Source organism: Streptomyces sp. BK340, from assembly GCF_007827595.1.
Classification (GTDB): Bacteria; Actinomycetota; Actinomycetes; order Streptomycetales; family Streptomycetaceae; genus Streptomyces.
Window position 1 is genome coordinate 340155 of the sequence record NZ_VISR01000005.1, and the last position, 56167, is coordinate 396321.

General features: G+C 71.8%; 53 protein-coding genes (1 of these 53 running past the window's edge). 29 read left to right on the top strand and 24 right to left on the bottom strand.

What is annotated here, in order from left to right; all coding sequences use genetic code 11:
• Positions 1–104 precede the first annotated feature (104 nt).
• Positions 105–1370: a molybdopterin-dependent oxidoreductase gene (locus FB157_RS13450; RefSeq protein ID WP_145879230.1), complete on the top strand. Its 1266-nt coding sequence runs from the start codon at positions 105–107 to the stop codon at positions 1368–1370.
• 346 nt (positions 1371–1716) lie between these two features.
• Here the strand turns inward: FB157_RS13450 and FB157_RS13460 are convergent, their stop codons facing one another.
• From FB157_RS13460 to FB157_RS13470, 3 genes are all read right to left on the bottom strand, one after another.
• A complete protein-coding gene (locus FB157_RS13460; RefSeq protein ID WP_145879232.1) occupies positions 1717–2637 on the bottom strand; it encodes a bifunctional 2-polyprenyl-6-hydroxyphenol methylase/3-demethylubiquinol 3-O-methyltransferase UbiG in 921 nt (306 codons plus the stop codon).
• The gene (locus FB157_RS13465) at positions 2634–3251 is read right to left on the bottom strand and encodes a DUF2064 domain-containing protein (RefSeq protein WP_145879234.1); all 618 of its coding nucleotides are present in this window, start codon (positions 3249–3251) and stop codon (positions 2634–2636) included. The genes FB157_RS13460 and FB157_RS13465 overlap by 4 nt, the downstream gene beginning before the upstream one ends.
• A 183-nt stretch (positions 3252–3434) precedes the next feature.
• Positions 3435–4136, bottom strand: coding sequence for a glycosyltransferase family 2 protein (locus FB157_RS13470; protein ID WP_145879236.1), 702 nt, complete (start codon positions 4134–4136; stop codon positions 3435–3437).
• A 104-nt stretch (positions 4137–4240) separates the two neighbouring features.
• On the opposite strand from FB157_RS13470, the gene FB157_RS13475 reads away from it, so the two are divergent.
• Entirely contained in the window at positions 4241–4984 is a 744-nt protein-coding gene (locus FB157_RS13475) for a response regulator transcription factor (protein WP_145879237.1), read from the top strand.
• Position 4985: 1 nt separating this feature from the next.
• Entirely contained in the window at positions 4986–6098 is a 1113-nt protein-coding gene (locus tag FB157_RS13480; protein WP_145879239.1) for a sensor histidine kinase KdpD, read from the top strand.
• A gap of 9 nt (positions 6099–6107) precedes the next feature.
• On the opposite strand, the gene FB157_RS13485 is transcribed toward FB157_RS13480, so the two are convergent.
• The 3 genes from FB157_RS13485 to FB157_RS13495 all read right to left on the bottom strand — a co-directional run bounded on the left by FB157_RS13485 (position 6108) and on the right by FB157_RS13495 (position 10003).
• A complete protein-coding gene (locus tag FB157_RS13485) occupies positions 6108–7568 on the bottom strand; it encodes an FG-GAP-like repeat-containing protein (RefSeq protein ID WP_145879241.1) in 1461 nt (486 codons plus the stop codon).
• Between the two features lie 24 nt (positions 7569–7592).
• Positions 7593–8999, bottom strand: coding sequence for an FG-GAP-like repeat-containing protein (locus tag FB157_RS13490; RefSeq protein WP_145879243.1), 1407 nt, complete (start codon positions 8997–8999; stop codon positions 7593–7595).
• 188 nt (positions 9000–9187) lie between these two features.
• On the bottom strand, positions 9188–10003 hold the full coding sequence (locus tag FB157_RS13495) for a bifunctional 2-polyprenyl-6-hydroxyphenol methylase/3-demethylubiquinol 3-O-methyltransferase UbiG (RefSeq protein WP_145879246.1): 816 nt from the start codon (positions 10001–10003) through the stop codon (positions 9188–9190).
• Between the two features lie 55 nt (positions 10004–10058).
• Between FB157_RS13495 and FB157_RS13500 the strand changes: the two genes are divergently transcribed.
• Together FB157_RS13500 and FB157_RS13505 are read left to right on the top strand one after the other, a co-directional pair.
• On the top strand, positions 10059–10778 hold the full coding sequence (locus tag FB157_RS13500; protein WP_145879248.1) for a GntR family transcriptional regulator: 720 nt from the start codon (positions 10059–10061) through the stop codon (positions 10776–10778).
• A 189-nt stretch (positions 10779–10967) separates the two neighbouring features.
• Positions 10968–11543 carry a hypothetical protein gene (locus tag FB157_RS13505; RefSeq protein ID WP_261386293.1) on the top strand — a complete coding sequence of 192 codons (576 nt, stop codon included), beginning with the start codon at positions 10968–10970 and terminating at the stop codon, positions 11541–11543.
• Between the two features lie 15 nt (positions 11544–11558).
• On the opposite strand, the gene FB157_RS13510 is transcribed toward FB157_RS13505, so the two are convergent.
• A complete protein-coding gene (locus FB157_RS13510) occupies positions 11559–12548 on the bottom strand; it encodes an NAD(P)-dependent oxidoreductase (protein ID WP_145879250.1) in 990 nt (329 codons plus the stop codon).
• Positions 12549–12622: 74 nt separating this feature from the next.
• The gene (locus FB157_RS13515; protein WP_145879252.1) at positions 12623–13681 is read right to left on the bottom strand and encodes a CdaR family transcriptional regulator; all 1059 of its coding nucleotides are present in this window, start codon (positions 13679–13681) and stop codon (positions 12623–12625) included.
• A gap of 248 nt (positions 13682–13929) precedes the next feature.
• Between FB157_RS13515 and FB157_RS13520 the strand changes: the two genes are divergently transcribed.
• The 3 genes from FB157_RS13520 (at position 13930) to FB157_RS13530 (ending at position 21753) form a co-directional block, all read left to right on the top strand.
• Positions 13930–16050 carry a flotillin family protein gene (locus FB157_RS13520; RefSeq protein ID WP_145879253.1) on the top strand — a complete coding sequence of 707 codons (2121 nt, stop codon included), beginning with the start codon at positions 13930–13932 and terminating at the stop codon, positions 16048–16050.
• Positions 16051–16178: 128 nt separating this feature from the next.
• On the top strand, positions 16179–21146 hold the full coding sequence (locus FB157_RS13525; protein ID WP_145879255.1) for a DNA repair ATPase: 4968 nt from the start codon (positions 16179–16181) through the stop codon (positions 21144–21146).
• 202 nt (positions 21147–21348) lie between these two features.
• Positions 21349–21753, top strand: a complete 405-nt coding sequence (locus tag FB157_RS13530) for a hypothetical protein (protein ID WP_145879257.1) — start codon at positions 21349–21351, stop codon at positions 21751–21753.
• A 27-nt stretch (positions 21754–21780) separates the two neighbouring features.
• On the opposite strand, the gene FB157_RS13535 is transcribed toward FB157_RS13530, so the two are convergent.
• Positions 21781–22146 (bottom strand): helix-turn-helix domain-containing protein, encoded by a 366-nt coding sequence (locus FB157_RS13535; RefSeq protein WP_145879258.1) that lies wholly within the window; start codon positions 22144–22146, stop codon positions 21781–21783.
• Positions 22147–22263: 117 nt separating this feature from the next.
• Here FB157_RS13535 and FB157_RS13540 point away from each other — a divergent pair, with 117 nt between their 5' ends.
• Both FB157_RS13540 and FB157_RS13545 read left to right on the top strand, forming a co-directional pair.
• Positions 22264–22914: an FMN-dependent NADH-azoreductase gene (locus FB157_RS13540; protein ID WP_145879260.1), complete on the top strand. Its 651-nt coding sequence runs from the start codon at positions 22264–22266 to the stop codon at positions 22912–22914.
• Between the two features lie 177 nt (positions 22915–23091).
• A complete protein-coding gene (locus FB157_RS13545) occupies positions 23092–24117 on the top strand; it encodes a tyrosinase family protein (protein WP_145879262.1) in 1026 nt (341 codons plus the stop codon).
• Here FB157_RS13545 and FB157_RS47260 read toward each other — a convergent pair.
• The 3 genes from FB157_RS47260 to FB157_RS13555 form a co-directional block, all read right to left on the bottom strand.
• A complete protein-coding gene (locus FB157_RS47260) occupies positions 24108–24263 on the bottom strand; it encodes a hypothetical protein (protein ID WP_186581487.1) in 156 nt (51 codons plus the stop codon). The genes FB157_RS13545 and FB157_RS47260 overlap by 10 nt on opposite strands.
• A gap of 274 nt (positions 24264–24537) precedes the next feature.
• Positions 24538–25332, bottom strand: coding sequence for a hypothetical protein (locus tag FB157_RS13550; protein ID WP_145879264.1), 795 nt, complete (start codon positions 25330–25332; stop codon positions 24538–24540).
• Positions 25325–25948, bottom strand: a complete 624-nt coding sequence (locus tag FB157_RS13555) for an RNA polymerase sigma factor (protein ID WP_145879453.1) — start codon at positions 25946–25948, stop codon at positions 25325–25327. The genes FB157_RS13550 and FB157_RS13555 overlap by 8 nt, the downstream gene beginning before the upstream one ends.
• Positions 25949–26409: 461 nt before the next feature.
• On the opposite strand from FB157_RS13555, the gene FB157_RS13560 reads away from it, so the two are divergent.
• The 4 genes from FB157_RS13560 (at position 26410) to FB157_RS13575 (ending at position 33197) form a co-directional block, all read left to right on the top strand.
• Positions 26410–27054: a hypothetical protein gene (locus tag FB157_RS13560; RefSeq protein ID WP_145879266.1), complete on the top strand. Its 645-nt coding sequence runs from the start codon at positions 26410–26412 to the stop codon at positions 27052–27054.
• Positions 27055–27068: 14 nt separating this feature from the next.
• A complete protein-coding gene (locus FB157_RS13565) occupies positions 27069–29402 on the top strand; it encodes a glycosyltransferase (RefSeq protein ID WP_261386294.1) in 2334 nt (777 codons plus the stop codon).
• A gap of 20 nt (positions 29403–29422) precedes the next feature.
• Positions 29423–31738, top strand: coding sequence for a transglycosylase domain-containing protein (locus FB157_RS13570; RefSeq protein ID WP_145879270.1), 2316 nt, complete (start codon positions 29423–29425; stop codon positions 31736–31738).
• A 187-nt stretch (positions 31739–31925) separates the two neighbouring features.
• Positions 31926–33197, top strand: coding sequence for a M64 family metallopeptidase (locus tag FB157_RS13575; RefSeq protein WP_261386295.1), 1272 nt, complete (start codon positions 31926–31928; stop codon positions 33195–33197).
• An 18-nt stretch (positions 33198–33215) separates the two neighbouring features.
• On the opposite strand, the gene FB157_RS13580 is transcribed toward FB157_RS13575, so the two are convergent.
• Entirely contained in the window at positions 33216–33665 is a 450-nt protein-coding gene (locus FB157_RS13580; protein ID WP_145879272.1) for a nuclear transport factor 2 family protein, read from the bottom strand.
• 113 nt (positions 33666–33778) lie between these two features.
• On the opposite strand from FB157_RS13580, the gene FB157_RS13585 reads away from it, so the two are divergent.
• On the top strand, positions 33779–34744 hold the full coding sequence (locus FB157_RS13585) for a LysR family transcriptional regulator (RefSeq protein WP_145879274.1): 966 nt from the start codon (positions 33779–33781) through the stop codon (positions 34742–34744).
• 179 nt (positions 34745–34923) lie between these two features.
• Here FB157_RS13585 and FB157_RS13590 read toward each other — a convergent pair whose 3' ends face one another.
• The 3 genes from FB157_RS13590 to FB157_RS13600 form a co-directional block, all read right to left on the bottom strand.
• On the bottom strand, positions 34924–36021 hold the full coding sequence (locus FB157_RS13590) for a CU044_5270 family protein (protein WP_145879275.1): 1098 nt from the start codon (positions 36019–36021) through the stop codon (positions 34924–34926).
• A complete protein-coding gene (locus FB157_RS13595; RefSeq protein WP_145879277.1) occupies positions 36018–36674 on the bottom strand; it encodes an RNA polymerase sigma factor in 657 nt (218 codons plus the stop codon). Before FB157_RS13595 ends, FB157_RS13590 begins: the two co-directional genes overlap by 4 nt.
• Positions 36675–36848: 174 nt before the next feature.
• Complete coding sequence (locus FB157_RS13600) at positions 36849–37340, bottom strand: MarR family winged helix-turn-helix transcriptional regulator (protein ID WP_145879278.1); 492 nt, start codon at positions 37338–37340, stop codon at positions 36849–36851.
• Positions 37341–37469: 129 nt separating this feature from the next.
• Here FB157_RS13600 and FB157_RS13605 point away from each other — a divergent pair, with 129 nt between their 5' ends.
• Positions 37470–38834: an aminotransferase class I/II-fold pyridoxal phosphate-dependent enzyme gene (locus FB157_RS13605; protein ID WP_145879280.1), complete on the top strand. Its 1365-nt coding sequence runs from the start codon at positions 37470–37472 to the stop codon at positions 38832–38834.
• A 47-nt stretch (positions 38835–38881) separates the two neighbouring features.
• Here FB157_RS13605 and FB157_RS13610 read toward each other — a convergent pair whose 3' ends face one another.
• Complete coding sequence (locus FB157_RS13610; protein WP_261386296.1) at positions 38882–40063, bottom strand: PP2C family protein-serine/threonine phosphatase; 1182 nt, start codon at positions 40061–40063, stop codon at positions 38882–38884.
• A 106-nt stretch (positions 40064–40169) separates the two neighbouring features.
• Here FB157_RS13610 and FB157_RS49630 point away from each other — a divergent pair, with 106 nt between their 5' ends.
• From FB157_RS49630 to FB157_RS13635, 5 genes are all read left to right on the top strand, one after another.
• Positions 40170–40244 carry a 50S ribosomal protein bL37 gene (locus tag FB157_RS49630; RefSeq protein WP_099895366.1) on the top strand — a complete coding sequence of 25 codons (75 nt, stop codon included), beginning with the start codon at positions 40170–40172 and terminating at the stop codon, positions 40242–40244.
• Between the two features lie 111 nt (positions 40245–40355).
• Positions 40356–41720, top strand: a complete 1365-nt coding sequence (gene gdhA, locus FB157_RS13620) for an NADP-specific glutamate dehydrogenase (protein WP_145879282.1) — start codon at positions 40356–40358, stop codon at positions 41718–41720.
• Positions 41721–41819: 99 nt separating this feature from the next.
• Entirely contained in the window at positions 41820–42107 is a 288-nt protein-coding gene (locus tag FB157_RS13625; RefSeq protein ID WP_145879284.1) for a hypothetical protein, read from the top strand.
• A 183-nt stretch (positions 42108–42290) separates the two neighbouring features.
• A complete protein-coding gene (locus tag FB157_RS13630) occupies positions 42291–42962 on the top strand; it encodes a DUF4097 family beta strand repeat-containing protein (RefSeq protein ID WP_145879285.1) in 672 nt (223 codons plus the stop codon).
• A 99-nt stretch (positions 42963–43061) separates the two neighbouring features.
• On the top strand, positions 43062–43649 hold the full coding sequence (locus FB157_RS13635; protein WP_145879287.1) for a hypothetical protein: 588 nt from the start codon (positions 43062–43064) through the stop codon (positions 43647–43649).
• On the opposite strand, the gene FB157_RS13640 is transcribed toward FB157_RS13635, so the two are convergent.
• Together FB157_RS13640 and FB157_RS13645 are read right to left on the bottom strand one after the other, a co-directional pair.
• On the bottom strand, positions 43637–44554 hold the full coding sequence (locus tag FB157_RS13640; RefSeq protein WP_145879289.1) for a PD40 domain-containing protein: 918 nt from the start codon (positions 44552–44554) through the stop codon (positions 43637–43639). The genes FB157_RS13635 and FB157_RS13640 overlap by 13 nt on opposite strands.
• A gap of 229 nt (positions 44555–44783) precedes the next feature.
• On the bottom strand, positions 44784–45440 hold the full coding sequence (locus FB157_RS13645; protein ID WP_261386297.1) for a TetR/AcrR family transcriptional regulator: 657 nt from the start codon (positions 45438–45440) through the stop codon (positions 44784–44786).
• A 152-nt stretch (positions 45441–45592) separates the two neighbouring features.
• Here FB157_RS13645 and FB157_RS13650 point away from each other — a divergent pair, with 152 nt between their 5' ends.
• The 3 genes from FB157_RS13650 (at position 45593) to FB157_RS13660 (ending at position 47456) form a co-directional block, all read left to right on the top strand.
• On the top strand, positions 45593–46624 hold the full coding sequence (locus tag FB157_RS13650) for a medium chain dehydrogenase/reductase family protein (RefSeq protein ID WP_145879292.1): 1032 nt from the start codon (positions 45593–45595) through the stop codon (positions 46622–46624).
• Positions 46625–46674: 50 nt separating this feature from the next.
• The gene (locus FB157_RS49400) at positions 46675–47058 is read left to right on the top strand and encodes a hypothetical protein (protein ID WP_145879293.1); all 384 of its coding nucleotides are present in this window, start codon (positions 46675–46677) and stop codon (positions 47056–47058) included.
• A 179-nt stretch (positions 47059–47237) separates the two neighbouring features.
• The gene (locus FB157_RS13660) at positions 47238–47456 is read left to right on the top strand and encodes a hypothetical protein (protein ID WP_145879295.1); all 219 of its coding nucleotides are present in this window, start codon (positions 47238–47240) and stop codon (positions 47454–47456) included.
• Between the two features lie 326 nt (positions 47457–47782).
• On the opposite strand, the gene FB157_RS13665 is transcribed toward FB157_RS13660, so the two are convergent.
• Positions 47783–48127, bottom strand: coding sequence for a MerR family transcriptional regulator (locus FB157_RS13665; RefSeq protein ID WP_145879296.1), 345 nt, complete (start codon positions 48125–48127; stop codon positions 47783–47785).
• Positions 48128–48701: 574 nt separating this feature from the next.
• Between FB157_RS13665 and FB157_RS13670 the strand changes: the two genes are divergently transcribed.
• On the top strand, positions 48702–49076 hold the full coding sequence (locus FB157_RS13670) for a hypothetical protein (protein WP_145879298.1): 375 nt from the start codon (positions 48702–48704) through the stop codon (positions 49074–49076).
• 137 nt (positions 49077–49213) lie between these two features.
• Here the strand turns inward: FB157_RS13670 and FB157_RS13675 are convergent, their stop codons facing one another.
• The 4 genes from FB157_RS13675 to FB157_RS13690 form a co-directional block, all read right to left on the bottom strand.
• Complete coding sequence (locus FB157_RS13675) at positions 49214–49528, bottom strand: SCO5918 family protein (RefSeq protein ID WP_145879299.1); 315 nt, start codon at positions 49526–49528, stop codon at positions 49214–49216.
• 59 nt (positions 49529–49587) lie between these two features.
• Complete coding sequence (locus FB157_RS13680; RefSeq protein WP_385167425.1) at positions 49588–49935, bottom strand: CBS domain-containing protein; 348 nt, start codon at positions 49933–49935, stop codon at positions 49588–49590.
• Positions 49936–50022: 87 nt separating this feature from the next.
• Positions 50023–51498: a DEAD/DEAH box helicase gene (locus FB157_RS13685; protein WP_186581489.1), complete on the bottom strand. Its 1476-nt coding sequence runs from the start codon at positions 51496–51498 to the stop codon at positions 50023–50025.
• Between the two features lie 180 nt (positions 51499–51678).
• Positions 51679–51882: a cold-shock protein gene (locus FB157_RS13690; RefSeq protein WP_028799214.1), complete on the bottom strand. Its 204-nt coding sequence runs from the start codon at positions 51880–51882 to the stop codon at positions 51679–51681.
• Between the two features lie 1002 nt (positions 51883–52884).
• On the opposite strand from FB157_RS13690, the gene FB157_RS47265 reads away from it, so the two are divergent.
• The 4 genes from FB157_RS47265 to FB157_RS13705 form a co-directional block, all read left to right on the top strand.
• The gene (locus FB157_RS47265) at positions 52885–53043 is read left to right on the top strand and encodes a hypothetical protein (protein ID WP_186581499.1); all 159 of its coding nucleotides are present in this window, start codon (positions 52885–52887) and stop codon (positions 53041–53043) included.
• Positions 53044–53186: 143 nt separating this feature from the next.
• Complete coding sequence (locus FB157_RS13695) at positions 53187–53717, top strand: SigE family RNA polymerase sigma factor (protein ID WP_145879301.1); 531 nt, start codon at positions 53187–53189, stop codon at positions 53715–53717.
• A complete protein-coding gene (locus tag FB157_RS13700) occupies positions 53714–54499 on the top strand; it encodes a hypothetical protein (protein WP_145879303.1) in 786 nt (261 codons plus the stop codon). The genes FB157_RS13695 and FB157_RS13700 overlap by 4 nt, the downstream gene beginning before the upstream one ends.
• A 220-nt stretch (positions 54500–54719) precedes the next feature.
• Positions 54720–56167: the 5' portion of a non-reducing end alpha-L-arabinofuranosidase family hydrolase gene (locus FB157_RS13705; RefSeq protein ID WP_261386298.1), read on the top strand. The gene runs 988 nt beyond the window's last position; only the first 1448 of its 2436 coding nucleotides appear in the window; the start codon lies at positions 54720–54722; its stop codon lies off the right edge, out of view.

The following is a 56167-nucleotide window of genomic DNA, read 5'->3' on the forward strand; positions in this document are numbered from 1 at the left end:
TTAGGCCGCACGGCCCCGTACGGGTCGTCGTACAGGCCGGACGTCAGCGTTTCGTCATGGGTCGTGCCCCCTTTCCCGGGCGCTTCGCGGCTTACGGTCGGGGCATGCCCGACCTTCCCCGGCTTCCCACCTCCCCCGGTTTCTGGCGCAGTCCCCTGCGCGGCCGCTGGTTCACCTCGGTGCTCGGACTCGTGCTGCTCGGCGGCATCACCGTGCTGTTCGTGACCGGCCTGGTGTCGTACGCGGCCTACAACCCGAACCTGCACCCGGTGAACGACACGACCCCGGACAAGGGGATCCTCGGCTTCTACCTCTTCCCGTGGCCGACCGGACCGGTGTGGCTGTACCGGTTCACCCAGGGCCTCCACGTCACCCTCGGCATCACCCTGGTCCCGGTCCTGCTGGCCAAGCTGTGGTCGGTGGTGCCGAAGCTGTTCACGCTGCCGCCGGCCCGCTCCGTGGCGCACGCGCTGGAGCGGATCTCGCTGCTGCTGCTGGTCGGCGGCGGGCTGTTCGAGTTCACGACCGGTGTGCTCAACATCCAGCTGGACTACGTCTTCCCCGGCTCCTTCTATCCGCTGCACTTCTACGGGGCGTGGGTGTTCTTCGCCGCGTTCGTGGCGCACGCGGTGCTGAAGACGCCGGCCGCGGTGCGGACCGTACGGCGGCGGCTGCGCGAGGGGGACGAGAGCAACGAGAGCAACGAGAGGGACGCGGACGACCTGGCCGCGCCGGACCCCGATCCGCCCACCGTGTCCCGGCGCGGGGCGCTGTGGCTGGTCGGCGGCGGCTCGCTGCTGCTGTTCCTGACCACGGTCGGGCAGAGCCTGGGCGGACCCTTCCGCCGTACGGCTCTGCTCGCGCCGCACGGCGGGGCCGACCCGGCCGGCGGCCCGAACGGCTTCCAGATCAACAAGACGGCCGCGTACGCGGGCATCGACGCGGCGGAGACCGGCGAGGAGGCGTGGCGGCTCGTCGTCACCGGCCGCACCGGGACCGTGCGCCTCAGCCGCGCCCAGCTGCTCCGGCTTCCCCTGCACAGCTCGTCGTTGCCGATCGCCTGTGTGGAGGGCTGGTCCACCGCCGACCAGTGGTGGCGCGGGGTGCGGCTGCGGGACCTCGCGGCGCTCGTCGGGTACGAGGGCGACCCGCCGGACGTGTTCGTGGAGTCCCTGCAGCGGCACGGCGCCTTCCGCCGCGCGGCCCTGCGCGCCAACCAGGTGGCCGACCCGCGCTCCCTGCTCGCCCTGTACGTCAACGGCGAGGAACTGTCCCCCGACCACGGTCACCCGGCGCGCGTGATCGTGCCCGCCGCACCGGGCGTGCTCAACACCAAGTGGGTGGCCCGGCTGACCTTCGGAGACCTGTGATGCGCCGCCTGCCCGTGATCCGCCGCCTGCCCGTGGGCAGTCCGCTGCAGATCCTGCTGCTCTGCTGCTCGTTCGCGCTCGCCGCGTACGCCGGTGTACGGCTGCTCGCCGGTGACTGGTTCGGGGTGGCGCTGTGGGTCGTGGGGGCGGCCCTGCTGCACGACCTCGTTCTGCTGCCGCTGTACTCGGTGGCGGACCGGGCGGTCGTGCACGGTCTCGACGCGGCCGGACGGCGCGCGTGGGTGATGTACGTGCGGGTGCCGGCCGCGTTGTCGGGGCTGCTGCTGCTCGTGTGGTTCCCGCTGATCTCCGACCGGGTGGCCGTGCGTTACCGCCTGGCCACCGGTCAGTCCGCGGACGTCTTCCTCGGCCGCTGGCTGCTGATCACCGCCCTGCTCTTCGGCGGCTCGGCGCTGCTGCTCGCGGTGCAGGTGCGCAGGGCGACGAAGCGGCGGTCGCCGGCCGTCCACTGAGCCTCCGCCCGCCACTCGGCGGCCCGGTCCGCGAGTTGCAGCAGGGCCGGGGTGCCGATCCGCGCCCACGGGAACGGGTCGCCCGTGCGGGCCTGCCCGTGGGCGACGTCGACGACCTGCACCCGGGTGCGCTCGTCCACGTCCAGCGGGACCGTCTCGGCGATCAACAGACCGCCTGGGACGAGGAGTTGGCTCATCCGGTGCAGCAGGGCGCGCGGGTCGCCGCCGATGCCGACGTTGCCGTCCATGAGCAGGACGGTGCCCCAGCGGCCCTCGCCGGGCAGCGGGTCGAACACCGAGCGGCGCAGGGCCTGGCCGCCGACCGTGATGGTGCGGGTGACGGCCGCCTCGCTGACGTCGACGCCGAGGACGGTACGGCCCCGGGCGGCCAGCTCGGCCACCAGCCGGCCCGGGCCGCAGCCGACGTCCAGGACGGCGCCCTCGCAGCGGTCCAGCACCGCCGAGTCCACCGCGTCCGCGTCGGCGCACCAGCGCTCCACCTCCAGCGGCAGCAGCCAGCCGTCGGTGCGGCGCAGGTACAGCGGGCCCCGGCCGGTGCGCAGGGCGGTGGCGTACGGGTCGGAGACGGCCCAGGCGGGGCCCTGCGGGGCGTCGGCCGAAACCGCCTCGGCTTCGCCGTCGGCGATCGTGTTCCCACCCGCACCACCCGTGACGCTTTCGTCGCCGGGTGCGGGTGGCCCCGGTGGGGCGTATTCACCGTCACTGCCACCGTCGGCGGCTGCGGCTGCGGCGCGGATGCGTGGAGCTGTCGTCGGGCCGGATGCGGGGGTCATCGGGCACCGGCCGCCGTGCAGTCCGCCAGCCGGGCGGCGAAGGTGCCGTGCGGGGCGAGGGCCGCGACCGCGCGGGCGTCGGCGGCGGTGTCGACGTCCCGCAGCCGGGGCAGGTCCCGTACCCGCAGCCCGGCGGCGACCAGCCGCTCCCGCTGCACGGCCCCGGTCTCCGGCACGGACATCGGTACCCCCCGCAGCAGCGCGGGCTCCGGGCGGGCCAGGCCCAGCGCCCAGAACCCGCCGTCCTCGGCCGGCCCGAAGTACGCGTCGCAGTCCGCGAAGTCCACGGTGAGCAGCTGCGGGGTGACCTGCGGGGTGTCCATGCCGATCAGCAGGGCGGGGCCGGCGCACCGGGCGAAGGCGTCGGCGAGGCGGGCGTCGAGTCCGCCGGCGCACTGGGGGACGACGTCGAAGCCGGGGGGCAGCCAGGAGCCCGGCCGGCCGTCGAGCACGAGGACTCTGCGGGTGGCCGGGGCCGCAGCCACGGCCCGCAGCGTGTCGGCGAGCGAGGCCTCGGCGAGGGCGGCGGCCTGCTCGGGGGAGAAGGGCGGGGTCAGGCGCGTCTTGACCCTGCCCGGGCGGGGCTCCTTGGCGATGACTAGAAGGGTGGTCATGTGGGCCTTCCTTGGCTGGTGACCGGAGTGGGGGGGCGGGGTGTTTCGCCTGCCCGCGGCTACGAGCGCCCCATGGGGGGCGCGGCCTGTATCGATGTGCGGCTCCGCCGCGTGGGCGCGACCAGCCCCACCGGCCCGCAGCCAGGCACGGACAACGAGCCGCCAGGCGCGGACAACGAGCCGCTAGGCGCGGACGACAGGCGGCTCGTTCAGGACCTTGCTCATGTCCCGTACCGCCTGCCACGTGCCCCGCCAGGTCCCCGTGACCTTCGAGGCGCCGCTGCGCGGGAGGTACGGGACGTCGTGTTCGGTGATGTGCCAGCCCGCGTCGGCGGCACGGACCACCATCTGCAGCGGATAGCCGCTGCGGCGGTCGGTCAGACCCAGGGCGAGGAGCCGCTCGCGGCGGGCCGCGCGCAGGGGCCCGAGGTCGTGCAGGCGCAGGCCGGTGCGGCGGCGCACGAGGTGGGAGAGGGCGAGGTTGCCGGCGCGGGCGTGGGCCGGCCAGGCGCCCCGGGCCTGCGGGCGGCGCCGGCCGAGCACCAGGTCGGCCTCACCGGCCCGGACCTCGCGGACGAACGGGACCAGCTGCCCGGGATCGAGGGAGGCGTCGCAGTCGCAGAAGCACACCACGTCGGCGGTGGCGGCCAGCAGCCCGGCGTGGCAGGCGGCGCCGAAGCCGCGCCGCTCCTCGCGCACGACGGTCGCCCCGAGGTCACGGGCCAGGTCGGCGGAGCCGTCGGTGGAGCCGTTGTCGACGACGAGGGCGCGCCAGCCGTCCGGGACGCGCGCGAGGACCCAGGGCAGTGCCTCGGCCTCGTTCAGGCAGGGCAGCACGACGTCCACGTCGGAAGGGGGAGGGGAGGTGCTCGTCACGGCGTTCACCCTACGAAGCCGAACCGGGGCAAAGGGGGCATCGCCTCCTTACGAAACGCGGACGTCGGAGCCGCGGCCGAGCCTCCGGGGCGGCCGGGTGCCAGGGTGGAGACATGCAGCAGCCGTACGCATCACCGGACGCCGGGCCGCGACCCGGTTCCCTGGGCCGGATCCTCGTCGTGGACGACGATCCGACCGTCGCCGAGGTCGTCGCGGGGTACCTGGACCGGGCCGGATACACCGTGGACCGTGCCGCCGACGGCCCGGCCGCCCTCGCCCGGGCCGCGGCGCACCAGCCGGACCTGGTGGTGCTCGATCTGATGCTGCCCGGGATGGACGGCCTGGAGGTGTGCCGGCGGCTGCGCGAGCACGGTCCGGTGCCGGTCGTCATGCTCACCGCGCGCGGTGACGAGGACGACCGCATCCTCGGCCTGGAGGTCGGCGCCGACGACTACGTGACCAAGCCGTTCAGCCCGCGCGAGCTGGTGCTGCGGGTGGAGTCGGTGCTGCGCCGCGCCCGGCCCGCCGTGCCGCGCGGCCCGCTGGGCGCGGCCGGTCTGACCGTGGACCCGGCCGGCCGCCGCGCCACCAAGAACGGCACCGATCTGGCCCTCACCCTCCGGGAGTTCGACCTGCTCGCGTTCTTCCTGCGGCACCCGGGGCGGGCGTTCGGCCGCGAGGAGCTGATGCGGGAGGTGTGGGGCTGGGACTTCGGTGACCTGTCGACCGTCACGGTCCATGTCCGCCGCCTGCGCGGCAAGGTCGAGGACGACCCCGCCCGCCCCCGCCTCATCCGGACGGTGTGGGGCGTGGGGTACCGCTTCGACCCCACCGGAACCGGAACGGAGGGCGACTGACATGCGCGACACCCTGCTCATCGCCCTCTACGCCTTCCTCGGCGCCGCCGCCAGCGGCCTCGTCGGAGCGGCCGTGCTGCGGCTGATCCGCCGGCGTTCCCTCACCACCTCGCTCGCCGTGGTGGCGGCCGTCGGCGTGGTCGCCATGCTCGCCGGGACGATGGCCGTGGCTCAGGCGATGTTCCTGTCCTCGCACGACCTGCGGGTGGTCACCACGGTCGTGGCCATGGCGGCCGCGGTCTCCCTGGTCACCGCGCTGCTGCTGGGCCGCTGGGTCGTCGCCCGCAGCCGTGAACTCGCCGACGCCGCCCGGAACTTCGGTGACGGCGGCGCCTTCGCCGCCCCCGAGGCCCCCGCCACCGCCGAACTCGACGCGCTCAGCCGTGAGCTGGCCGCCACCAGCGCCCGGCTCGCCGCGTCCCGGGAACGCGAGCGGGCCCTGGAGACCTCCCGGCGGGAGCTCGTCGCGTGGATCTCGCACGATCTGCGCACCCCGCTCGCCGGGCTGCGTGCCATGTCGGAGGCCCTGGAGGACGGGGTGGCGGCCGACCCCGACCGCTACCTGAAGCAGATACGCACCGAGGTGGAACGCCTCAACGACATGGTCGGCGACCTCTTCGAACTCTCCCGCATCCATGCCGGCACGCTGCCCCTGAGCCCGGCCCGGATCTCGCTGTACGACCTGGTCGGCGACGCCCTCGCGGGGGTCGGACCGCTCGCCCGCGAGCACGGCGTACGGCTCGTGGGCGACCGGGTGGAACCACTGCCGGTGGAGGTCGACGGCAAGGAGATGAGCCGGGTCCTCGCCAACCTGCTGGTGAACGCCATCCGCCGCACCCCCGCCGACGGCACGGTCGCCGTCGCCGCCGAGCGCGTCCCCGACGGTGTGGTGCTGTCGGTGACGGACAGCTGCGGCGGCATCCCCGAGGAGGATCTGCCCCGCGTCTTCGACACCGGCTGGCGCGGCACGGACGCGCGCACGCCGCCGGCGGGAGCGGGGCTCGGCCTGGCGATCGTCCGGGGCATCGTCGAGGCCCACCGGGGCAGCACGACCGTCCGCAACATCCCGGGCGGCTGCCGTTTCGAGGTGACCCTGCCGGCGGCGAAGGCGTAGCGAAACCCCCTAGCCCGCGAACTCGCCCCCGAAGTCCGTGTACTTACGGGCCGGCAGGCCCAGTGCGGTCGGGCCGAAGGTGGTGGACGTGGTCGTCGAGTAGAGCGTGGACGAGGCACCCGGCAGGAACCAGACCGCGCCCTCGGGGTCGTTCTCGCCGACGGCGGCGGCCGTCAGGTCGGCGTGGCCGTCGTGGTTCACGTCGGAGGCGAGCAGGGTGCGGCCGAAGTCGTCGCCCGCCTCCAGGGTGCCCGGCACACCGGGGCTGTCCTGGGTGAGGAACACCGGGCGGTTCGTGGCCAGGCCGGAGGCCGAACCGCGGAGCAGGGTGATCGCGCCGGCGTGCGAGCGGTAGTCGGAGTCGTCCCCGAAGGTCTCGCCCGGCGCGCCGACGGCCAGGTCCCCGTAGCCGTCCTTGTCGAAGTCGCCGATCGCCAGCGCCTGGCCGAAGCTGTCGCCGTACTCCGAGGAGTCCGGGACGCCCGAGGTGTTCTGGGTGATCGAGACCCGGTGGGTGGCGCTCGGGCCGGACGAGGTGCCGTAGATGACGTGGATCTTGCCGCCGGTGGAGGCCGAGGGCTCGTCGGCCGGGTCCTCGGGGTTGCCGAGGACGATGTCGCCGTAACCGTCCTTGTTCAGGTCGCCGATGGCGGCCGTCTCGGCGGTGCGCAGGCTCGCCGCCTTGCTGATGCCGTCGGCGGTGCCCTTGTAGTAGACGGCCGTGGCGAGATGGTCGCCGTTCGGCTTCTGCCCGGTGACCACCAGGTCGGCCTTGGAGTCGCCGTTCACCCGGCCGGCGGTGAGGGCCGGCCTGTCGATGCCGGGGGAGTAGGAGGAGACCCGGCCCGTCGAGCCGGCCTTGGTGAAGGGGCCCCGGATCAGCCGGACCCGCCAGCTGCCGGGGTTCTCCGTGTCGCTCTGCGAGGAGATCGCCAGGTCGGGCTTGCCGTCGCCGGTGAAGTCGGCCGCCGCGATGCTCATCCCGAAGTAACTGCCGTACAGCGTCTGCGGGTTCTTCACCGTGGTGCCGCCGGACAGGCCGCTCCTGGAGCCCCAGACGATGACGACCGTGCCCGCCTCCTGGGCGCTGCCGGCGTTCTCGTGCTGTGCTCCGACGACGAGATCGCTGTAGCCGTCGCGGTTGAGGTCGGCGGTGGCGAGCTGCTCGCCGAACTGGTCGCCCTTCTCCGCGTCGCCGGGAATGCCGGCGGTGTTCTGGCTGATCAGCTGGTGCTTGGCAGGGTTCAGCCCGCTCGCTGTGCCGTAGGTGACGGCGACCTGCCCGGCGTCGGACCTGCCGCCGACCGTGGCGGACGAGGCGGCGACGGCCACGTCCCGGTAGCCGTCGCCGTTGAAGTCGCCCTGGAGCCCCGAAGGGGCGGCCGAGGCGGAGGTGGACAGGGCCACCGGGGTCAGCCCCGCGACGAGCAGGGCGGCGAGCGCGGTGCTGCCGCGCAGGGGGTGCTTCACGTCTGTGTCTCCGAGGAAGAGGGGTCAGTCGGGCAGGACCGCGCCGAACGAGTGGCGGCTGCCGAGGCCCAGCGACTGAGGTGTGAACAGGATCGAGCCGGTTCCGGTGGGGCCGGAAGCCGTGCCCGGCAGGAGGTGGAGGCGGCCGATCTCCCAGGCGGAGGCGACCAGTTCGGCCCGGCCGTCGCGGTTGAAGTCGCGCAGCAGGACCGAGGCGCCGAGCCAGGCGTCGTTCTCGTCGCCGGGGTCGCCCTCGACGCCGGGCGTGCCGGTGTCGTACTGGTGGGCGTTCGCGCCACTGAGGGCGTGCCTGCCGCCGCGCAGGACGGTGACCGCCCCCGCTCTGAAGAGATGGTCGCCGATGACCTCGTCGGGCGCGCCCACCGCGAGGTCGGCGTAGCCGTCGCCGTCGGTGTCACCGGCCGACACGTCGAAGCCGAAGGAGTCGCCGGACTCGGACGTGCCCGGGACGCCGGCCGTGTTCTGCGTGAACGAGGTGCCGCTGGTGCTCGGGCCCTGGGAGGTGCCCTTGTAGACCCGGACGGTGCCGCCCTTGCCCGCGTCGGGGAGCCCCACGGCGAGGTCGCCGTACCCGTCCTTGTCGAAGTCCGCGATCGTGGCGCTCGTGTTCGTCAGGCCGCCCGTGCCGACCAGGCCGATCTTCCGCGGGGGCGCCGTGGGGCCGCCCGGCCGGCCGCGGTAGAACCAGGCGCGGTTGGTCCAGGTGTCCGAGTCGTAGCCGAGGACGGCGAAGTCGGCCGTGCCGTCCTTGGTGACCTTGCCGGAGACCACCAGGTCCGGCTTGATGTCCTCGCCGTCGATCGGGTCGAGGTTGGTGGCCGTGCCGTGCGATCCGGACTTCGTGAACGGGCCGCGCACGACGTAGACGTGGTCGTCGGTGATCGCGACGACGTCCGGCTTGCCGTCGGCGGTGAAGTCGCCGACCGCGACGTCCTTGGCGAAGCCGCAGTCCTTGCACCCCGGGCTCCTGAACGAAGTCCCTTCGCTCAGGCCCGACCTGGAGCCCCACAGGATGGTGAAGGTGCCGCGGTAGGCGCCGTCGTCCTCGCCGGGTGCGGTGACGACGAGGTCGCCGTAGCCGTCCTTGTTCATGTCCGCCGGGGTGACCTTCGCACCGAAGAAGTCGTTCGTCTCGGCGGTGCCCGCGATGTAGGGGGTGTTCTGTGTGATCACCGAGCGCTTGGCGGGGTCGGGGCCGTGGGCGGTGCCCCAGACGACCACGACCGCGCCCGCCTCCTTCTTGCCGGCCACGGTGGCGGTGCGGTCGCCGAGGGCGAGATCGCGGTAGCCGTCGCCGTTGAAGTCGTCCGCGTACTTCGCCGTGGCCGCGGTCGCCGGCGCGGCCAGCGCCAGCGGTGCCGGGCCGGAGGCCAGCAGCGCGGCGGCCAGCAGGAAGGTGCGCTTGCGCAAGGTGTCTCCCACAGTCGGGGTGGATCCCGGGCGCCAGGGTGGCGCGCGATCAGGAGACCATCGGCAACAGGCAAGGGTTGTACGTGAGTTCGGTTAATTCTTGGGGCCTTCGGGGCGGGTGATGCACTTGCTGCCGACCGGGTGGTGACTCGGGCTACCCGTCCACAGGTTGTGGACGTCGACGGGAATCACCCCGGTCGGCGGCCGATCGCCAGCAGATGGGAACTTGCCGCGAGCAGGTCGGGGTAGGGCTCGGCCATGCGTGCGGCGGCCAGCGCCGAATCGAACATGGGTGAGCCGATGAGTGATTCGCCGGTGTGCCGTTCGGTCGCGGCCAGGAGTGACCAGGCCGGGCCCTCGACGCCGTACACCTCGGCGCCGCCGAATCCGGCTGCTGCCACTTCGTCCCGCAGTTGCTCACCGCTGTGGAAGTACGCCGAGGTGAACGCCTTCTTCCCGTCGTGGGTCTGCGTGGCCAGGATGCCGCTGATGCTCTTCTCCATCGGCTCCTTGTGGAGGTGCGCGAAGGCGGTGTGTTCGAACAGGGAGGCGTACCGGTTGATCCCGGCCGCTGCCAGGAGCCCTCCCGGCCTGAGCACGCGGTATGCCTCGGCAAGGGCCTGGTCCCGGTCTGCGCGGTCGAGCAGGTGGTACAGCGGGCCAAGCACCAGAACCACGTCGTAGGACGCATTCGCAGCGGTCAACTGCCGCGCGTCGCCCAGCTCTACGGAAGCCCCGGTTCGCTCGGCCTGCTCGATGTGGCGGGGGATCGGATCGACGAGGTGCACGGCGTAGCCGTCCTCGACGAGCCACCGTGCGTGGGCGCCCGGCCCGCCGCCGACGTCGAGGATCCTGGCGGGTGGCTCGGGGAGGTATCGGCGCAGCAACTCCTGCGTGCGTACCATCTCCAGACGCCCGTCGGCCGTGCCGGCCAACCGGTCCGCCTCGTCGATGGTCTCGCTGTAGAACCTCACGATCTCCGGCGCTACCTCAGGGCTCGTCATACGGGCATTGTGGAGGCTCACCGGTGGACCAGTCCAGTGATCGGAAGTGCGCACCATGCCGTTGTTGAAGTACGAGCAGATCGCCGAAGATCTGCGCACCCGGATCGCGAACGGCGAGTTCGGCCCGGGGGACCTGCTGCCTTCGGGTCGCGACCTCGCCGAGCAGTGGGGTGTCTCGCGAGCCACTGTCGTCAAGGCCTACGACGTGTTGCGCAACGACGGCCTGGTGGTGGCCCGCCAGGGTTCCGGCTTCACGGTCTCGGAAACCCCGATCGCCCGACCGGCAGGCAGGCGCCGCGCGGGCTCCACGCGAGTGTCGGGCGGTGCTCCGTACCGGCGCCTGGGCACCCCGGACCGCATCGTGCCGCCTCCGCGCGTCGCCGAGGCCCTGGGACTCGACGCCGATGAGGAGGCGCTGCGCCGCGTACGGCTGGTGCTGCTCGAAGACGGAGCACCGCACAGCCTCGTGACGGCCTGGTTCCCGCTGCCGATCGCCGACGCCTCACCTCGGCTCGCGATGAAGGGGCCTATCCCCGAGGGCACCACGCATTACGTGCGTCGCCAGACCGGCCGAACGCCGGCAGAGGGAGTTGACATCACCACGGTTCGCCTAGCCACGGACGAGGAGGCGCAGCTTCTGCAAGTGGAACAGCCGACGGCCGTGGCGGTCGTGCTGCACACAGCCTTCGATCAGGATCGCAAGCAACTGGTGTGCGAGGAGGGTGTGACGGCGTCGCACGTATTCGAACAGATCGACAATTACCCAATGCAGTAAGCGAACTGACGCTCCAACTCATCCGAGTGGCTTGACTGGACCGGTCCACCGGTCCAATCTCTAGGTGGTGCTGCTCGGTCGTGCCAAGTGGTTCCCACGCGGCATGTCCGGCCGGTCGGCATGAACAACCCAGGCGACTGCGTGAGCAGCCTTGGGGCGCGGCCAACGCTGTGAAGGAGCGTCGACACCGTGAAACCCACCGTTGAACCGGGAGCCGCGGCACTGCACCCGGTCGAACGCGAGCCCGGCATGCTCGTGCGCCCCGGCGCGGACCGGAGACTGGCCGTCGAACACTGGCTGCTGTCAGCCCACCCCGCCCCCGAGCAGGCCCGTCTGGAGTGGCAGGAGCAGAAAGTGGCGCTGCTGCCCCTGGGAACCCTGTTCTCCGCCGTACGGATCCCCGGCCGTCTGGTCTTCGCCGCAGCCGGGACGGCCGAGTTCGGTGAAGTGGACGCGTTCCTGGACGATGCCCTCGACGGTGGTCCGGTCATCTGTGACCCTCGCGGGTTGCGGTACTACGCGCTGGTTCCGGTGCGCGTGCCGATCACCTGGCGCCAGGCGGCGGACGAGTGGCGGGCGACAGCCGCCGTGGAACTCCTCGGCTGCGGAACCTACTTGGGCGTGCCCCGCGTGACCGAGGTGGACTTCGATCCGTGGGCCTGCGTCTCGTACTGGTGCGTGCCGATGTCCACCGCGCTCTGCGCGCCCCTGAGGGTGGCCCGGCTGATCACAGCCGGACAGCACGTGATGGCAGAAGAGCAGTAACCGTGCCGTAAAGCCTCACCGCTCCCGCGCGAACTCCCGCATCCCCTCCTCGAAGGTCACCTCCGGCTTCCAGCCCAGGTCCGCCCGCAGGCGGGACGAGTCCGCCGTGATGTGCCGTACGTCGCCCAGCCGGTACTCGCCGGTGATCAGCGGTCCGGGGCCGTGGCAGGCGGTGGACAGGGCGTGGGCGAGCTCGCCGACCGTGCGGGGGTCGCCGCTGCCGGTGTTGTACGCCGTGAGCGTTCCGGGGCGCGGCTCGGCCTCCAGCGCGCTGACGTTGGCGGTGGCCACGTCCCGGACGTGCACGAAGTCCCGGCGCTGGCGGCCGTCCTCGAACACGCGCGGGGGCTCGCCGCGTTCCAGGGCCGAGCGGAAGAAGGAGGCGACCCCGGCGTACGGGGTGTTCCGCGGCATGCGGGGGCCGTAGACGTTGTGGTAGCGCAGGGAGACCGCCGTGCCGTCCGTGCAGCGGGCCCAGGCGGCGGACAGGTGTTCCTGGGCGAGCTTGGTGGCCGCGTACACGTTGCGCGGGTCGGCCGGGGCGTCCTCGGTGACCAGGCCGGGGGTCAGCTCGGTTCCGCAGCGGGGGCAGCGCGGGTCGAAGCGGCCGGCGGCCAGGTCGGCGGCGGCCCGGGGGCCGGGACGTACGACACCGTGCACGGGACAGTCGTGGCGGCCCTCCCCGTAGACCACCATCGACCCGGCCAGCACCAGCCGCCGTACACCCGCCTCGGCCATCGCGGCGAGCAGCACGGCGGTGCCCAGGTCGTTGCGGGAGACGTACTCGGCGGCGTCCGCGACGCCGTTGCCGAGGCCCACCATGGCCGCCTGATGGCAGACCGCGTCCACGCCGGACAGGGCAGCGGCGACGGCCGACGGGTTGCGCACGTCGGCGCCGGGAGCGTCCCGGACGTCGTACACGACCGGCTCGTGCCCGCGCGCCCGGAGCGCGTCGACGACATGGGACCCGATGAACCCGGCACCGCCGGTGACCAGTACACGCATACGGCCACGCTAGGTCCGCGACCCGCCCGCGGCCGGGTGCGACGGGCGGTACGTCACCCCTCCGTAAGGACTGCTCAGAGCGGCTTCGCGGGCCAGTCCAGCAGGCGGGCGCCGATCACCGCCGTCTGCAGCGGGTAGCGGTGGGCCGGGTCTGCCGGGTCGGCGCCGGTCAGCTTGTGGATGCGCTCCAGGCGGTAGGTCAGGGCGCGCACGCTGAGCGAGAGCCGGCGGGCGGCCTCGGCGGCCACACAGCCGGAGTCGAAGTACGCGGTGAGGGTGTCCAGCAGCGGCTGCGGCCCGCCGCGGGCGGCGGTGAGCGGGCCGAGGGTGTGCGAGACCAGGTCGGCCATCGCCTGCCGGTCGCGGGCGAGCACCGGGTACACGAGCAGGTCCGCGGCGCGCAGCAGCGGCTGGTCCAGGTCGAGCCGCCCGGCCATCTCCAGTGTGGTGAGGGCCTCTTCGTACGACTGCACGACCCCGCCGGGGCCGTGCTGCGGGCGGCCGACCGCGACCCGGCAGCCCTCGGCCGCCGCGTACGCCTGCTTGGCGAAGTAGGTCAGGACGTCGTCCTCGTCGCCGGGCGCGACGCACAGCAGCCGGCCGTTCTTGGTGGTGAGCAGGATGCTGCGGGCGTCGAAGCGGGCCAGGACGGCCCGTTCCACCTGGCGGGTCACCGGATGGCCCTCGTGGTACGGCACCGGGCCCTCGGCGACGGCGACCGCGTGTGCCCGGGACATCCTGAGGCCGAACCGTTCGGCGCGCTCGGCGATGCGGCCGAGATCGCTGCGGCCGTAGAGCAGGTCGTCGATGAACTCCCGGCGCACGGCCTCCTCGTGGCGCACCGCGAGCCGCTGGGCGCGCTCGTATCCCTCGGCGAAGGCGTCGACCGCCTGCTGCAAGGCGGCCAGCGTGCAGTCGGCCGAGCCGGGCGTGCCGGGCCAGGCGGCGCGGGCCGCGGCCAGGTGGGCGACGACCAGGGCGCGCAGTCCGTGGCCGGACTCGGCGGCCTGCTCGCCCAGGGCGCGGCGCGCGGCCAGCTCCTCCCGGGTCAGCCGGCGGCCGGTGGCCGCGACCTCGGCCAGCATGTCTGCGTAGCCGTCCAAATAGTGCTCGGGTATCGCCTGTTCGGTCACGCCGTCCCCGTCCCCGTCCCCGTCCCCCGTGATCTTGACGCGCCGGTGACGGTTTCCTGGCGTCTCTCCGGCACCGAGACATTATGGAACGCTGCCGGAAACCGGCAATGCGCGGGCTCGCGCCCCTCGTGCACCATCACGGGACGGGGGAGCACCACGGATGGTTCAGGTGCCGGACATCGAACAGGTGTCCGGCACCTGCGCCGGGCTCTTCCGTCTTCATCGTCTGACGCACAAGGACGTATGCCATGGAAGCGCTCGGCGTGCTGGTCGCCGTCTGTCTCGTCGTCGTACTGCTCGCGCTGTTCTCCTTCTCCCGGCTGTACCGCAAGGTGGACCAGGGCCGGGCGCTGATCGTGTCCAAGACGCGCAAGGTGGACGTGACGTTCACCGGGCAGGTCGTGCTGCCGGTGCTGCACAAGGCCGAGATCATGGACATCTCGGTGAAGACGATCGAGATCAGCCGTTCCGGCCGGGACGGGCTGATCTGCCGGGACAACATCCGCGCCGACATCCGCATCTCGTTCTTCGTCAAGGTCAACAAGACCGAGGCGGACGTCATCAAGGTCGCCCAGAACGTCGGCACCGAGCGCGCCAGCCACCAGGACACGCTGCAGGAGCTGTTCCACGCGAAGTTCTCCGAGGCGCTGAAGACCGTCGGCAAGCAGATGGACTTCACCGACCTGTACACCAAGCGCGAGGAACTGCGCTACCACATCATCGAGTTGATCGGTGTCGACCTCAACGGCTACCACCTCGAGGACGCGGCGATCGACTACCTGGAGCAGACGCCGCTCACCCAGCTCGACCCGGCCAACGTCCTCGACGCCCAGGGCATCCGGAAGATCACCGAGCTGACGGCGGTCGAGCACGTGCGCACCAACGAGGCGCAGCGCAACGAGCAGAAGGAGATCACCCGGCAGAACGTCGACGCCCGCGAGGCCATCCTGGAGCTGGAGCGGCGGCAGGCGGACGCGGAGATCAAGCAGAAGCGGGAGATCGAGACGTCCCGGGCCCGCGAGGAGGCCGAGACCGCGCGGGTCATGGAGGAGGAGCGGCTGCGTGCGCAGGGCGCCTTCCTGCGCACCGAGGAACAGCTGGGCGTGCAGCGGGAGAACCAGGCCCGCGAGGTCGCGGTCGCCGCGAAGAACCGCGAGCGGGTCATCGCCGTCGAGAACGAGCGCATCGAGAAGGACCGGATGCTGGAGGTCATCGCCCGGGAACGGGAGACCCAGCTGACCCGGATCGCCGCCGAGAAGGAGGTCGAGGCGGAGAAGCGGGAGATCGCCGAGGTGATCCGGGAGCGGGTCGCGGTGGACCGCACGGTCGCCGAGCAGGAGGAGTCCATCAAGAAGCTGCGCGCGGTCGAGCAGGCCGAGCGCGACCGGCAGGCCCTCGTCATCGCCGCCGAGGCCGAGGCGCAGGAGAAGCTGGTCAAGGACATCAAGGCCGCCGAGGCCGCCGAGCAGGCCGCGACCCACCGCGCCGCCGAGGAACTCACCCTCGCCGAAGCCCGGTTGAAGACCGCCGACCTCGACGCGCGGGCCAAGCTGCGGCTCGCCGAGGGCGTCCAGGCCGAGGCCGCCGCCGAGGGGCTGGCCGCCGTGCAGGTCCGCGACAAGGAGGCCGAGGTCATCGAGAAGTCCGGCCGGGCCGAGGCGCAGGCCACCGAGGCACGGCTGCGCGCGGAGGCCGAGGGCACGCAGGCCAAGGCGCTCGCCGAGGCCGAGGGCGCGCGGGCGGCGGCGGAGGCCACCGGGGCGCGGCTGAAGGCCGAGGCGGAGGGCGCCCGGGCGAAGGCCCTCGCGGAGGCCACCGGCATCGGCGAGAAGCTGAAGGCCGAGGCGGCCGGCCTCACCGAGAAGGCCGCGGCGATGGCAGCCCTGGACGAGGCCTCGCGCGGGCACGAGGAGTACCGGCTGCGGCTGCAGGCGGAGAAGGAGATCCGGCTGGCCGGCCTGGAGACACAGCGCCAGGTGGCCGAGGCCCAGGCCACGGTCCTCGCGACCGGCCTGGAGAACGCCGACATCGACATCGTCGGCGGGGACTCCGTCTTCTTCGACCGGCTGGTGTCGGCGGTCTCGCTCGGCAAGGGCGTCGACGGCTTCGTCGACAACTCCCGTACGGCACAGGCACTGGCGAAGCCCTGGCTGGACGGCTCGGGCAGCTTCACCGACGACCTGGGCCGGATCCTCGGCTCCGTCGGTACGGCGGACCTGCAGAACCTGACGGTGTCGGCGCTGCTGATGAAGCTGATGAGGTCCGGCGGCCCCGAGGCGGGACAGCTGCGGCAACTGCTGGACCGGGCCGGTGAGCTGGGCCTCGCGGACACCCCGCTGACCGCGCTGAACGGTGCCGCCAGGAACTGACGGCCCGGTGCCGGGCCGCCGTACGGGGGTCGGCGGCCCGGCAGCCCCGCTCGTCCGCTCGCAGCCTCCGACCCGCAGCCTTTGACCCACAGCCTCCGCAGCGAGGCCCTTGAAGGGAAGCGCCGTCCATGGCAACCGCCCCGGAGACGGGCTCGTACGACACCGTCGACGCCGGCACCTACGAGGTGCTGCGCGACCGCCTGGCCGCCCAGGCCGCCGACCTCGCCCGGCGTGCCGAGGCCCTCAACGCGCGCCGCGCCGAGGAGTTCGGCTCGGCAGGGCTCGGCCTCACGGCCACCGGACGGCTGCGCACCGGGCACGCGTGCGTGCCCTGCGACGTCGTCGCCGTCGGGGACGTGCTGCTGTTCGGCAGCACCGGCCGGACGGCCGACGGTACGGCCGCCTCGGACGTCCTCGCCCTGTACGACCGGGACCTGAACCGGCTGCCCGAGGACACCGTACCCGGACTGCTCGACGACCCCGCATTCGTACGGGAGTTCACGGCCCTGCACCGGTACTACCGGCAGGCCCGGCTGCTGCGGCTGCGCCGCCTGGACGACCGGCTGCTGGCCGTGTTCCGCACCGGTGAGAAGGCCGAGGACGTCCGTGCCCTGCGCTGGAGCCTGACCGCCGACGGCGGGGCCCGGTTCCTGGACGCGCGCGGCGACCGCGACGACGTGGCCCCGCCCGCCCACGACTTTGCCTGGACCGGGACCACCCGCGAGGACCATGTTCTCGGGGGCGGCGGCCGGGACCCGTACGTGGCGGTGCCGGGCGGGGCGGGCGTGGCGACGGTCGGCGGCCGGCTCACCGTGCGCGGCCCGGAGGGCGAGGAGCTGTACGCCGAGCCGGTCGAGGAGCCGCTGCAGGCCCTCGCCGACGCCGGGGTCACGCACGCGCGGGTGGGCGCACTGGTCCTGCTGCGGGTGCGGCCGTACAAGGAGGACACCGACCGGTACCTGGTCTTCGACACGCTGACCCGCTCGGTGGTCCGGCTGGACGGCATCGGACAGGCCTGCCGCCGGCTGCCCGAGGACCAGGGCATCGTCTTCCCGGGCGGCTACTGTCTGGCCTCGGGCACCCGCAAGACGTACGAACTCGACGCGAAGGGACTGGAGTTCGATCGGGAGGTGCGCTCACCGAACGGCGAGGACGTGCTGTACGCGTTCCGCTCCCGGGCCGAGGGCCGCACACTCCTGCTGTCGTACAACACCCTGCGCAAGGAGGTCGCCACCCCGCTGCCCTGCCGGGGCTGGGCCCTGTTCGAGGACGGCACCCTGGCCGTGCTCCGCGCCGACGGCGACGAGCCCGCGCACACGCACCCCGTGCAGTGGTGGACCTCGCCGTACGCCTCCGACACCCACGCGGCCGCCCTGCGCACCGGGACGGGCGGGCTGGCCCGGGTCGGCAACGCGGACCTCGTGCGCGGACTCGCCGACTGCCTTTCCGTCGCCCGGCTCGTCGCCGAGGGCATCGGGACGGGCGAGGGCTACCGGGCGCTGGCCGCCGCCTGCGTGCGCGCCGCCGACACCCACCACTGGCTGGGCGAACCCGAACTGGGCGATCTGCACACGCCGTTGGCCGCCCTCCGGGAGACCGCCGAGCAGGTACTCGCCGAGTTCGAGACCGTACGGGCCCTGTCCCGGCAGGCCGGTGAGGCGTTGGAGGAGGCCGCGGCCCGTATCGCCGCCGTGGTGCGCCGGCTGCGCGGGGAGGCCCCGCGGGACGCCGCCTCCTGGGTGCGGGGGCTCACCGAACTCCGGCACGCGCACGGTCATCTGCTGACCCTGAAGGAGCTGCGGTACGCCGACACCGCGCGGGTGGAGGAGCTGGCCGCCGAGGCGGCGGCCGACCTCGCGGCCTTCGGGCGGCGCGCGGTGTCCTTCCTGGCCCGCGAGGACGCCTTCGGGTCCCAGCAGGCGGAGGTGGAGCGGCTCGTGGCGGACGCGGCCGCGGCGCCGACCGTCGCCGCGGCCGCTCCCGTCACCGCCCGGCTGGACGAGCTGGCCGACGGGCTGCGCACGGTCACCGAGGTCGTCACCGGTCTGGACATCGCCGACGCCACCGTCCGCACCGCCGTCCTGGAGCGGATCGCCGAGGTACTGGGCGGCGTCAACCGCGCCCGCGCCACGCTCGACGCCCGCCGCCGCAGCCTCCTCGACCACGAGGGCCGCGCCGAGTTCGCCGCCGGGACGGCCCTGCTGGCCCAGGCGGTCACCGCCGCGCTCGCCGCCGCCGGCACCCCCGAGGCCTGCGACGACCAACTCGCGCTGCTCCTCGGCCGGCTGGAGGACCTGGACGCCCGGTTCGCCGAGTTCGACGACTTCCTCGGTGAACTCGCCGACAGGCGCACGGAGATCTACGAGGCCTTCGCCTCCCGCAAGCAGTCCCTCGCCGACGCCCGCGCCCACCGCGCCGAGCAACTGGCCGCCTCCGCCGCCCGGGTGCTGGAGACCGTCGGCCGGCGTGCGGCCGCGCTCCCCGACACCGACGCGGTCACCACCTACTTCGCCTCCGACCCGATGGTCGCCAAGGTGCGCCGGACCGCCGACGAACTGCGGGACCTCGGCGACGGCGTGCGCGCCGAGGAGCTGGACGGCCGGCTCAAGGCCGCCCGCCAGGAGGCGGCTCGCGCCCTGCGCGACCGCACCGACCTGTACGCCGACGACGGCCGCACCCTGCTCCTCGGCGGCCACCGCTTCGCCGTCAACACCCAGCCCCTCGACCTCACCCTGGTCCCGCACGGCGACGGCCTCGCCTTCGCGGTCACCGGCACCGACTACCGCCGCCCGGTGACCGCCCCCGGCTTCGCGGACACCCGCCCGTTCTGGGGCCGTCACCTGCCGTCCGAGTCGCCCGAGGTCTACCGCGCCGAACACCTCGCCGCCCGGCTGCTGGCCGAGCACGGCCCGGCCGCCCTCGCCGCGGCCGACCTGCCCGTACTGGTGCGGGAGGCGGCCCAGGCGTCGTACGACGAGGGCTACGAGCGCGGCGTCCACGACCACGACACCACCACGATCCTCACCGCGCTGCTGCCCCTGTACGACGCCGCGGGCACCCTGCGCCACGAACCCGCCGCCCGGGCCGCGGCCCAGCTGTTCTGGGCCCACGGCACGACGCCCGGCATGCGAGAGGCCTGGTCCCGACGGGCGGCGTCACTGGCCCGGGCCCGGGACGCGTTCGGTCCGTCGGACGCCCTCACCGAGCTGGTGGGGGAGCTGGCGGAGGCGATCGGGCGGTGGAGCGGGGGTGAGGCGAGTGCCCCGGGGGCGACCGGACGACCGGGCGAGGGGCTCTCTGCGCGACCGGCCGTCGAGCCGTCCGGGTCAGCGGGCGGCGGGCCGCTGGGGCGTGCCGTCGCCGGGCCGCTCGCCGGTGCCGCCGCCGCGTACCTCTTCGACGAGCTGACGTCCGGCTCCGGCGGCTTCGTCCTGGGTGCGGGTGCCCGCACCCTGCTGGAGAAGTTCCGGCACACGGTGGGCGGTTCGGACTACGCCCGGGACCTGGAGGCCCTGGCCGGCCTCGGCGCCCGGCGGCAGGTGGCCGAGGCGTGGCTCACGTCGTACGCGGCCGCCACCGGCGCCGAGGCCGGCACCGGCGAGCTGGCCGAGGCGGTCGCCGCCGAGCTGTGCCCGGACCTGCCCCGCTACGACTGCGACGCCCCGCTGACCGCGACCGCGGAGGGCCTGCTGGGCGCCCACCCGCGGGTGACGGGCGGCCGGCTGCCGCTGCGCCTGGACGAGTTCCTGGCCAGGACGGCGCGGTTCGCCGAGCTGGAGGTCCCCGCCTTCCGCGCCTACCAGCGCCGCCGTACGACCCTGGTGGACGCCGAACGCGAGCGCCTGCGCCTGGCCGACCACCGCCCGCGGGTGATGTCCGCCTTCGTCCGCAACCGCCTCGTCGACGAGGTGTACCTCCCGCTGGTCGGCGACAGCCTGGCCCGGCAGCTCGGCACCACCGGCGAGTCGAAGCGCACCGACACCGGCGGGCTGCTCCTGCTGATCTCCCCGCCCGGCTACGGCAAGACGACGCTCATGGAGTACGTCGCCGACCGCCTGGGCCTGATGCTGGTCAAGGTCAGCGGCCCGGCGCTCGGCAACGGAGTCACCTCGTTCGACCCGGCCGACGCCCCGAACGCCACGGCCCGCCGCGAGATCGAGAAGATCAACTTCGCGCTGGCGGCCGGCAACAACACGCTCCTGTACCTGGACGACATCCAGCACACCTCCCCCGAGCTGCTGCAGCAGTTCATCCCGCTGTGCGACGCGACCCGCCGGGTCGACGGGGTGTGGGAGGGCGAGCCGCGCAGCTACGACCTGCGCGGCAAGCGCTTCGCCGTCTGCATGGCCGGCAACCCCTACACCGAGTCCGGGGACCACTTCCGCGTGCCCGACATGCTCGCCAACCGGGCCGACGTGTGGAACCTCGGCGACGTCCTCACCGGCAAGGACGACGTCTTCGCGCTCAGCTTCGTCGAGAACGCCCTCACCGCCCACCCGCTCCTCGCCCCGCTGGCCGGCCGTGACCGCGCGGACCTCGACCTGCTGGTCCGCCTCGCCTCCGCCGACCCCACGGCCCGCGCGGACCGCCTCACCCACCCCGTCCCGCCCGCCGAACTCGATCGCGTCCTCGCGGTCCTGCGCCACCTGCTCGCCGCCCGCGACACGGTCCTCAAGGTCAACGCGGCCTACATCGCCTCCGCCGCCCGGTCCGCGGCGTCCCGCACCGAACCGCCGTTCCGCCTCCAGGGTTCCTACCGCGACCTGAACAGGATCGCCCAGCGTCTGAGCCCGGTCATGAACGACGCCGAACTCGCCGCCGTGATCACCGACCACTACACCGCCGAGGCCCAGACCCTCACCACCGGCGCCGAGGCCAACCTGCTGAAGCTCGCCGAACTGCGCGGCACCCTCGGCCCCGAACAGGCCGCCCGCTGGGCCGAGGTGAAGACAGCCGACGTCCGCGCGCGCACCCTCGGCGGCCCGGGGGACGACCCCCTGACCCGCGCGGTGGCCGCCCTCGGCCTGCTGGCCGACCGGGTCGCGGCGGTCGAGAACGCCATCACCCGGGCGACCGGAGCACGGGACGGCTCCTGACGCCGGTGCCGCTCGCACCCGGGCGCGCCCCGTCTGCGTCAGCCGACGAACGGCGGACCGGACGCAATCCCCCGAGCGGAGCCGGCCGTATAGACGGCAGAGGGATCGATCCTGACGAAACACTGCGAAACGAACAGCTGGAGTCATGATGACCTCCAATGCCACCGAAGTCGCTCTGAGGGGGCTGGGAGCGTGTTGTGCCGTGGGAAACACGGTGCTGCACACTCTGCTCGTCCCGGATCACCTCGAGGAGATGTTCTACATCGGCGTCCTCTTCGCCGCGGGCAGCGCCGTCATGGTGGTCGTGGCCGTGGCGCTCGTCATGGTGCGGCGCCCCATGACCGCTTGGGCGACCGGGGCGCTCGTCAGCCTCGGCATGATCGTCGGTTTCCTGCTGTCGCGCACCGTCGGTCTGCCGAACGGCTACTACGAATCCGGCTGGGAGGCGCCCTACGGCCCGCTCTCTCTGCTCGCGGAGGGAGTCTTCGTCCTCGCCTTCCTCACCTGGCTGGGAGTCAGGTCGCAGGAGGATGCGGCGCCCGAACGGCCGTACCGGGCGCCCCGCGAACGGACCGCACCGGGCAGCGGCGCGTCGAAAAGCTGGTGAGAGCTGGTTCTGACGGTTGCCCGATCGCTAGCGGTCCACCGTGCAGGCCGGGGCGTCCGGCAGGTGCTCCATGGCCCACGCGCCCAGTTCCCTGAGGGCGGGCTCCAGCGCGGCGCCCGCCTCGGTCAGCCGGTAGGAGACCCGCAGCGGGGGTCCCTCGTCGACCTCGCGGACCACTAGTCCCGCCCCGCCGAGTTCGGCGAGCCGGTCGGAGAGCATGCGCTCGCTGATGCCGGGGATGGCCCGGCGCAGGTCGGCGAAGTGCGTCTGACGTCCCTGCAGGACGGACAGGATCGGGCCGTTCCAGCGCTTTCCGAGCACCTGGAAGACGCGGGTGATGCCGTCGTCCACCCGCCTGCACTGTGCCGCGTCATGCGTCTGCTCCGCCGCCATGGGGCCAGGGTACTACCCGGCCGTTGGGGGATGAAAAAAAGTAAGTACCTGTGTTAGACATAGCTGCATACGAAACCTCAGGCCTGCTGCCGCGGGCCCGTTCCTTTGGAGACCCCCATGGCCACGCTGCTTCACATCGACTCCTCCGTCTTCCCGGGCGAGGCATCCTCCTCCCGTGCGGTGACCGACGCCTTCCGCAGGACCTGGGAGGAGCAGCACCCGGGCGACACGGTGGTCTACCGGGACCTGGCCGTGAACCCCGTCCCGCACATCGACGCCCACGCCCACGTCGCCGGCTTCGTCGACGCCGCCGACCGCACCCCCGAGCAGGCGGCCGCCTTCGCCGCCCGCGTGAAGCTGATCGAGGAGCTGGAGCAGGCGGACGCGGTGCTGATCGGCGCGCCGATGTACAACTACTCGATCCCCTCGACCCTCAAGGCCTGGCTGGACAACGTGATCCTGTTCGGCCGCACCGCGGGCGAGGCCCCCTCCGCCAAGGGCACGCCCGTCACCGTCGTGGCCAGCCGCGGCGGCTCCTACGCGCCGGGCACCCCGCGCGAGCCGTACGAGTACGTCCAGAACTACCTGACGGCGGTCCTCGGCGACGGGCTCGGGCTCGAGCTCGACTTCATCGTCCCGGAGCTGACCATGGCCCCGCAGAACCCGGCGATGTCCGAGCTGATCCCGCTCTTCGAGGCCTCCCGCGAGCGCGCCCTCCAGGACGCGGCCGTCAAGGCGAAGGCCCTGGCGGAGCGCTTCGCCGCGTAGGCGCGGCGTGGCCTCCCTGCCCCTGCCCGCCGGGGAGGGGGCAGGCTCCTCCCACCCGGTCTCCCGCTCGTCCGTTCGGACCGCCGCGGTCGCCGCCCGGTGCGGCCCCTCCCAGAGTGGGTGGGGCGGCCCGACCGGAAGGGGTGTGGGCGGACAGGAGTGAGGAGTGAGCCAGGTATGAGTCCCAGGAAGGCAGCGAAGACGGCGGCGGAGAGGTTCCCCACCGCCGAGGACGCCCTGGAGATCGCCTCGGAGTGGGCGCCCGCCCAGCTCATCGACAGCGAGGAGATCGGCCTGCGGCTGAACCGGATGATGGCGGACGGGCACGTCCAGCCGGGCATGGCGCCGCCCGGCCCGGCCGTGGCCGCCTTCGCCGCCCAGCTCGCCGCGGCCGGTCTCGGCGACGCCGCGTGGCACATGCCCGCCGGGACCGCGGCGCCGATGCCCGCACCGGTGGAGGCGGACCAGCTGCGCTCCCTGGTGACCAGGCTCGTACGGGCCTCGCAGCGGGTGCGCAAGGATCACCGGCAGCTGAGCGATGCCGAGCGGGACCGGTACAACGAGGTGCTGCGCGGGCTCGCGACCACGCCGGCGTACAAGCAACTCGTGGCCGACCACCAGGACATGAGCCACCGGCACCACACCATGCAGGGGATGGGGCCGGTCGCCACCCAGCGCTTCCTGCCCTGGCACCGCGCGTACTGCCTCAAGTTCGAGGACCTGCTCCGCTCGGCCGATCCCGCGCTCACGATTCCCTACTGGGACTACGCCAACGACCACGCCCGCCCCGACTGGGTGTGGAAGCCCGCCGGCGTCGTGCGGCCGACTCCCGCCGGCAGCGGTCTGCCGACCCAGGCGACCATCGACGGACTCCTGGCCCGTCCCACGTTCACGGCCTTCACGTTCGGCAGGGTGATGGCGGGCGTCCAGCCCAACGGCCTGGAAGTGGCCGCCCACAACAACGTGCACAACTGGTGCGGCGGCACGCTCAGTAAGCCCATGGCCTCGTCGAACGACCCGATCTTCTTCCTGCTGCACGCCAACGTGGACCGCATCTGGGACCAGTGGCAGCTGACGCACACCGGCGGCCCCAACGTGACCGGCGCGGACGCGGGGCTCGACCCCTGGTGGACCCAGGCCGCCGGCGGCCTCACCACCGACTCCGTCAAGGACATCACCGTGCTCGGTTACTCCTACCAGTAGCCGCCCGCCGCCGGGGTCACGACCCGCTCGCGCACCTCTCCGCGGCACCGCAGGACCGGATGGAATGGATCAGCCTCGCGGGTACGGCACTTGGCGCGCTGGTCGGCCTGGCGGCGACGTTCGTACACGTCGTTTCTCGCCGCCACCGCGGAAGCGAGCGAGAACCTCAGCAACATCGCCCGCGGCCACGACACCGATCGCGTCCGCGTCGACCCGCGCGGGGACCGTCCTGCGTGACAGCAGGGTGCGTCCCGGCGGCTGGAACTCTCCCTCGTCGCGGAACCGGCCGTCATGGAACAGGCGAACGTCCTCGTGGACCGCTACGACGGCACCGGGACGGGCGCGTTCAAGAGCCGGGTGAAGGTCTGCGGCGCAAGCCCGGCGGGCCCGGACGACACGTTCGTCCGGGCCCGCCCGCCGTCACTTGTGCTTCCCGCCGCCCTTGTCGCCGCCCGAGCCGCCCGTGCCGCCCGTGCCGCCGGTGGTGTTGCCCGCCGTGTTGCCGGACGTGCCCCTGGCGGACGCCTCGGTTCTTCCCGCCGAGCCGTTGCCGGGTTTGCCCGGGCCCGCCGGACTGTTCCGCGCGGCCGCCGCCCGTGCCAGCTGCTCGGAGCAGTACGCGGTGACCTCGTCCTTCCCGCCGGCGGCCGCGACGAGCCGCTGCCAGGCCCGCGCGTCGAGCGCCTTGCCGCGGTCCTTGACCTGCCCGTAGGCCTTGCAGTGGGCTTCGGTGTCCTTGCCGGGGCCGGAGCCGTCCGCCCGTCGGTGCCTGCCGGAGGGGGACGCCGACGAGGCCTCCCCGCCCGGCCGGTCCGTGACCGCCGACGGGTGCGCGGTCTCCCGGCCGGCCCCGGCTCCGTCCGCGGACGAGCCGGCCGAACCGATGGCCGCGACCGCGACACCACCCAGGGTGAGACTGGCGAACACCACGCCGAACGTCACCTTCACGGAGCGCCCGGCATGCCGCTCCGCGGCCGGCCGCCAGTCGTCCCGGCGCCGGGTGCGCGCCCTGCGCGCGGCCGTGCCGTGGGCGGCCCGGAAGGCGGCCACGGCACGCTGCTCGGCCTCGGGGTCGAGATCTCCCGCGCGGAGGGCGACGGCCAGCATCGTCTCCAGTGCGGCGGAGTCCCGCAGGTCCTGCGGACCCGACGAGGCGCTGCCAGGGTGCACATGCCGACGGCCCCGGAACGCGCCGCCGCTCATCCGTTCACCCATGTCCGCTTCCGTTCCTGTCCGACGGGTTCGATTCGTTCTCGGCGCCGACGCCCAACTGGCGGGCGAGGCGTTTCAGGCCCCGGTGGGCGGCGGTCCGCACCGCTCCCGGCCGCTTGCCCAGGACGCGTGCGGCGGCGGGGCCGTCCAGGCCGACCACGACCCGCAGGAGCACGGCCTCGGCCTGGTCCCCCGGCAGCGAGCGGACCAGTTCCAGGGCCCGCTCGGTGGAGAGGGACTCCAGGGCCAGGTCGGGGGTGCTGTGCGGGGCGGGCAGGTCCAGTACGTCCTGCTCGGTCCCGCCCGCCCGGGGCCGTACGCGCAGGCGGCGCAGATGGTCCAGTGCCCGGTGCCGGGCGATGGTCGCCGTCCAGCCGCGGAACCCGGCCCCGTCCCCCTTGAAACGCCCGAGGTCACGGGTGATCTCCAGCCAGGCGTCGGACGCCACGTCCTCCGCGTCGTCGCCGACGAGCCCGCGCAGATAGCCGAGCAGGTTCGGCTGCACGATCCGGTAGACGACCGCGAAAGCGTTTTCGTCACCGTCCTGGGCCCGCGCGACTGCCGCTCCCAGCTCCGCGTCGTACGTCTGCACGCGCCGGGGGTGCCCTACCTGGCCCACAACTGTCCTCGTTCGCACGGGGTTCATGGCGTTCGTCCTCCGCCGTGCTCCGGTCGCGTCGACGGCCCCCCACAGTGACCAGCGTCAGTTCTCACAGAAGTGTCACAACGCACCGTGCGTCTTCACTTCGTGGCCGTCCGTGCCGGGTGACGTTTCGTGTCGGCTCTGCGCTGCATGGCGTGGGAACCGGGTCCGCGCGTGGCCCAGGGCGATCGCCCGGCCGGAAGCCGGCACCACGATCCGCCATTCCCCGGACCTCTCTCCGTGGCGCTGCTGACTCCCCCCGGCAGCGGCACGGAGAGGGACGGGGGCGGCCGGAACCCACCCACTGCGCGGGTTCCGGCCGCCCCCGCATGCCTCGGTGGTGAGGCGGCCGTCGGCCGGGGTGTAACACTTTCGGCCGAGTCCGCTCTGTCCATGTGGACGACCGTGCCGGTCGGCCAGGACAGGGGACGCGACTCGTGCAGTGGACGAACGACGGCGGCGGAGGGTACGGCGAGGATCCGTACGGCGGCGTCGGGTACGCGTATGCCTACGGCCACGAGTACGGCGGCAGTGCCACCGCCGACACGGCCCCGATGCCCTGGTACCCGGCGGAACCCGCGCCGCCTGTGGGGTTCGACACATCCGACCGTCCCGTACCGGAACCGGGCACGCCGACGGGCGAGTCGGTGCGGCCCGTCTTCGTCGATTCCTCGGGGCGCCGCCAGCGCCGCGTGCTTCGTGCCGCCCGGCTGCTGGTGGTCCCCGCCGGCGGCTACGTCGCCCTGCTGATCAGCACGATGCTGGGCGGCCCCAGCATCAGCTCCCCGTTCGTGCCGCAGTCGGGCGCCGAGCATTCCGCCGTGCCTCGCGCGACCGCACCGGACTCCCCGCCCGGCACGGGCCGTACCGCGGGGAGCGGGGGCCCCGCCGCGGCGAGGCAGAAATCCGGCCCCGCAGCGCAGAAGACCTCCAGCCCCACCTACCGGCCGGCAGCGTCGACCGCCCCTGCGGCCACGTCCGCGCCCACCGGGACCACGTCCCCGGCCTCGACCACCGCCTCCGCTCCCACCCACACCTCCAAGGGGCGTGCCGTCGGCTCGTTCCACAACCCCGTGAAGTGATCCAGGGCCCCGACGTGACCGATCGCCGACGCCGCAAGGCTCCTCCCCGCCGCCGCACCCGTACCCGCCAGGCCGCACCGCGCACCCACTGGCTGCTGCTGAGCGTGCTCGCGGTGACCCTGTCGACGGCGCTCCTGCTGCAGGGCTACACCCACCACATGTTCGGCATCACCTCGGATGCCGTGACCGGGCCCCCGGGACGGAGCGAGGCGGTGCCCGCCCAGGTGGCCCGCGGCGGCCCCGTCATCGCGAACGCCGACGCCTCCGCGCGCACCGTCGGACCGAAGGCCCGCACCATCGCGCTCACCTTCGACGACGGCCCCGACCCCGTCTGGACGCCGCGCATCCTGGACGTGCTGCGCCGCAACCACGTGCACGCGACGTTCTTCGTCGTCGGAACCCAGGTCGTGGCCCACCCGGAGCTGGTCCGCCGGATCGTCGCCGACGGCCACCAGATCGGCATCCACACCTTCACCCATCCCGACCTGGCCCGCCTCGCCCCATGGCAGCGCTCCCTGGAACTGCGGGAGACGCAGCTGGCGGTGGCCGGCGCCGCCGGGGTCACCACCGCACTGCTGAGGCCGCCGTACTCCTCGGAGAACGACGCGCTGGACGACGCCGACTGGTCCGTCCTCCAGCAGGCCGACGCCGCGGGCTACGTCACGGTGCTCTCCACCCAGGACGCGGAGGACTGGCAGCGTCCCGGTGCGGACCGCATCCTCGCGAACGCGACACCGCACGGGCGCGCCGGGCAGATCCTGCTGATGCACGACGGCGGCGGTGACCGGTCCCAGACCGTCGCCGCGCTGAGCACCCTGATCCCACGGCTCAAGGCACACGGTCTCCGGTTCGCCACGGTCGGCGCCGCGGTCGGCATGGCCGGACCCGTCCAGCCCGCCGGACTCGGCGACCGTCTGCAGGGGATGGCTTTCATCGAGGTGCTGCAGGGCGGCGACCTGGTCGTGTGGCTGCTGGGCGTGTTGATGTACGCGGCCGGAGCGATCAGCGTGCTGCGCGCGGCGGTCGTGCTGGTCGCGGCTCGCCGGCACCGGCGCCTGCGCTCCCGGGGCCGGTCCTGGGGGCTGCCGGTGACCGAGCCGGTCAGCGTCATCGTCCCCGCGTACAACGAGAGCGCCGGGATCGAGGCGGCCGTACGCTCACTGCTCGCCTCGGACCATCCGGTCGAGATCATCGTGGTGGACGACGGCTCGACCGACGGCACTGCCGATCTGGTGGAGTCGCTCCGCCTGCCGGTACGGGTGATCCGCCAGCAGAACGCGGGCAAGCCCGCCGCCCTCAACACCGGACTCGCCGCCGCCACCTACGACCTGGTGGTCATGGTCGACGGTGACACGGTCTTCGACCCCGACACCGTCCGCGCGATCGTGCAGCCCTTCGCCGACCCCCGGGTGGGCGCCGTCTCGGGCAACGCCAAGGTCGTCAACCGCGGTGGCCTGCTGGGCCGCTGGCAGCACATCGAGTACGTGGTCGGCTTCAACCTCGACCGCCGTCTGTTCGACCTCGCAGAGTGCATGCCGACCGTGCCCGGAGCGGTCGGCGCGTTCCGCCGCCGGGCACTGCTCGACCTCGGCGGGGTCAGCGACGTCACCCTCGCCGAGGACACCGACCTCACCATGGCGCTGTGCCGCGCCGGCTGGCGCGTGGTGTACGAGGAGAGCGCGCGGGCGTGGACCGAGGCCCCCGCGTCGCTGAGCGCCCTGTGGCGTCAGCGGTACCGCTGGTGCTACGGCACCCTGCAGGCGATGTGGAAGCACCGCGGCGCGCTCGTGCAGCGCGGCGCGGCCGGAAAACTCGGCCGCCGGGGCCTGGGCTACCTGCTGCTCTTCCAGGTGCTGCTGCCGCTGCTCGCACCCGCCGTGGACATCTTCGCCGTGTACGGGCTGCTCTTCCTCGATCCGGTCCGGGTCGTCGGGCTGTGGCTCGCCTTCCTCCTGTTGCAACTCATGATGGGCCTGTACGCGTTCCGTCTGGACGGAGAGCGACCAGGCCCGCTGTGGAGCCTGCCGTTGCAGCAGTTCGTGTACCGCCAGCTGATGTACCTGGTGGTGATCCAGTCCGTCTTCACCGCCGTGTCGGGCTCCCGGCTGAGGTGGCAGCGCATGGAGCGCTACGGCAGCCTGCAGGCCCCGGTGGGGGCGGAGGCGCCCGGCAAGGACCGCCCTGCGCAGGGCCCCGTCAGTCCGCAGCGGCCGCCCTGTCACAGCGGTCCGCAGCCGGCGCCGTGCACCCCCGTCCAGCAGCCGGCGCCGCACGGCGGCCTTCCCCAGCCTCCGCCGCACCCGGGTTTCCTGCAGCCCGGACCGTACGAGACACAGCAGTTGTACTGAGAGAACAGTGAGCAGAGCCCATGAGCGGACACCGGCGCCGGCCGCCGCAGCGCCTCAACAGCGGCACGCGTGGCGGAGGTGACCGCGGCACGGGCCGCCGGGCCGTACGTCGTGACCAGGCCCCACGAGAGGAAGTGCCGGGCCGCGCCAAAAGAAGGGCGCCGCAGCAGAAACGTTGGATCGACTACCCGCGCCGGGGCAGGACGGGCCCGCGGCGCTGGCTGCCGTCGGTGCTCCAGGTGCTGTCGCTCTTCCTGCTCGTCCTCGGCGGTACGGCGGCGGTCGTCGGCTACGCCTACGCCACGGTCACCATCCCCGACCCCAATCCCAGGACACTGCTGCAGAACAACGTCTACTACTGGTCGGACGGCACCGTCCTGGCGACCGACGGCAGCGTCAACCGGCAGAACGTCACCCTGGCGCAGGTGCCCGCGGACGTGCGGTGGGACTTCATCGCGGCGGAGAACTCGTCCTTCTACACCGACCCGGGCATCGACCCGCAGGGCATCGCCCGCGCGGTCCTCCACATGGCCGAGGGCGACTCCGTCCAGTCCGGTTCGACGATCACCCAGCAGTTCGTCAAGAACACGTACCTGGACCAGTCGCAGACGATCTCCCGCAAGTTCAAGGAACTGCTGATCTCGTCCAAGATCGGCGCCAGCATGTCGAAGCAGCAGATCCTCCAGGGATACCTGAACACCTGCTACTTCGGCCGCCAGGCCAACGGCGTCCAAGCCGCTGCCCGCATGTACTACAACCTGCCGGTGGAGAAGGTCGACGTGAGCCAGGGAGCCTTCCTCGCCGCGGCGGTCAACGAGCCGAGCCTCTTCCAGTACGCGGACTCCGACCCCAAGGCCAGGGCGAAGGCCGAGTCCCGCTGGTCCTGGGTGCTCGACCGGATGGTGGAGACCGGCAGGCTGACGTCGCAGCAGCGGGCCCGGTACACCGCAGCGGACTTCCCGACGCCCAGGAAGTGGGCCCCCGGCTCGGGACTGACCGGCCAGACCGGCTACCTGGTCCAACTGGCCCGGTCGTACGTCCAGGCGCACGACCCGGCCGTCACCGACGACAGTCTGAGCCGGGGCGGTTACCAGATCCGCACCACCTTCGACCGGAAGAAGACGGCGGAGCTGTCCAAGGCCGTCGCGAACGTGCGCAAGGAGCGGCTCGACCCCGCCCACCGGTCGGTCGACCGGGACGTGCAGGTCGGAGCCGCCTCGGTGGACCCCGGGACCGGCAGGATCCTGGCCGTCTACGGCGGCCCCGGCTACGACCGGGCCCACTACTCGGACAACGCCGACACCTCCGGCGTCCCGGTGGGATCGACGTTCAAACCGGTCGTCCTCGCCGCCGCGCTCCAGCACGGAGCCGTCATGCGACCCGGCGGGCCCGCCCAGGCGGTCACCCCGGCCAGCAAGTTCAACGGTGACGACGGCATCAGGATCAAGGACCAGCAGGGCAGCTACGTCACCGACGACAAGGACCCCACCGGCTTCCTCCACCAGCACAACGACACCGCGCACCGCTGGGGCTACATCTCGCTGCGCACGGCCATGGAGCAGTCGGTCAACACGCCGTACGTGCAACTGGGAGAGGACGTCGGCTACGACAACGTCGCGAAGACGGCCCAGGCCCTCGGCCTGCGCTCCGGCAGCCTCGCCGCCCCCAGCGCCGGCTTCTACATCGGCACCTCGACACCGAGCGCCATCCGCATGGCAGGCGCCTACGCGACCTTCGCCGCCTCCGGTACGCAGACCACCCCGTACTCGGTGACCAAGGTGACCCACAACGGCACGGCGCTGCACGGCTTCACCGCCCCCGCCCCGGTACGGGCCCTTCCGTCGGCCGTCGCCGACCATGTGACCGACGTGCTCCGCGGCGTCATAGCCCGGGGCACCGGAACCAAGGCCCAGGCCCTCGGCAGGACGGCCGCGGGCAAGACGGGAACCACCGACGACTACCGGTCGGCCTGGTTCGTCGGCTACACCCCCCAACTCGCCACCTCCGTGGTCCTCTTCCGAGAGGACCCGAAACATCCCCAGCTGCAGTCCCTGGTCGGCGTCGGCGGCCTCCAGAAGGTGTTCGGCGGCGACATCCCGACCGAGATCTGGACCCAGTACATGCGCGGCGCCCTCACCGGCCTCCCCGACACCCCCTTCCCCACGCCCACGCCCCTGGGGCACGGCGCCGACGAACCCGGCGCTCCCTCTCCCACTCCGTCCGCACACCCGGACAAGCGGGGTGGCAAGGACGGCAGGAAGACGTCCCCCACCGTCGCTCCCAAGCCGGGTACCCCGGCACCCCGCCCCAAATGTCACGGGCACCGGTGCCGTTGAGCCTTGCCCGGCGGGATTTTGCAGACGTCTGATGGAACGTCAACTCCACATTGGGTCTTGCCGGTTGCTGTGCAAGCCTCTAGGTTAAGCGCGCTCTTAAATATACTTAACTGCGTACTTAAGCGAGGTCTCCGTGCAGCACCGCGCAAGACCACGTACGTGCAGGACCGTTGCTGTCACAGCTGCCTTGGCCGCTGCGGTGGCGTTGGCCGTCGGAGCGCACCCGGGGCCGGCCGAGGCGGCAGGCGCTGTCCCCGGCCCCACCCAGCGTGTCGAGTACTTCCCCGGCCCCGGAGCGGAACCCCGCCAGGTGACCGTCCCGGCGGACACCCCCGCCCGGACGGCACGCCGAACGCCGGCCCCGGCGGGCGCCACCGCGACGGCGAGGGCGCTCCAGCGGACCGGTCCGGTGGCCGGGCGGCTCGACCTGGTGGTGATGGGCGACGGCTACACCGCGGACGAGCAGGGCGAGTTCGCCTCGGACGCCGAGGAGAAGCTGGACGAGATCTTCGACATCGAGCCGTACCGGAGCTACCGCGGCCTGTTCAACATCTGGTTGGTCGGCGCCGTCTCCCGCGACTCCGGCGTCTCCGGCGACCCGACGGCCGATGTCACCAAGGACACCGCGCTGGGCGCCCACTTCTTCTGCGACGGCCTCGAACGCCTGCTGTGCGTCGACACGGACAAGGTCGCGGACTACGCCGCTCTGGCCCCGGACGCCGACATCGTCTTCGTCATCGCCAACTCCGCCAAGTACGGCGGCGCGGGCTACGGCGCCGGCGACCTGCCGGCGGGCTCGCCCTTCCACGGGGTGGCGACGATGTCGTCCGCGAACGACAGGTCGTACCTCATCGGCGCCCATGAACTGGGCCATTCCATAGGCCACTTGGCCGACGAGTACCAGTACGCGGGCTACGGCGCCTACCCGTACACCGACGAACCGGCCGAGGCCAACCTCACGCTCCGCCGCGACCCGGGCGCGTCGAAGTGGTACCGCTGGCTCGGGGCCGACGACCCGACGGGCTCGGTCGTGGGCACGTACGAGGGCGGGGGGTACTACGAGACGGGTGTCTACCGGCCGACCGAGACGTCCATCATGCGCTCCCTGGCCTCGACCGAGTTCAACGTCGTCGGCCGCGAGGCGATGATCGCCGGTTTCTACGCCGACGCGGACGCGCTGACGTCCTCCGTCCCCACGTCCCGGCCGCTGGGGCAGGGACGGCGGATCACCGTACGCCTCGCCCCGCTGACCGGCCTCGCCGACCTCGAACTGACCTGGTACGTCGACGGCAGACAGGTCCGGTCGGCCACGGGTGACCTTTCGGTGACACCGCACGAACTGGGTGTCCACGGCCGCGGCCACGAGGTCACGGCGACCGTGACCGACCGCACGACGGCGGTACGGGACCCCGCGGTCCGGGCACAGACGACCGACTCGCTCACCTGGACGGTGCGGTGACGCGGTAGCCGCCGCGGCTCACTCGGTACCGGCGGGCCGGCGGGCGTCGTCGTCCGGGAAGAGGGCCGCGGCCACGTGCCGGGTGTCGGCGTACTCCACGACGGAGGCGATCCTGCCGTCGCGGACCGTGTAGATGCCGATGCAGCGGTTGTCGTAGGTGCCGCCGTACACGGTGGTGGCCCTGGAGGTCCATTCGGCCACCACGCGGTCGCCCTCGGCGATGGTGCTGACCAGTTCGATCTCCACGGTGCCGGGGACGAAGACCGTTCCCATGCTGCCGAGGAACTCGTCGACGATCTCGTCGCGTCCTCGCCACACCTTGGAGACGGGCAGGTCGCCCGGGTAGTGCCAGGTCGCGTCCTCGCGGAAGCTGTCGTGGATGACATCGGCGTCGCCGTCGCGGACGGCCTCGACGTAGCGGACGACGACGGCCCTGGGGTCGTCGGCCCTGGGGTCGTTGGTGGTCATGGGAGTGCTCCTTTCGGTACGGGGGGCTTTCATCGTGGGCGTCCCTTCGGCGGCCCGGCCAACAACGAAGCGGCCGGACCGACAACGCGGGGTTGTCGCATAGGGTCAGGGGCATGGACCTCGACCTCGCCCTGGTCCGCGCCTTCGTCACGACGGCCCGGACCCTGCACTTCGGGCGGGCCGCCGAGGAGCTGAGCACCAGTCAGCAGGCGCTGTCCAAGCGCATCGCGCGGCTGGAGGAGCTGCTGGCCGTGCGGCTGTTCGAGCGTCAGGGCGGCATCCGGCTGAGCGGGGCGGGGGAGCGGTTCCTGCCGGCCGCGCGGGAGGCCCTGGTGGCGGGCGAGCGGGCGGTCGCTGCGGTGACGGGCGCCGGACCGGTCGTACGGATCGACACGTGGGGTCATCTGTACGCGCCGATGCGCACGGTCGCCGACGTGGTGGAGGCGCTCGGTCCGGTGCGGTGGGAGCCGGGTCCGGGACGTGACTGGCCCTCGGTCGCGCAGGCGCTGCTGCGCGGCGACACGGACCTGGGATTCGGCCGGGTGCACCCGCTGCCCGACGGCCGGGACGCGGGACTCACCCAGCGGCTGGTGCGGCTGGAACCCGTCGACGCGGTGGTCAGCCCGTCCCACCCGCTGGCCGGCGCGCCCGCCCTGAGCCCGGCCGACCTGCGCGACAGCGTCCTGTGGTCCCCGGGCGAACTGAGCCGGCTGGACTTCCTGCGCCGCTTCGCCGACGAATTCCGCATCACGCGCCGGCACGACGGTCCCAACCTGGGCCTCGACCACCTCGCGCAGCACATCCGCACCGAGCCCGAGGGCTTCACCCTCTTCCCCGCCGACGCGCCGCTGCCGGACCACATGGGCCTGCGCTGCATCCCGCTCGTCGAGCCGACTCCGCTGTACGCGTGGTCGCTGGCCTGGCGCGAGTCCTCCCGTCACCCCCTGCTCGACACCTTGCTGCGCGGTTTCACCGAAGCCGGGCGTGCCAGGCGCTGGCTGGAGTACTCACCGCGGCGCGACTGGCTCCCCGACACCGACCATCGGAAACTCGCGGGCCACGGCGACCCGGCCGGGTAGCGGACCGGCGCGTGCCGTGGGACTGCCCGCCCAGGCGGGCAGTCCCACGCGCAGTCTCCGCCCAGTCCTCGGATCTTCCCGGCCAAGGCCTGGTGGACCGGCGAAGGCGATGGCGGAGCCGAGCGGACTCCCCGCTCGGCCTGGTGATCGCCGCGGCCGCGGCCCGGGCCTCGCCCTGCTCAGCCCGCCTGCGACGGGGACTGCTTCATGGCGTCGACGATGGCCCGGTTCATGATGGCGCTGGTGTAGAGCACCGTGCCGGGGGTGATCAGGTGGTCCGTTCCGCTGCTCCCGTACACCTGGACGGTGCGCTTGCCGAGGAAGACATGGGTCTTCTTGTCGAAGATCCATTCCTCGCGCTCACCGCTGGGCTTGTCGAGCCGGGCCACCGCCACCCCGTGCCGGCCCGCCGCGTCCACCGCGTCCTCGACCACGACGACACCGGGAATCTTCGCGGCGGCCTTGAACAGCGCCGAGTAGAGCTCCGCCGGGGGGTAGCTCTCGCCGAGCAGGTCCCCGATGGTGCTGAACGCCTCCTGGTCGGGGGAGTTGCCCTGCCCCTTGGTCTCCCTGTAGATCTTGGCCAGCAGTTCGTCGGGGTCGGTGGTGAGCTTGGCCAGGTAGTCGTACGACGGGCCGTTCAGGTTCGCCTTCGGGGTGTTGCCCTGCTCGTCGGGCAGGCTCAGGGTCTCGCCCCCGGGACTGTCGTCGACCGCGGGGTCGATGAGCCAGCCCTTGGTGCCGTCCGGGGACCGCCACACCTGACGCCGGTGCAGCGCGTGGCTGGCGAGGCTGGACTTGCCGCCGACGGTCTCCACGAACGTTTCGGCGGCCTTGGACTCGATGTAGATGTACTGCCCCGGCTTGATCTCCGGGTGGGACGTGTCGGCCGCCGCCAGCGAGAGCTGGTCGAGCAACTGGGGCACGCCCTTGCTGGTCGCCGCGCCGATCTGCGTGGTCAGCGCCGGTCCGGTGGCGACGCCTCCGTCCTTGACCCCGCCACCGCCGGACATCGACACTCCGGCGACGACAGCTGCCGCCACGGCGGCCGCCAGGGCGGGCAGCGCGATCGCCGGACGCGGGAGCCGCGAACGCCGCGTCTTCACCGGTACCGCCGTCGCCGTGCGCTCTTCCTGCTGCATGTCGTGGATCTGGGCCATCAGACGCTCCCTGTGGAACTGGTGGCGGCCCGTCGGCAGGTCACGCGCCGTCCGGGAGAAGAGCTGTGCGCTCTCGTCCCACTCGGCCGGGTTCTGCCGGGACGTGTTCGCGTTCATCGGTTTCCCTCCTGTGCGGGCCGGATCACGTTCGTGCGATCACCTCTTGTCTGTCGGGCGGGACGGCCGACTTCCCGATTTCCGCGGACTTTCTCGGACAGCGGCCCGGCCGCGGGGCGGACCGGTTCGTCCTGGGCGTAGGCGCGCAGCTTCTTGCGGGCCCGGGAGAGCCGGGAGGCGACGGTTCCGACGGGAATCCCGAGAGCCCCCGCCGCGGCCTCGTAGTCCAGGCCCTCACCCAGGCAGAGCGTGACGACCTCACGCTCCGGCCGGCGCAGGCGGGCGAGGGCGGTGAGGGCCGTGGCGAGGCGGCGCCGGTCGTCGACCCGCTCGGCCACCTCGTCCGCGTGGTCGGGCACCGACAGCTCGGCCGCCGCGGCGGCGTTCGCGGCAGCCCGGTATCGCCGGTTGCTCCGGTACTGGTTGCGCGCCGTGTTGGTGGCGATGCCCAGCAACCAGGGCCGCAGGGAGCCGCCTTCGGGATCGACCCTGTCGCGCAGCCGCCACGCCTCCAGGAACGTCGCGGCCATCACGTCCTCGGCCACCGTCCAGTCGGCGGTGAGCCGGAAGGCATGGTTGTAGACCGCGCGGGCAAAGCTGTCGAAGAGCTCGGCGAACGCGCTCGATTCCCCGGCCCGTACCCGGGTTCGCATATCAGTGCTCACCTCAATGAGCTGTCCGGCACCATGCGCCCACTTCCCGTGACCTGCGTCACATGTGCTGGGGTCATGGGCGGCGTCCCGCCGCCACGTCGGGGGCGCCGTGCCCGGCACCATGGCCGGCCTGACGACGGCCGCCTCTCACGACCGCCTCTCACGGCCGGTCCCTCACCCGGCCTCGTCGCGCAGGGCCTTGTCGATGTCGCCCAGTGCGCTGGTCAGTCGTGCGTAGTCGTCGGCTGCCAGTGGCCTGACGAAGTACTCCTCCACCACGCGGGCGTGGACGGCCGCGGCGCGCAGGAACGCCGCGCGCCCCTCGGCGGTCGGTTCCACCAGGGCCACCCTGCGGTCCTCGGGGGAGGGGGTGCGACGGACCAGGCCGGCCTCCTCCATGCGGTCGATCAGACGGGTGGTGCCGCTGCTGGTGAGGGTGAGGTCGTCGGCCAGCTGCCGCTGGGAGACCTCCTCGCCGGGGCGGCGGCAGAGCCGTATCAGCACCTCGAGCATGGTGTGGCTGATCCCGCACTCCCGCCGTAGCGCGCTGTCGATGCGCTGTTCCAGGCGGGTGGCGGACTTGATCAGCAGACCGAAGTCCCGGACGAGCCCGCTGTTGGCGGCGCGGGCGAGGGCTTCGTCGTCGTGCTGGGGCGTGGCGTTCATCGCCGCCGAGTTTACTGTCGACTCATCTACTGCTGCCTCAGACACTGCTGTCTCAATTGCTGAGTAGTCAATTGCTGATCAGTCAATGAAATCCTAGAGTGGGCGCACCCGCGAGCGAGAGGGAGATCAGTGGATCTGCAGCACTGGCTCGGACGAGCCACTCACGCGATACAGGACTGGGCCGACGGTTTCGGCCCCTACCGGACCCACCCGTCCCTCCAGGTGGACGACGACCGCTTCGCGGCGGCCTTCGAGGAGTTCACGGGCCGGCTGAAGGACAACTACCCCTTCTTCCATCCGCACTACGCGGGCCAGATGCTCAAGCCCCCGCACCCCGCCGCGGTGGTCGGCCACCTCACCGCCATGCTGATCAACCCCAACAACCACGCCCTGGACGGCGGCCCCGCCACCGCCGCGATGGAACGCGAGGCCGTCGCCCGGCTCGCCGCGATGTTCGGCTACGACTCCCACCTCGGCCACCTCACCACCAGCGGCACGATCGCCAACCTCGAAGCCCTCTTCGTCGCCCGCGAACTCCACCCCGGCCGGGGCGTCGCCCACAGCGCCGACGCCCACTACACCCACGGCCGGATGTGCCACGTCCTGGGCATGACGAGCCACCCCGTGCGCACCGACGACCAGGGGCGGATGGACCTCGACGCGCTGGAGGACGTACTGCGCACCGGGGACGTGGGCACCGTCGTCCTCACCACCGGTACCACCGGACTGGGCGCCGTCGACCCCGTTCACGAGGTCCTGCCGCTCGCCGCGCGCCACGGCGTGCGCGTCCACGTCGACGCCGCGTACGGCGGCTTCTTCACCCTGCTCGCCGGCGCGGACGGCCCGGAGGGGCTGCCCCCCGAGCCCTGGCGGGCCCTGGCGCGGGCCGACTCGATCGTCGTCGACCCGCACAAGCACGGGCTCCAGCCCTACGGCTGCGGCGCCGTCCTCTTCCGCGACCCCGAGGTGGGCCGCTTCTACCTGCACGACTCGCCCTACACCTACTTCACCTCGACCGAGCTGCACCTCGGCGAGATCAGCCTGGAGTGCTCCCGCGCCGGGGCCGCCGCGGCCGCCCTGTGGCTCACCTTCCAGCTGCTCCCGCCCACCCCGGACGGCCTCGGCCGGGTCCTGGCGGCCGGCCGGCGAGCCGCCCTGAAGTGGGCGGACCTGATCGAGGCGTCCGACCTCCTGGAGCTCTACCAGCGACCCCAGCTGGACATCGTCACGTACTTCCCCGCCGTCGATCCGGCGAGCCTCACCGGCATCGACGCGGCGTCCGCCCGCATCCTGGCGGACGGCATGGAGAGCCCCGACCCCGTCTACCTGAGCACCCTCAAGGCCGGCCGCGAGGCCTTCGCCGCCCGCCATCCCAAGATCACCGCGGATGCCGACGGGGCGCGGATCCTCCGCAGCGTCCTCATGAAGCCGGAGTCCGAACACCATGTGGAGCACCTGCACGGCCGGGTGGAGCGACTGGCCGGGGCCCGCTGACCCGGCCTCCGCCGCGTCACGACCGGGCGCCGGCCGCGGCACGGGGCTCACTCGGGCGGCAGCACAACCTGCTGTGGGCCGAGGCCGCCGACATGGAGGCCCGGCATGTGCCGATGCGCCCGGTGGGCGCTCGTCGCGTGGCACAGCGCGATGAGCGCGGCGTCGTCGTCGAGGCATCCGCCGACATGGCCGAGCAGATCACGGCGGATGTGGTGCAGCAGCTCCTCGGGGCTGCTGCCGGCCCACTGGGCTGCCCGGTCCGCCAGCGGGTAGAAGGCGCGGCCGGCGTCCCGGGCCTCGATGACACCGTCGGTGTAGAGCAGGAGGGTGTCCCCGGGCTCGAAGACGAACACGTCGACGGTGTAGTCCTGGGCCGTCGGCCCGTGGATGCCCAGTGGGGGTGCGGGGTGCACGGGGACCGTGACGGCGCTGCCGGGGCGCAGCAGCAGTGGCGGGGGGTGGCCGCAGCTGAGTACCCGCGTGACATGACCCTTGTCGGGGATCTCCACCAGCATCACCGTGGCGAACCGCTCGCCCAGGTGTTCGTCGGGCCCGAGGTCGGGCAGGTTGCGGGCCACGCTGCGTTCCAGGGAGGCGGCCAGATCGGGCAGGGCGGTGTGGTGGTGGGCGGCTTCGCGGAAGGCGCCGATGAGCAGCGCGGCCTCGCCGATGGCGGACAGGCCCTTGCCGCGGACGTCGCCGATCATCACCCGTACGCCGTTGTCGGTCGGCGTCGCGGCGTACAGGTCACCGCCGATCTGGGCCTCGGCCTCGGCTGCCATGTAGAGACAGGCGATCTTCATCGAGCCGATCTGCTCCGGCAGCGGCCACAGCAGAACGTGCTGCGCCGCCTCGGCGACCATGCGCACCTGGGCCAGTTGGCGAACGCGGCGGTCGCGCACCACGCAGTAGAAGACGGTCATGGCCGACAGCACGGCCAGGGCGAGGATCTGCACCAGCACGTTCCGGCTGAACAGCACACCGAAGTGCCAGCCGATGTACGCCTGCGCCGCCACGGCCAGGAACCCGACCAGCCCGGTCAGCCAGGGGCCGGCGAACGAAACGGTGATCGCGGGGGCGATGACCAGCAGCGGACCGAGATGGATGTCGGCCGGCACCAGCTGGTCCATCACCGTGATCACCACGATGAGCACGATCGGGATCACCAGCAGCGCATGGCTCGACTGCCATGGCTGCCGCGCACCGGCCGCGTATCGCCGGACATCCACATCTCCAACAGTGCACCATCCAGCTGGTGCGGACACTCCGGGCCGAACCTAGACTGGCCACGGCGTACAAAAGTCCCGAAAGTCCCGGATTAGGGAGATATGCATCATGGCCAAGCGAGGGAACAAGAAGCGCGCCCGCAAGAAGAAGAAGGCCAATCACGGCAAGCGTCCCAACGCCTGAGCCAGCGGAAACCCCCGGGGTCCATCACCTGGGGGTTTCCGGCTTCGGGTGAGTACCCGAAGCGCGATCGGCCGTACTTCCCTGTGCCACGCCGTACAAGGAGGTACGTCCATGACCGTCCGGTACACGCCGCCCGCGGACCTGCGCCTGACCGCCGAGATCTACGCGTCCGTCCGCGCCAGGGACCCGGCACAGTCCGAGTTCCACCAGGCGGCCCGTGAGGTGCTGGAGTCCCTGGAACCGGTCCTGGACCGTCACCCCCAGTACACCCGCCACCGGATCCTGGAGCGCATGTGCGAGCCGGAACGGCAGCTGATCTTCCGCGTTCCCTGGGTGGACGACGCCGACCGGGTCCAGGTCAGCCGAGGCTTCCGAGTGGAGTTCAACAGTGCCCTCGGCCCCTACAAGGGCGGCCTGCGCTTCCACCCCTCCGTGAACCTCGGCATCGTGAAGTTCCTCGGCTTCGAGCAGATCTTCAAGAACGCCCTGACCGGGCTGCCCATCGGCGGCGGCAAGGGCGGCGCCGACTTCGACCCCAAGGGCCGCTCGGACGGCGAGATCATGCGGTTCTGCCAGTCCTTCATGACCGAACTCCACCGCCACCTCGGCGAGCACACCGACGTCCCGGCCGGCGACATCGGCGTCGGCACCCGCGAGATCGGCTATCTCTTCGGCCAGTACAAGCGCATCACCAACCGCTACGAGTCCGGCGTCCTCACCGGCAAGGGCCTGAACTGGGGCGGCTCCCACGTACGGACCGAGGCCACGGGATACGGCACCGTCTACTTCGTCTCCGAGATGCTCGCCGAACGCGGCGAGGACCTCGACGGCAGACGGGTCGTCGTGTCCGGCTCCGGCAACGTCGCCGTCTACGCCGCCCAGAAGGCACACGAACTGGGCGCCAAGGTGGTCGCCATGTCCGACTCCGGCGGCTACGTGGTCGACGAGACGGGCATCGACCTCCAACTGCTGAAGGAGATCAAGGAAGTCCGCCGCGCCCGCATCAAGGAGTACGCCCAGACCATGACCCGGGCCCGCTACGTCGAGGGCGGTTCGGTCTGGGACGTACCGTGCTCGGTCGCCCTGCCCTGCGCCACCCAGAACGAACTCGACGAGAACGCGGCGCGGAGCCTGCTGGCCGGGGGCGTGGTGGCGGTGGCCGAGGGCGCCAACATGCCCACGACCCCTGGGGCCGTACGACTTCTGCAGGAGTCCGGCGTGGCCTTCGGCCCCGGCAAGGCGGTCAACGCCGGCGGCGTCGCCACCTCCGCCCTGGAGATGCGGCAGAACGCCACCCGCGACGCCTGGACCTTCGAGGACACCGACCGCCGCCTCGCGGCCATCATGGCCGGCATCCACACCAACTGCCGCGCGACCGCGGAGGAGTACGGGTCCCCGGGCAACTACGTCGTCGGCGCGAACATCGCGGGCTTCGTGAAGGTGGCGGACGCGATGCTCGACCTCGGCGTGGTGTGACGCCGTCCGGCCACCCGAAGAACCCCCGGGTCCGTGACCCGGGGGTTTCACGTGAAACCCGGGCAGGGGAGCCGGCTGCCGGGTGTGTAACTTCGCGCCATGTCCATCGCCTTCGCCGTCCTCGGCGCTTTTGCCGCCCTGCTGGCCGTGATCAACGGTGTTCAGGCCTTCCTCGGCCGTCAGCTCGTCCGCCCTTCGGCGAGCCGGCGTCCGGGCCGGCAGCTCCGGGCCGAGTCCGCCGTCGCCGCCGTGGCCATGCTCGGTGCGTCCTTGGCGGCTTTTGGTGTTCTGGCAGGCGGCCGGTGGCCTGCGGCCGGCGGTGTCGTGATGCTGGCCGGATGGATCGGCCTCGTGGTCGTCCGCAGGCGGCTCGCCGCCCGGGCATAGCGTTCACTCTTATCCCATTGCAACGAACATCTGAGGTTCGTTGCATTAAATTCCAAACAGTTGCAACGATTTCTCCATTCTGACCTGCAGGAATGGTGTTAGCGCGCAACGAATATGTTGCCAGATCTGTGAATGCAACGTAGCTTTTCCTTCGTCGGAAACAGTGAGTCGAAGGAGAGAACGATGCAGAAGTTCACCACCGCCGCCCCGGTCTCGGCCGTCCTCGACATTCCCGCGGGACGTATCCAGCTCATCGCCGCCGACCGGGCCGACACCACGGTCGAGGTCCTGCCCGCGGACGCCGCCAGGAGCCGCGACGTGCAGGCGGCGCAGGAGATCGAGGTCTCCTACGACGGCGGCGTCCTGCGGATCGAGGCCCCGAAGGCCAGGAACCGGATTCTCGGGCACTCCGGATCCGTCGAGGTCACCGTCCAACTGCCCGCCGGCTCCAGCGTCGAGGCGAAGGCGGCCCTAGCCGAACTCCGGGGCGTCGGACGGCTCGGCGACGTCGCCTTCGAGGGCGCGCAGGCGACGGTCAAGCTCGACGAGACCGACGGCGCCCGTCTCACCCTGCAGGCCGGCGACGTCTCGGTCGGCCGCCTGGGCGGCCCCGCGGAGATCAGCACCCAGAAGGGCGACCTGCGTATCAGCGAGGCCGTGCACGGCACGGTCACCCTGCGCACCGAGTACGGCGGGATCGAGGTCGGTGCCGCCCGCGGAGTCTCCGCCTCCCTGGACGCCGGCACCGGGTACGGCCGGATCCACAACGCGCTCAGGAACACCGACGGCGCCGCCGCCGGCCTGAACATCCACGCGACCACCGCCTACGGCGACATCACCGCCCGCAGCCTCTGAGCTGTGCGCGGCGGACACCGGGCCGGTACTTGCCCGACAACCGTCGCGGTGGGGAGGCCATCTGGTTCACCATGGGGTGTGCGATTCGATTCCGTTCCCATGCCGGCGACCGTCGAGGCCCGGCCTCGTGACAGCCGTGGCTATCCGGTTCCCGCCATCACCCCGTGGGAGGGCGACGAGCCCCAGTTCGCGCTCACCGACTACGGGCGCAGCGCCGAGTGCGCGCGACAGCGGCTGTGTTCGGTCTGCAACACCCTGATGCCCAGAGGACCGGTGTGGCGGGTGGTCGGTGCCGCGGAGAGTACCGCGATCCGCGAGGCGCTCGCCGCCGGGCGGCCGTACCGCAACATGGCGGCGACCCTGGAGGGTCCGGGGCACCGCGCGTGCATGCTCTACGCCTCGATGGTCTGCCCGTATCTGGCGCGCCCCAATGCCCGGCGGGGGCTGACAGCACAAAGCCCGGACGACATGACCGCGCATGTCGTCCGGGGCGCTGTTCGTGGGGAGATGGGTGCCGTGGTGGGGTACGGCGACTACGAGTTCGCCGTCACCAAGGCCCAGGTCCTGTTCCGTTTTCTCGATGTGGTCGAGTACCTGCCGCATGACACGGCCGACCAGCACCTGCCGGAGCTCCAGGCTGAACTCGCCCGCTCCGGCGGCCGGTTGGGCGGCGGTCAGCCGCGGTAGGCGGGCAGGCCGGTGTGCTTGGAGACCTTGACGGGGTGGCCGAAGCCGTGGGCGGTCTTCGTGATGGTGTACGTACCGGTCGGGGCGCGGAAGGCGATGGTCTTGCCGTTGGGAGACCAGGTGGGCTCGGTGTAGTCGGTGGTGGCGTCGGGGGTGACGTCCTTGACGACGGGGGTGGAGCCGCCGAAGTCCTCGACGAAGAGGTGGTCGTGCCCGTGGACGGAGCGGACGAAGACGACCTCCTCGTTGTCGGAGGAGAGGGCGGGCTCGGAACCCTTGGTCAGCGCGCCGCCCTGCTGGCGCAGGTAGTCGTCGCGGATGTAGACCTCGCCGGTGTGGGTGTTCTCGTAGACGGCCGTGCCGTAGCTGCCGCCGACGTTCGGCCAGGTGTTGTCGGTCTGGGGGACGCCGGCCTCGCCCGGTTCGCCGTTCAGGCTGATCTTCGCCGGCTTTCCGTGGTTGCTGGTGGCCTTGATGCCCTCCAGGACGGTCTTGCCGTGGATCTTGGCCGAGAAGATGAGGTTGTTCTTGGCGGGGATCTGGTTCGCCCGGTCGGCGGCGGTCACCTGCCAGGTGGGGTGGGACCAGGTCTGGTTGCCCGGGTTGGCGGCGACGGTCACGCGGTGGCTGCCGTCGGGGTTGGAGACGACGAGGTTGCCGTGCCCGTCGATGAAGGCGGCCTTGCTGCCGCTGGGGTTCCAGGCCAGGTCACGGACGACGGTGCCGAAGTCGATCGACTTGCCGTCGACCAGGACGTGGCGCGTGCCGTCGCTGATGGTCAGGCCCCTGGGCACGGTGACTGCCTGAGCGGCCGTCGCGGTGGCGGCGGTGCCGCCCAGGGTGAGCAGTGCGGCGGCACCCGCGGTGGTGACGGCTGCGGTGCTCCGACGGATACGAGCGGACATCGACGTTCCCCCAGGATGTGGATGATGCGGTGACGAGAGTTTCGCGGGAACCGCCCGCCGTCCCCGGGACCTGAACCGGTCCGCTCGGCCTGCCGCCCTTCGCGTTGAGAGAAGTCTTCCAACGGGGGGTGACGGAGTCGTGCGTTCGCTGTCACAGATGTGCAATAGCGGGTCGGATGGAGCTGCCGCACCGGGACGAGAACCGACCCCAGGCCGATGGCCGGGGATTTCAGCTCGCCGGTGTACCCGCCAGGTCGTCCAGCTCGGCGGCGAAGAGCTGCGCGGGGTCGATGCCCATACCGGCGAAGTGGCCGGCGAGTTCCAGGGACAGGACGCCGTGCAGCCGCGTCCAGAAGGTCAGGGCCCGGTGGAGGGCCGCGGGCGGTGCGGGATGGCCGTCCGCCCAGTCCCGGTGGTCTTCGAGGTGCGCCTCGAACGATGTCGCCGGTCCGTCCAGGGGCAGCGCGGCGCAGGCGTCCAACAGGGTCGCCATGATCTCGGACGAGATAGCGGTGGTGTCGTCGGGAGCCTGGTAGCCGGGCACGGGCGTGCCGTAGATGAGGAAGTAGCGCTGGGGGTCCTGCAGGGCCCATCCCCGCAAGGCGTGCGCCAGCGCGGTCACATCGGCACCGGCCTCCGAGGCCGCGCGGAAGGTGTCGGCGAGGCTGCGGTACGCGTCCCTGACGAGCTCGGTGATCAGCTCGTCGCGGCCGCCGAAGTACCGGTACAGCGCGGGTCCGCTCATGCCCATCTGCTTGGCGATCGCGTTGAGGGAGAGCGCGGATGCGCCCGCCGTGGCGATCTGCTCCCACGCGCGTTGCTTGATCTCCGCACGCACCTGGGCGCGGTAGCGCTCGCGCGGGGTCTTCGCCACCTGTTCCGTCACTTGACTGCCGCCTTTCCGCATCGCTGCGGCTGCACCCGCACCATCTAGTTAGAGGCTATCACGAAGGCTATTGACTATCCGACGATCGGTGAGTTACAACTTCTAACGAACGCAAGGACAAGTTACCGATCTGGATCGCAGTGGAGGTCGCCATGAACGCCGAAGGACTCGTCGAGGTCGTTCTGCCCGGCAAGGTCGAGCCCGAAGGACTCCAGATCCGGCACGGGGCCGTACCCGCCGCGGGTCCGGGCCAGGTCGTGATCCGGATGGAGGCGACCGGCGTCTCCTTCGCCGAGCAGCAGATGCGGCGTGGCCGCTACTACGACCAGCCGCCGTTCCCGTTCGTGCCCGGCTACGACCTCGTGGGTACGGTGCTGGCGACCGGCGAGGGCGTCGAGCCGGGGCTGGCCGGTACTCGGGTCGCCGCGCTGGTCAAGGTCGGCGGCTGGGCCAGCCACGTGGTCGTCGACGCGTCGGACGTGGTGCCGGTGCCCGACGGGGTCGGTGCGGCGCAGGCGGAGACCCTCGTCGTCAACGGCATCACCGCCTGGCAGATGCTGCACCGCAAGGCGCGCGTCCGTGCGGGGCAGACCGTTGTGGTGCACGGCGCGAACGGCGGCGTCGGATCGGTCCTGGTCCAGCTCGCCCAGGCCGCAGGCGCGCGAGTGATCGGTACGGCGTCCGCGCGCCACCACGACGCCCTGCGGGAGCGGGGAGTCGTCCCCGTCGACTACCGCACCGACGACGTCGCCGCACGCATCCGCGAACTCGCCCCCCATGGGGTCGACGCCGTCTTCGACCACGTCGGTGGCCGCGGCATCGTCGACTCCTGGCGCCTCCTCGCCCCCGGCGGCACGCTCGTCTCGTACGGCAGTGCCTCGACCCGGGACGACGAGGGCTCCAAGCAGTGGCCCGTCCTCAAGCTGCTCGGCCGGGTGTGGCTGTGGAACGCCCTGCCCAACCGCCGCCGCGCGTACTTCTTCAATGTCTGGGCCGGCCGGGCCCTGGCCAAGAACCGCTTCCGCGCCCGTCTCCGCACCGACCTCACCCAGGTCTTCGCCGCCCTCCAGCGAGGCGAGGTCACGGCCCAGATCGCCGCCCAACTGCCGCTCACCCGCATCGCCGACGCCCTGCGGCTGGCCGAGTCGGGCACCGTCGCCGGCAAGGTCGTCCTGCACCCGTAGCAAGCACCCGAGTGGCTCGATCCGATCACCACGACGAAGCGAGGGGCACCATGTTCGGCACCGCCCCGGCGAACTCACACGCTCAGCAGCCCCGACCCCTGCACCCGCACACGCCCACCCTCCGGCGCCGGCCCCGCGCGGGTGTGGCCGCGGTCGTGGTCGGGCTCGCCGTAGCCGGCGTTCTCGCGAGTACCGTCCCGACCGCCCAGGCCGCATCCCACGGCGGTACGGCCCGGTGCGACGGGCGAGGCGCCGATGCCACCGCCCTCATCCGCCACGAGTCCGACATCGTGATCAAGGCGCCGCCGAGCACAGTCTGGAAGCTGCAGACCGACGTCGAACGCTGGCCGTCCTGGCAGCTTGAGGGCGTGTCCGACCACTCTCGGCAGAGTGTCCAGATGGCCGGCTGCCTGGAAGCATCGATGGACGAGTAAATCGAACACGTGCTTGAATTTAGCCATGCGATCGTTTCGCGCCGACCTGGCCCAGGGACTCCAGGAATGGAGCGCTACCTAGTGGCAGCTCGCCAGGCGCCCTGGCCGTACCGAGCTACGTCGGCGTCTGAATGACGGGCCGGAATGCGGGGCCGTACATCCCGGATGATTCTGAAGGCATGTCCGGCCCGATACGTGTGATCGTGCATCCGCCGTCGCCGACGGGTGGCCGGCGTGTACGCGTGGATGGTGAGATCCTCGGCCTGGCCCACAACGTGGTCGACGTCGCCGAGTTTCTTCGCCGAGCCGGGCTGGAGATCGACCCGGCGGAGGTTGCGGAGGTGCCGTGGATCGACTGGCGCGGCGTCGGGCCGGAGTACTGGGGTCCGGAGACGTGATGGCCTCGGCGCGATACACGGCGAGGCCACCGGTGCTGTACTGCCGCAGGCACCGTCACGCCACTCATCGGTGATCTCGGCGCTCCCGGTACCGCGCCGCGCCGCCAGTGCTCGGGTGGTCGTGCGGGTCCGATCGCACCGCTGCTGACCGTGGTTGTCCGCTCTTACGGGCACGCTGTGGGCACGGGCCGCGATGACCGGTGGGCAGAGCACGTGCACGAACGGCACTGTGCTCGGCTGAGCTCGGTCGGCGGTCCGGTAGGGAGAGCCTTCGCACGTGCACGGTGAGGATCTCCTGGACTCGGATACGGCCCGCACCCGCGTGATCAGCCGGAACCGGAACTGCCCGCCGCCTCACTCGTGGCGCGACGGTACTCCTCGTTGATGCGCTGAGCTTCCTCGAGCTGGTCCTCAAGGATGACGATGCGGCAGGCGGCCTCGATCGGAGTCCCCCTGTCGACGAGCTCGCGGGCACGAGCGGCAATCCGCAGTTGGTAGCGGGAGTATCGGCGATGTCCTCCCTCCGAGCGGAGCGGAGTGATCAGGCGAGCCTCACCGATGGCTCGGAGAAAGCCTGGGGTGGTTCCGAGCATCTCGGCTGCCCGGCCCATCGTGTATGCGGGGTAGTCGTCGTCATCCAGACGATCATCAAGAGGGTTGTCTGCTGTCATGTCACCTCGCTGTGCAACGCAGTCGAGGGGCCCTGGTGCCGTACGGCACCAGGGCCCCGAAGGAAATTCAACACCATCTGTCGGCCCTACTGCTGTGCCGACCTTCTGTTTCCGCTACCCGGTCCGGCAGGGGCGGAGCGGGGGGATCGCAGCTGCGTGACCGGGGACCACCATCCATTCCGGGGTCTTGCGGTACCCGGGCCGAGTGCTTCTCGGGCCCGGGCGATCCTGATGGCGTCTGCTCCTCCGTTCCTCGTCGAACCAACCACTGGGGAACTGGTACCGCTGTTGGCAGCTCCTCGACGTGCGAGCCGCCCAGTGCGGCTCCCAGTCCCGTCACCGTCCTGGGAACACCTTGGCTTCGAGGCTCGAGAGCCGCACTGACCTGCGAACTTCGTTTCATCCACCCGCCAGTTCGTGTCTGGCGGGTCTTGTTCGACCGTCTCTACAAGTTGAAGCGTAACCACGCCAGGAAGGAATGTCTACTCTGGCAAAGGTAGATTTCACCCTTCCAGTGGAGGAAGAAACTTGCCACCTGCGAAAATGGCTCCCACAAGTCGTAAGCTCTGCTGTCATGTCGAACCCTGATGAGCTGCTCGTCGCCATCTCCGCCGCGGTGGAGTCCGAGCGAAGCAATCAGATGTCGCTGACCGTGGTCGTCGGCGGTGCCGTCATCACTGGTCGGCTGGCTCCTGAGGCCGTGTGGCGAGAGCGGGTGGCGGAGGTCCTGAAGGACTCGGACCGTCTCGGCCCGTTCTCGGACGTCTTCGCCCGCGGGCAGCGAGCGAACCGGCCCGGTCGCGGCGAGGCACCCACGCATCTGCACTTCCATCTCGCCCGGATCCTGCAGGGCAGCCTCGGGATCCCGGAGACGGGCGGCATGTACCGAGTCGCGATCAAGGACGTCAGCGCATGGACCGTGGGTGATCTCAGCTACTTCGACGGGTGAGACGTTGTCTCCGCCCCGTGTCCCGGCCCGGCCCGGCCAGGAGTTTTCTGGCGGACGACGAGACAGCGGTGGGGGCCCTGCCGACACGTGTCGGCAGGGCCCCCACCGGGATCCTCAGGTCGGTTTGGCGCCTTTGCTCATACGTCCATGGGGCCGGCGCCGCCGAGCAGTGCCGACGCGGTCCGGAGCGGAGTGGGAACGCCCACGGGCGCGGCCTCGGGGCGGTCGTGGCAGGTGAAGCCGAGGCGCACCATGGCCCGGGTGACTTCGCCGGCGGTGAAGTCGCGGCGGTCCTGCCGCGTGATGACCTGACCCACCTGCTTGACGGGGTAGCGGCGGCGGCCGATCGTCACGGACTCACCCGTGACGATCTCGGGCCTGACACTCTTCATGGAGGCCAGCACCCCGGTCCTGCTGAGGTCGAACGGGTACCGGGCGATGACGCAGCGCATGATGCCTTCCAGGGGAGGAGTCGCGGGGGAAGGAAACCGGGCTGTCCGGGGGAGGCGGATCAGCGGGAGAAGGCGAGGACGCCCGGGACTCGGACGTACCCGCCGGCGTCGCCGGGGCGGGCGCCGGGTGAGGGCGGCGATCCCTCGAGGACGTCCCGCAGCCGGATCCGGTCCGTGTACGTGGGACTGTCGCGGACAACGGCGAGCCGGACCCGAGTGATCAAGTCCGTGCTCTGGTCGTCCCCGTCGCACACGGTCAGGTACTCGACACGGGCGCCCGCCATGACGGCCAGAGCCACCTCGACGGTCATGTCGTCGCACACCCGAGGCCCGTACGCTTCGATGTCGTCGGCCAGGGTCACGGGGGCGGGGTCCTGCATGCGGTACTGCGTCTGAATTGACGTCAACGGTGCCTCCTGCGCTAAGAGTTCCTCGGTTTCGGGACCATTGCGGTCCCAGGGAGACCACAGTGGTCCGGGCACCGCGCCGGGGCGCTAGGCAACCGATTCGCTGCCGTTCCGCAGCTGTGCCCTGCGGCGCGTCCCCGCGTCGGCGGTTCGGCCCTGGCCGGTGCGGCCCCGGCGGCCCCGGGACGGCGAAGACACGCGGCGGGGGCGTTCCAGGACCGGAGCGGTGATGACCACCGGGACGCCGGAGGGCGCCTGGGCACCCGTGATGCGGCTCAGTTCCGCCTCGCCCGAGCGGACCGGGGTGATGTGCGGGGTGATGCCGGCCGAAGCCATCAGCCGGCTCATGCCGCGGCGCTGGGCGGGGGTCACGAGGGTGACGACGCTGCCGGACTCGCCGGCGCGGGCCGTACGGCCGCCACGGTGCAGGTAGTCCTTGTGGTCGCTGGGCGGATCCACGTTGACGACCAGGTCGAGGCTGTCGACGTGGATGCCGCGGGCCGCGACATTGGTGGCCACCAGGACCGTGACGTGACCGTCCTTGAACTGTGCCAGGGTCCGGGTGCGCTGCGGCTGGGACCTGCCACCGTGCAAGGCCGCGGCGCGGACACCGCTGTTCAGCAGGTGCTCGGTCAGCCGGTCCACGGCGTGCTTGGTGTCCAGGAACATGATGACCCGGCCGTCCCTGGCCGCGATTTCGGTGGTCGTGCGGTGCTTGTCGGCGTCATGCACATGGAGTACGTGGTGCTTCATCGTGGTGACGGCACCGGCCGACGGGTCGACGGAGTGGACCACCGGGTCGGTCAGGTAGCGGCGGACCAGCAGGTCGACGTTGCGGTCCAGAGTGGCTGAGAAGAGCAACCGCTGGCCCTCGGGGCGCACCTGGTCGAGCAGGACGGTGACCTGGGGCATGAAACCCATGTCGGCCATCTGGTCGGCCTCGTCGAGAACCGTGATGCCGACGTCGGCGAGCCGGCAGTCGCCCCGGTCGATGAGGTCCTTGAGCCGACCGGGCGTCGCGACGACCACCTCCGCACCGGCGCGCAGCGCCCCGGCCTGCCTGCCGATGGGCATTCCGCCGACGACGGTGGCGAGCCGCAGGCGCACGGAGCGGGCGTAGGGAGTGAGCGCGTCGGTGACCTGCTGGGCCAGCTCACGGGTGGGGACGAGGACGAGGGCGAGTGGCCGGCGCGGCTCGGCGCGCCGGCCCGCCGTAAGGGCCAGCACGGCAAGGCCGAAGGCGAGGGTCTTGCCCGACCCGGTGCGGCCGCGGCCGAGTACGTCACGGCCGGCCAGGGAGTTCGGCAGAGTCGCCGCCTGGATCGGAAACGGTACGGTCACGCCTTCCTGGCCGAGCGTGGTCAGCAACGGCGCCGGCATGACGAGATCGGCGAACGACTCGACAGCGGGCAACGCCGGCGTGACCGTCTTCGGTAGCGCGAACTCGCCCTGCGCGGGCCGCCGGTTTCCGCGACCGCTGGAACGGCGCGGAACGCCGGAGCGGCCTGCGGCAGCACTCCCTCCGAAGCGGTCGTACGTGCGAGTTGTTCGTGCGCGGTTCATACGGAACCTTCCTCGACGTGGGCACGTATCAAGGAATTTCCGCAGCGAAATGAGCGGCGCAGAGAATCGCGAGAACGAGCCGAAAATGACAGGGTCGAATCACCCTGAAAATAAAGCACGCCGGGACCCGCACCCCAAGGTGCGGGTCCCGGCGGCGAAGTCTGCGTCAGTGCCGGTGCGTCAGGCGGGAACGATGTTCTCGGCCGTCGGGCCCTTCTGGCCCTGCGCGATGTCGAACGACACCTTCTGGCCTTCCAGCAGCTCACGGAAGCCCTGGGTGGCGATGTTCGAGTAGTGGGCGAAGACGTCGGCGCCGCCGCCGTCCTGCTCGATGAAGCCGAAGCCCTTTTCCGCGTTGAACCACTTCACAGTGCCAGTAGCCATTTTATTCTCCTTCGGAGACGGTGTCAGGAATACGCCCTGTGCGGATTCCGTGTCGCCGTGATGATCAGCCGTCGGAAAACCTTCTGGCAACCACACCTGCAACTGACGTCGACAGTAGCACGTCGACATCGGCCCCGCTCGATAAATAATTCCGCGCCGTCTGTCGCCTCAGGAATATTTCTCGTGCGCCGCGTCGATTTCTCACTTTGCGGCCACAGATATTGTCTTCCGGGCTGCGGTATTGCCGCCGAGCGTCTCCGCTCACAGTGCTGTGACCTCCTTCGACAGCTCGTGCGCGGCCGCTGTCGTCATCGGCGGACGAGATGCCGGCGAAAGCACCGAGACCCCCGAAGCGAGACGTAGGCCACATGGCGATTCCGGCGGGGCGACCGAGGCGCCCTGTGTCCGAAGAAGAGTCGGGCCCTGCAGCTCGGCCGTGGCCGCACCACCGGCAGCGTGATCATCGTCATCGCCGACACGTCCGGCCTGCTGGCCGCCTCGACTCGGCTCACCCGGAGCACCGGGGGACGAATGAGGCGAACACGGCGGCCTCTGCCGGGCGAGCTGGAACGCATGCGAAAGGACGTCCACGACCCCTACTGCGATACCGTCTACGACTCGGTGGACTGGCTCAAAAAGGCCCGGGTCTCGGACCTGGGCCTCAAATCTGGAGCGGGTGACGAGAGTCGCACTCGCGCTCTCAGCTTGGGAAGCGACGGCGCTTGCAGGGGCAGATAGCTTCTGACCTGGGTGTATGTGCTCTGTCGTAGCGCCCGAGTGCGTGGCTGCGGGGGGCGTAGCGCAGCTGACTGCGCTCGCCGTGGTCGGTGCGCCCCTAGGTGGCCGCTCGGGAGGGAAGGGTTGCCGCCGTATCCGATGTTCTTCAGATCCCTTTCGTGCCGTGCACCGGTCGCCGGGAAATCAGCGTCGGGGCGGCAACCTTCTCGTCCCCTGCGGCAACTGGGAGCCGGAAGGCCGAGTCGAACTACCGGATGGACGGGCATGAGGGCAACAAAGCACGCCGCGCCGCAACCGTGGCGCAGGCGCGGACTGGTCACGCGCAGGATCACCGACATCTACGGGGAGCGGCTGACCGTCGAAGGCATCGCCGTGCGGCCGGATGTCGCGCAGCCGACCGGCGTCCAGTTCGCCCCGCATTGACCAGCCCGCCGGTCAGCCTTCACCGGCCCGCAACCGAGCACGAGAGCCGTTCGTGTCCCGGGCTGGGCACTGTTAGGCTGCCGCCCCTATCGTTCAACGCGCAACCAACGCGCACATCATTGCCAGGAGAGGGCGACCGGGGGATGGTCCTCGATGACGCGTCCGCGGAGTTCCACGAATTCTTCGAACGCCACTATGCCGAACTCGCCCGTCTAGCACACCTCCTGACCGGCGAGACCGACGCGGCGGACGACCTCGCGGCGGATGCCCTGGTCGCCCTGTGGCAGCGCTGGGACCGGTTGCGGCAGGCCGACCACCCGCTCGCCTACGCCCGCGGTGTGGTGGCCAACCTGGCGCGGGGACGGATCCGCAGCGCGGTGCGCGAGCGACTCCGGATCACGCTGTTCTGGTCCCGCAGCCCCGAGAAGGTGGAGGGGCCGGACATGGCGGCCGTGCTGGACGTCCGCGCGGCGCTCGCCCGGCTGCCGTTCCGCAAGCGCGCCTGCGTGGTGCTGCGGCACGCCTTCGACCTGTCGGAGAAGGACACGGCGGCAGCGCTGGGCATATCGGTCGGTACGGTGAAGAGCCAGACCTCGAAGGGAATGGCCGAACTGCAAAGGATACTGGGCGCACGAGCGGTCGGGGACCTGGTGGCAGGGAGGAGGAACCGGTGAACGAGGAGATCGCCCGTCGGCTGCGCGAGGCCGCCGAGGCCCACGGGCCCGACCGTGCGAGGATGCTGGCCCGGGTGCAACGCGGCATGGCCGGCCCCGCCGTCCGTCACCGCGCGCGGTCGTTCGCGAGGTCCGGGACCAGGGTCGCGCTCGCCGGGATCGCCGCCACCGGCATCCTGGCGACCGGCGGCCTCGCCGTCGCCGCCATCGTCGCGCACTCGTCGCCGCCGGCCACCGTGACCACGCCTGCCACCCCGTCCCCGACCGTCAGTTCCCCGCACCCGACACCGGGCCGCCCCACCCCCGTCGCGCCGGCCCCGGCCACCACCCCGGGCAGCACGCGCCCGACTCCGTCGGCCACCAGTCCATCGCCGACCGCTGGCGAGAGCCAGAACGGGCCGCTGTGGTCGGCCGGCTCGGTGGACCCGCACAGCACCGTCTACTGGACGCAGAGCAACCTCGCCCTCAAGACGACCCAGCCACTCACCTCGCTCACGATCGAGATGCGTTTCGCGCAGACCGGCGGGGTGCGCAACACCGGCACCTGGCAGACCCTGCCGAGTGGTGACTTCACCGTCACCGCCCAGGAGGCCGGCGGCACGCTGGTTTACCGCTGGGTCCTCAAGCCGGGCCTGACCGTGCCGGCCGGGAGCTATGAGTTCGCCGCCCAGTTCAACCACGGCACCGGCGTGCGCAGTGCCGCGGGCGACGGCTACCGCGTCGACGCGCAGGGTTCGGGCGGCTCCGCGTCGGTCCGGGGAGGGTTCGTCCCGACCCGGTGACCGCCGCTGGGCGGCAAGGGGAGGAGTCCCGCCTGCTGCCCAGCTCGATGGGAGAACAAGTACCCGAACTGCGGGTACGGGGTCCAGTCGGCATAGGTGGCGTCCGTGGTCGGTGACAGCGGCCGTGAAAATTCTTCCCGCGATCGCGGCAACCTTTGTGCACGTGGCGGCAACTGGCGGGTAACCAGGGCCGGATCAAGGCCCGTTGTGCCAGAAGGACATGCCCTTGTCAGATCAGAACCGCTCTCATCGCCGCCGTCCGGCTACCCGCCGCGTGCTCGCCGCCGCCGTGGTCCTCGCCGCCGCGGGTGCCGCCGCACCCCTGGTCGCCCAGGCCGCACACACGCCGAATGCCCGCACGCCGACCCTGGCCGGTGCAGCGGCCGGCAGTGGCCGCTACTTCGGTACGGCAGCGTCCTCGGGCAGGCTCGGCGACGCGACGTACTCCACCATTCTCGACCGGGAGTTCAACATGATCACCCCGGAGAACGAGATGAAGTGGGACTCCACCGAACCGTCCCGCGGGAACTTCAACTTCGGCCCGGCCGATTCGATCGTCGGCCACGCCGCCGCGCACGGCCGGCGGATGCGCGGCCACACCCTGGTGTGGCACTCCCAACTGCCCGGCTGGGTCAAGTCCATCACCGACGCCAACACCCTGCGCAGCGTGATGGACAACCACATCACCACCGAGATGACCCACTACAAGGGCAAGATCTACGCCTGGGACGTGGTCAACGAGGCGTTCGCCGACGGCGGCAGCGGTCAGCACCGCAGCTCGGTCTTCCAGGACGTGCTGGGCAACGGCTTCATCGAGGAAGCCTTCCGCACCGCCCGGAACGCTGACCCCTCCGCCAAGCTCTGCTACAACGACTACAACATCGAGAACTGGACCGACGCCAAGACCCAGGGCGTCTACGCGATGGTCAAGGACTTCAAGTCCCGCGGTGTGCCCATCGACTGCGTCGGCTTCCAGAGCCACTTCGGCGCGGGCGGCCCGCCGGCCAGTTTCCGGACCACTCTGTCCAAGTTCGCCGCGCTCGGCGTGGACGTCCAGATCACCGAGCTCGACATCGCCCAGGCGTCACCGACGGCGTACGCAGGCGCCGTCCAGGCGTGCGTGAACGTCGCCCGCTGCACGGGCATCACGCTGTGGGGCATCCGCGACAGCGACTCGTGGCGCACCGGTGAGAACCCGCTGCTGTTCGACGCGGGCGGCAACAAGAAGCCCGCCTACAACGCGGTGCTCACCGCCCTGGGCGGCAACAGTGACGGCATGCCGGGCGGGGACATCACCTCCGGCACGGTCTACACGCTCTCCGACGTGGCCGCCGGACGCGTTCTCGACGAGCCCGCGGGATACAACGGCAACGGCACCCCGCTCCAGGTGTGGGACGCCAGTGGTGCCTCCAATCAGCAGTGGCGGGCCGGCCGGAACAGCGACGGCTCCTACACGCTGACCAACGTCGCCAGCAGCCGAGTACTGGAGGAGCCGGGCAACCAGACGGGCAACGGGACGAGGATGCAGGTCTGGGACTCGGGCGGCGGCGCCAACCAGCACTGGCGGGCCGACCGCAACAGCGACGGCTCCTACACACTGACCAACGTCGCAAGCGGCCGGGCGCTGGAGATCCCCGGCGGTCGGACCGCCAACGGCACTCCCGTCCA

What these genes read in the sequence shown, in the direction of transcription:
- FB157_RS13640 (WP_145879289.1), bottom strand. Translation starts at nt 44,554, where the DNA reads ATGTCCGCTCGTATCCGTCGGAGCACCGCAGCCGTCACCACCGCGGGT.
- FB157_RS13585 (WP_145879274.1), top strand. Translation starts at nt 33,779, where the DNA reads ATGGACCTCGACCTCGCCCTGGTCCGCGCCTTCGTCACGACGGCCCGG.
- FB157_RS13625 (WP_145879284.1), top strand. Translation starts at nt 41,820, where the DNA reads ATGTCCATCGCCTTCGCCGTCCTCGGCGCTTTTGCCGCCCTGCTGGCC.
- FB157_RS13635 (WP_145879287.1), top strand. Translation starts at nt 43,062, where the DNA reads ATGCCGGCGACCGTCGAGGCCCGGCCTCGTGACAGCCGTGGCTATCCG.
- FB157_RS13545 (WP_145879262.1), top strand. Translation starts at nt 23,092, where the DNA reads ATGAGTCCCAGGAAGGCAGCGAAGACGGCGGCGGAGAGGTTCCCCACC.
- FB157_RS49400 (WP_145879293.1), top strand. Translation starts at nt 46,675, where the DNA reads ATGTTCGGCACCGCCCCGGCGAACTCACACGCTCAGCAGCCCCGACCC.
- FB157_RS47265 (WP_186581499.1), top strand. Translation starts at nt 52,885, where the DNA reads ATGAGGGCAACAAAGCACGCCGCGCCGCAACCGTGGCGCAGGCGCGGA.
- FB157_RS13590 (WP_145879275.1), bottom strand. Translation starts at nt 36,021, where the DNA reads ATGAACGCGAACACGTCCCGGCAGAACCCGGCCGAGTGGGACGAGAGC.
- FB157_RS13500 (WP_145879248.1), top strand. Translation starts at nt 10,059, where the DNA reads ATGCCGTTGTTGAAGTACGAGCAGATCGCCGAAGATCTGCGCACCCGG.
- FB157_RS13450 (WP_145879230.1), top strand. Translation starts at nt 105, where the DNA reads ATGCCCGACCTTCCCCGGCTTCCCACCTCCCCCGGTTTCTGGCGCAGT.
- gdhA (WP_145879282.1), top strand. Translation starts at nt 40,356, where the DNA reads ATGACCGTCCGGTACACGCCGCCCGCGGACCTGCGCCTGACCGCCGAG.
- FB157_RS13570 (WP_145879270.1), top strand. Translation starts at nt 29,423, where the DNA reads ATGAGCGGACACCGGCGCCGGCCGCCGCAGCGCCTCAACAGCGGCACG.
- FB157_RS13520 (WP_145879253.1), top strand. Translation starts at nt 13,930, where the DNA reads ATGGAAGCGCTCGGCGTGCTGGTCGCCGTCTGTCTCGTCGTCGTACTG.
- FB157_RS13650 (WP_145879292.1), top strand. Translation starts at nt 45,593, where the DNA reads ATGAACGCCGAAGGACTCGTCGAGGTCGTTCTGCCCGGCAAGGTCGAG.
- FB157_RS13460 (WP_145879232.1), bottom strand. Translation starts at nt 2,637, where the DNA reads ATGACCCCCGCATCCGGCCCGACGACAGCTCCACGCATCCGCGCCGCA.
- FB157_RS13695 (WP_145879301.1), top strand. Translation starts at nt 53,187, where the DNA reads ATGGTCCTCGATGACGCGTCCGCGGAGTTCCACGAATTCTTCGAACGC.
- FB157_RS13675 (WP_145879299.1), bottom strand. Translation starts at nt 49,528, where the DNA reads ATGCGCTGCGTCATCGCCCGGTACCCGTTCGACCTCAGCAGGACCGGG.
- FB157_RS13690 (WP_028799214.1), bottom strand. Translation starts at nt 51,882, where the DNA reads ATGGCTACTGGCACTGTGAAGTGGTTCAACGCGGAAAAGGGCTTCGGC.
- FB157_RS13660 (WP_145879295.1), top strand. Translation starts at nt 47,238, where the DNA reads ATGTCCGGCCCGATACGTGTGATCGTGCATCCGCCGTCGCCGACGGGT.
- FB157_RS13685 (WP_186581489.1), bottom strand. Translation starts at nt 51,498, where the DNA reads ATGAACCGCGCACGAACAACTCGCACGTACGACCGCTTCGGAGGGAGT.
- FB157_RS13550 (WP_145879264.1), bottom strand. Translation starts at nt 25,332, where the DNA reads ATGGGTGAACGGATGAGCGGCGGCGCGTTCCGGGGCCGTCGGCATGTG.
- FB157_RS13580 (WP_145879272.1), bottom strand. Translation starts at nt 33,665, where the DNA reads ATGACCACCAACGACCCCAGGGCCGACGACCCCAGGGCCGTCGTCGTC.
- FB157_RS13535 (WP_145879258.1), bottom strand. Translation starts at nt 22,146, where the DNA reads ATGGCGGCGGAGCAGACGCATGACGCGGCACAGTGCAGGCGGGTGGAC.
- FB157_RS13525 (WP_145879255.1), top strand. Translation starts at nt 16,179, where the DNA reads ATGGCAACCGCCCCGGAGACGGGCTCGTACGACACCGTCGACGCCGGC.
- FB157_RS13595 (WP_145879277.1), bottom strand. Translation starts at nt 36,674, where the DNA reads ATGCGAACCCGGGTACGGGCCGGGGAATCGAGCGCGTTCGCCGAGCTC.
- FB157_RS13480 (WP_145879239.1), top strand. Translation starts at nt 4,986, where the DNA reads ATGCGCGACACCCTGCTCATCGCCCTCTACGCCTTCCTCGGCGCCGCC.
- FB157_RS13670 (WP_145879298.1), top strand. Translation starts at nt 48,702, where the DNA reads ATGTCGAACCCTGATGAGCTGCTCGTCGCCATCTCCGCCGCGGTGGAG.
- FB157_RS13665 (WP_145879296.1), bottom strand. Translation starts at nt 48,127, where the DNA reads ATGACAGCAGACAACCCTCTTGATGATCGTCTGGATGACGACGACTAC.
- FB157_RS13510 (WP_145879250.1), bottom strand. Translation starts at nt 12,548, where the DNA reads ATGCGTGTACTGGTCACCGGCGGTGCCGGGTTCATCGGGTCCCATGTC.
- FB157_RS13465 (WP_145879234.1), bottom strand. Translation starts at nt 3,251, where the DNA reads ATGACCACCCTTCTAGTCATCGCCAAGGAGCCCCGCCCGGGCAGGGTC.
- FB157_RS13475 (WP_145879237.1), top strand. Translation starts at nt 4,241, where the DNA reads ATGCAGCAGCCGTACGCATCACCGGACGCCGGGCCGCGACCCGGTTCC.
- FB157_RS13630 (WP_145879285.1), top strand. Translation starts at nt 42,291, where the DNA reads ATGCAGAAGTTCACCACCGCCGCCCCGGTCTCGGCCGTCCTCGACATT.
- FB157_RS13495 (WP_145879246.1), bottom strand. Translation starts at nt 10,003, where the DNA reads ATGACGAGCCCTGAGGTAGCGCCGGAGATCGTGAGGTTCTACAGCGAG.
- FB157_RS13600 (WP_145879278.1), bottom strand. Translation starts at nt 37,340, where the DNA reads ATGAACGCCACGCCCCAGCACGACGACGAAGCCCTCGCCCGCGCCGCC.
- FB157_RS13540 (WP_145879260.1), top strand. Translation starts at nt 22,264, where the DNA reads ATGGCCACGCTGCTTCACATCGACTCCTCCGTCTTCCCGGGCGAGGCA.